General features: G+C 61.3%; 75 protein-coding genes, 1 tRNA gene and 1 pseudogene (2 of these 77 only partly in view). 41 read left to right on the top strand and 36 right to left on the bottom strand.

Translation table 11 applies throughout. The annotated features are described in order from the left end of the window. The 26 genes and pseudogenes from ABUH87_RS12095 to ABUH87_RS12220 all read right to left on the bottom strand — a co-directional run. A protein-coding gene (locus ABUH87_RS12095) for a tyrosine-type recombinase/integrase (protein ID WP_367773994.1) crosses the window boundary here: on the bottom strand, positions 1 to 890 show its 5' portion. It extends 265 nt beyond the left edge of the window; the window shows 890 of its 1,155 coding nt (coding positions 1-890); the start codon lies at positions 888 to 890; its stop codon lies off the left edge, out of view. Beyond that, positions 890 to 1,072 carry a hypothetical protein gene (locus tag ABUH87_RS12100; RefSeq protein ID WP_367773996.1) on the bottom strand — a complete coding sequence of 61 codons (183 nt, stop codon included), beginning with the start codon at positions 1,070 to 1,072 and terminating at the stop codon, positions 890 to 892. The genes ABUH87_RS12095 and ABUH87_RS12100 overlap by 1 nt, the downstream gene beginning before the upstream one ends. Beyond that, positions 1,069 to 1,380 carry a hypothetical protein gene (locus ABUH87_RS12105; RefSeq protein WP_367773999.1) on the bottom strand — a complete coding sequence of 104 codons (312 nt, stop codon included), beginning with the start codon at positions 1,378 to 1,380 and terminating at the stop codon, positions 1,069 to 1,071. Before ABUH87_RS12105 ends, ABUH87_RS12100 begins: the two co-directional genes overlap by 4 nt. Next, positions 1,377 to 1,742, bottom strand: coding sequence for a helix-turn-helix domain-containing protein (locus ABUH87_RS12110; protein WP_367774001.1), 366 nt, complete (start codon positions 1,740 to 1,742; stop codon positions 1,377 to 1,379). Before ABUH87_RS12110 ends, ABUH87_RS12105 begins: the two co-directional genes overlap by 4 nt. Continuing rightward, complete coding sequence (locus tag ABUH87_RS12115; protein WP_367774004.1) at positions 1,739 to 2,419, bottom strand: hypothetical protein; 681 nt, start codon at positions 2,417 to 2,419, stop codon at positions 1,739 to 1,741. The genes ABUH87_RS12110 and ABUH87_RS12115 overlap by 4 nt, the downstream gene beginning before the upstream one ends. Beyond that, on the bottom strand, positions 2,416 to 2,631 hold the full coding sequence (locus ABUH87_RS12120) for a hypothetical protein (RefSeq protein ID WP_367774007.1): 216 nt from the start codon (positions 2,629 to 2,631) through the stop codon (positions 2,416 to 2,418). Before ABUH87_RS12120 ends, ABUH87_RS12115 begins: the two co-directional genes overlap by 4 nt. Continuing rightward, entirely contained in the window at positions 2,628 to 3,986 is a 1,359-nt protein-coding gene (locus ABUH87_RS12125; RefSeq protein WP_367774010.1) for a DUF4942 domain-containing protein, read from the bottom strand. Before ABUH87_RS12125 ends, ABUH87_RS12120 begins: the two co-directional genes overlap by 4 nt. Next, complete coding sequence (locus tag ABUH87_RS12130; RefSeq protein WP_367774013.1) at positions 3,983 to 4,162, bottom strand: hypothetical protein; 180 nt, start codon at positions 4,160 to 4,162, stop codon at positions 3,983 to 3,985. Before ABUH87_RS12130 ends, ABUH87_RS12125 begins: the two co-directional genes overlap by 4 nt. Beyond that, positions 4,159 to 4,326, bottom strand: a complete 168-nt coding sequence (locus tag ABUH87_RS12135; protein ID WP_367774016.1) for a hypothetical protein — start codon at positions 4,324 to 4,326, stop codon at positions 4,159 to 4,161. Before ABUH87_RS12135 ends, ABUH87_RS12130 begins: the two co-directional genes overlap by 4 nt. After that, on the bottom strand, positions 4,323 to 4,493 hold the full coding sequence (locus ABUH87_RS12140; protein WP_367774019.1) for a hypothetical protein: 171 nt from the start codon (positions 4,491 to 4,493) through the stop codon (positions 4,323 to 4,325). The genes ABUH87_RS12135 and ABUH87_RS12140 overlap by 4 nt, the downstream gene beginning before the upstream one ends. Beyond that, positions 4,490 to 4,975: a DUF1643 domain-containing protein gene (locus ABUH87_RS12145; RefSeq protein WP_367774022.1), complete on the bottom strand. Its 486-nt coding sequence runs from the start codon at positions 4,973 to 4,975 to the stop codon at positions 4,490 to 4,492. Before ABUH87_RS12145 ends, ABUH87_RS12140 begins: the two co-directional genes overlap by 4 nt. After that, a complete protein-coding gene (locus tag ABUH87_RS12150; protein WP_367774024.1) occupies positions 4,972 to 5,256 on the bottom strand; it encodes a hypothetical protein in 285 nt (94 codons plus the stop codon). The genes ABUH87_RS12145 and ABUH87_RS12150 overlap by 4 nt, the downstream gene beginning before the upstream one ends. Further along, complete coding sequence (locus tag ABUH87_RS12155) at positions 5,253 to 5,924, bottom strand: hypothetical protein (RefSeq protein WP_367774026.1); 672 nt, start codon at positions 5,922 to 5,924, stop codon at positions 5,253 to 5,255. The genes ABUH87_RS12150 and ABUH87_RS12155 overlap by 4 nt, the downstream gene beginning before the upstream one ends. Before the next feature lie 26 nt (positions 5,925 to 5,950). Continuing rightward, a complete protein-coding gene (locus ABUH87_RS12160) occupies positions 5,951 to 6,187 on the bottom strand; it encodes a hypothetical protein (protein ID WP_367774028.1) in 237 nt (78 codons plus the stop codon). 102 nt (positions 6,188 to 6,289) lie between these two features. Then, the gene (locus ABUH87_RS12165; RefSeq protein WP_367774030.1) at positions 6,290 to 6,742 is read right to left on the bottom strand and encodes a hypothetical protein; all 453 of its coding nucleotides are present in this window, start codon (positions 6,740 to 6,742) and stop codon (positions 6,290 to 6,292) included. Beyond that, entirely contained in the window at positions 6,739 to 7,092 is a 354-nt protein-coding gene (locus tag ABUH87_RS12170; protein WP_367774032.1) for a hypothetical protein, read from the bottom strand. The genes ABUH87_RS12165 and ABUH87_RS12170 overlap by 4 nt, the downstream gene beginning before the upstream one ends. After that, positions 7,089 to 7,418 (bottom strand): hypothetical protein, encoded by a 330-nt coding sequence (locus ABUH87_RS12175; RefSeq protein WP_367774034.1) that lies wholly within the window; start codon positions 7,416 to 7,418, stop codon positions 7,089 to 7,091. Before ABUH87_RS12175 ends, ABUH87_RS12170 begins: the two co-directional genes overlap by 4 nt. 212 nt (positions 7,419 to 7,630) lie before the next feature. Then, a complete protein-coding gene (locus tag ABUH87_RS12180) occupies positions 7,631 to 8,032 on the bottom strand; it encodes a hypothetical protein (RefSeq protein ID WP_367774037.1) in 402 nt (133 codons plus the stop codon). Further along, complete coding sequence (locus tag ABUH87_RS12185) at positions 8,013 to 8,525, bottom strand: Panacea domain-containing protein (RefSeq protein WP_367774039.1); 513 nt, start codon at positions 8,523 to 8,525, stop codon at positions 8,013 to 8,015. Before ABUH87_RS12185 ends, ABUH87_RS12180 begins: the two co-directional genes overlap by 20 nt. A gap of 79 nt (positions 8,526 to 8,604) precedes the next feature. Then, complete coding sequence (locus ABUH87_RS12190; protein ID WP_367774041.1) at positions 8,605 to 9,078, bottom strand: NinB/YbcN family protein; 474 nt, start codon at positions 9,076 to 9,078, stop codon at positions 8,605 to 8,607. Further along, positions 9,075 to 9,437 (bottom strand): DUF968 domain-containing protein, encoded by a 363-nt coding sequence (locus tag ABUH87_RS12195; protein ID WP_367774043.1) that lies wholly within the window; start codon positions 9,435 to 9,437, stop codon positions 9,075 to 9,077. The genes ABUH87_RS12190 and ABUH87_RS12195 overlap by 4 nt, the downstream gene beginning before the upstream one ends. 26 nt (positions 9,438 to 9,463) lie before the next feature. Continuing rightward, positions 9,464 to 9,868 (bottom strand): annotated as a pseudogene (ssb, locus tag ABUH87_RS12200) (single-stranded DNA-binding protein); the annotation flags it as partial. After that, the gene (locus ABUH87_RS12205; protein WP_367774045.1) at positions 9,868 to 10,857 is read right to left on the bottom strand and encodes a hypothetical protein; all 990 of its coding nucleotides are present in this window, start codon (positions 10,855 to 10,857) and stop codon (positions 9,868 to 9,870) included. The pseudogene ssb and the gene ABUH87_RS12205, both read right to left, overlap by 1 nt. 14 nt (positions 10,858 to 10,871) lie before the next feature. Then, positions 10,872 to 11,636: an ERF family protein gene (locus tag ABUH87_RS12210; RefSeq protein ID WP_367774047.1), complete on the bottom strand. Its 765-nt coding sequence runs from the start codon at positions 11,634 to 11,636 to the stop codon at positions 10,872 to 10,874. 121 nt (positions 11,637 to 11,757) lie between these two features. After that, positions 11,758 to 12,141, bottom strand: coding sequence for a hypothetical protein (locus ABUH87_RS12215; RefSeq protein WP_367774049.1), 384 nt, complete (start codon positions 12,139 to 12,141; stop codon positions 11,758 to 11,760). 3 nt (positions 12,142 to 12,144) lie between these two features. Then, positions 12,145 to 12,774 (bottom strand): LexA family transcriptional regulator, encoded by a 630-nt coding sequence (locus tag ABUH87_RS12220; protein ID WP_367774051.1) that lies wholly within the window; start codon positions 12,772 to 12,774, stop codon positions 12,145 to 12,147. A gap of 83 nt (positions 12,775 to 12,857) precedes the next feature. On the opposite strand from ABUH87_RS12220, the gene ABUH87_RS12225 reads away from it, so the two are divergent. Then, positions 12,858 to 13,082, top strand: coding sequence for a carph-isopro domain-containing protein (locus tag ABUH87_RS12225; protein WP_367774194.1), 225 nt, complete (start codon positions 12,858 to 12,860; stop codon positions 13,080 to 13,082). Positions 13,083 to 13,112: 30 nt separating this feature from the next. On the opposite strand, the gene ABUH87_RS12230 is transcribed toward ABUH87_RS12225, so the two are convergent. Further along, positions 13,113 to 13,358 (bottom strand): hypothetical protein, encoded by a 246-nt coding sequence (locus ABUH87_RS12230; protein WP_367774054.1) that lies wholly within the window; start codon positions 13,356 to 13,358, stop codon positions 13,113 to 13,115. A gap of 177 nt (positions 13,359 to 13,535) precedes the next feature. Between ABUH87_RS12230 and ABUH87_RS12235 the strand changes: the two genes are divergently transcribed. The 37 genes from ABUH87_RS12235 (at position 13,536) to ABUH87_RS12415 (ending at position 40,842) form a co-directional block, all read left to right on the top strand. After that, positions 13,536 to 13,721 carry a hypothetical protein gene (locus ABUH87_RS12235; protein ID WP_367774057.1) on the top strand — a complete coding sequence of 62 codons (186 nt, stop codon included), beginning with the start codon at positions 13,536 to 13,538 and terminating at the stop codon, positions 13,719 to 13,721. After that, positions 13,721 to 14,236 (top strand): hypothetical protein, encoded by a 516-nt coding sequence (locus ABUH87_RS12240; RefSeq protein WP_367774060.1) that lies wholly within the window; start codon positions 13,721 to 13,723, stop codon positions 14,234 to 14,236. Before ABUH87_RS12235 ends, ABUH87_RS12240 begins: the two co-directional genes overlap by 1 nt. Continuing rightward, positions 14,233 to 14,475: a DUF2312 domain-containing protein gene (locus tag ABUH87_RS12245; RefSeq protein WP_367774064.1), complete on the top strand. Its 243-nt coding sequence runs from the start codon at positions 14,233 to 14,235 to the stop codon at positions 14,473 to 14,475. Before ABUH87_RS12240 ends, ABUH87_RS12245 begins: the two co-directional genes overlap by 4 nt. Before the next feature lie 2 nt (positions 14,476 to 14,477). Continuing rightward, positions 14,478 to 14,645: a hypothetical protein gene (locus tag ABUH87_RS12250; RefSeq protein WP_367774066.1), complete on the top strand. Its 168-nt coding sequence runs from the start codon at positions 14,478 to 14,480 to the stop codon at positions 14,643 to 14,645. Next, the gene (locus ABUH87_RS12255) at positions 14,642 to 14,818 is read left to right on the top strand and encodes a hypothetical protein (RefSeq protein WP_367774070.1); all 177 of its coding nucleotides are present in this window, start codon (positions 14,642 to 14,644) and stop codon (positions 14,816 to 14,818) included. Before ABUH87_RS12250 ends, ABUH87_RS12255 begins: the two co-directional genes overlap by 4 nt. Continuing rightward, a complete protein-coding gene (locus ABUH87_RS12260; RefSeq protein ID WP_367774072.1) occupies positions 14,815 to 15,171 on the top strand; it encodes a hypothetical protein in 357 nt (118 codons plus the stop codon). The genes ABUH87_RS12255 and ABUH87_RS12260 overlap by 4 nt, the downstream gene beginning before the upstream one ends. Next, positions 15,168 to 16,082 carry a hypothetical protein gene (locus ABUH87_RS12265; protein ID WP_367774074.1) on the top strand — a complete coding sequence of 305 codons (915 nt, stop codon included), beginning with the start codon at positions 15,168 to 15,170 and terminating at the stop codon, positions 16,080 to 16,082. The genes ABUH87_RS12260 and ABUH87_RS12265 overlap by 4 nt, the downstream gene beginning before the upstream one ends. Then, the gene (locus ABUH87_RS12270; RefSeq protein ID WP_367774077.1) at positions 16,048 to 16,644 is read left to right on the top strand and encodes a hypothetical protein; all 597 of its coding nucleotides are present in this window, start codon (positions 16,048 to 16,050) and stop codon (positions 16,642 to 16,644) included. Before ABUH87_RS12265 ends, ABUH87_RS12270 begins: the two co-directional genes overlap by 35 nt. Continuing rightward, on the top strand, positions 16,634 to 16,822 hold the full coding sequence (locus tag ABUH87_RS12275; RefSeq protein ID WP_367774080.1) for a hypothetical protein: 189 nt from the start codon (positions 16,634 to 16,636) through the stop codon (positions 16,820 to 16,822). The genes ABUH87_RS12270 and ABUH87_RS12275 overlap by 11 nt, the downstream gene beginning before the upstream one ends. After that, positions 16,819 to 16,995 carry a hypothetical protein gene (locus ABUH87_RS12280; RefSeq protein ID WP_367774082.1) on the top strand — a complete coding sequence of 59 codons (177 nt, stop codon included), beginning with the start codon at positions 16,819 to 16,821 and terminating at the stop codon, positions 16,993 to 16,995. The genes ABUH87_RS12275 and ABUH87_RS12280 overlap by 4 nt, the downstream gene beginning before the upstream one ends. Continuing rightward, a complete protein-coding gene (locus ABUH87_RS12285; RefSeq protein WP_367774084.1) occupies positions 16,992 to 17,177 on the top strand; it encodes a hypothetical protein in 186 nt (61 codons plus the stop codon). Before ABUH87_RS12280 ends, ABUH87_RS12285 begins: the two co-directional genes overlap by 4 nt. A gap of 69 nt (positions 17,178 to 17,246) precedes the next feature. Continuing rightward, on the top strand, positions 17,247 to 17,531 hold the full coding sequence (locus tag ABUH87_RS12290; protein WP_367774087.1) for a hypothetical protein: 285 nt from the start codon (positions 17,247 to 17,249) through the stop codon (positions 17,529 to 17,531). Positions 17,532 to 17,593: 62 nt separating this feature from the next. Continuing rightward, positions 17,594 to 18,043: a terminase small subunit-like protein gene (locus ABUH87_RS12295; RefSeq protein ID WP_367774089.1), complete on the top strand. Its 450-nt coding sequence runs from the start codon at positions 17,594 to 17,596 to the stop codon at positions 18,041 to 18,043. Beyond that, entirely contained in the window at positions 18,036 to 19,253 is a 1,218-nt protein-coding gene (locus ABUH87_RS12300) for a PBSX family phage terminase large subunit (protein WP_367774091.1), read from the top strand. The genes ABUH87_RS12295 and ABUH87_RS12300 overlap by 8 nt, the downstream gene beginning before the upstream one ends. A 45-nt stretch (positions 19,254 to 19,298) precedes the next feature. Further along, positions 19,299 to 21,428 carry a portal protein gene (locus ABUH87_RS12305; RefSeq protein WP_367774094.1) on the top strand — a complete coding sequence of 710 codons (2,130 nt, stop codon included), beginning with the start codon at positions 19,299 to 19,301 and terminating at the stop codon, positions 21,426 to 21,428. Positions 21,429 to 21,518: 90 nt separating this feature from the next. Further along, positions 21,519 to 22,340: a hypothetical protein gene (locus tag ABUH87_RS12310; RefSeq protein WP_367774097.1), complete on the top strand. Its 822-nt coding sequence runs from the start codon at positions 21,519 to 21,521 to the stop codon at positions 22,338 to 22,340. Positions 22,341 to 22,366: 26 nt separating this feature from the next. After that, complete coding sequence (locus ABUH87_RS12315) at positions 22,367 to 23,629, top strand: P22 phage major capsid protein family protein (RefSeq protein ID WP_367774099.1); 1,263 nt, start codon at positions 22,367 to 22,369, stop codon at positions 23,627 to 23,629. Positions 23,630 to 23,679: 50 nt separating this feature from the next. Further along, entirely contained in the window at positions 23,680 to 24,132 is a 453-nt protein-coding gene (locus tag ABUH87_RS12320; protein WP_367774102.1) for a hypothetical protein, read from the top strand. Between the two features lie 3 nt (positions 24,133 to 24,135). Beyond that, positions 24,136 to 24,351 carry a hypothetical protein gene (locus ABUH87_RS12325; protein ID WP_367774104.1) on the top strand — a complete coding sequence of 72 codons (216 nt, stop codon included), beginning with the start codon at positions 24,136 to 24,138 and terminating at the stop codon, positions 24,349 to 24,351. Continuing rightward, positions 24,348 to 24,782: a hypothetical protein gene (locus tag ABUH87_RS12330; RefSeq protein ID WP_367774106.1), complete on the top strand. Its 435-nt coding sequence runs from the start codon at positions 24,348 to 24,350 to the stop codon at positions 24,780 to 24,782. Before ABUH87_RS12325 ends, ABUH87_RS12330 begins: the two co-directional genes overlap by 4 nt. Then, a complete protein-coding gene (locus tag ABUH87_RS12335; RefSeq protein WP_367774108.1) occupies positions 24,782 to 26,122 on the top strand; it encodes a packaged DNA stabilization protein in 1,341 nt (446 codons plus the stop codon). The genes ABUH87_RS12330 and ABUH87_RS12335 overlap by 1 nt, the downstream gene beginning before the upstream one ends. Next, positions 26,122 to 26,634, top strand: coding sequence for a hypothetical protein (locus ABUH87_RS12340; RefSeq protein ID WP_367774111.1), 513 nt, complete (start codon positions 26,122 to 26,124; stop codon positions 26,632 to 26,634). The genes ABUH87_RS12335 and ABUH87_RS12340 overlap by 1 nt, the downstream gene beginning before the upstream one ends. Positions 26,635 to 26,812: 178 nt before the next feature. Next, complete coding sequence (locus ABUH87_RS12345) at positions 26,813 to 27,577, top strand: hypothetical protein (RefSeq protein WP_367774114.1); 765 nt, start codon at positions 26,813 to 26,815, stop codon at positions 27,575 to 27,577. Further along, entirely contained in the window at positions 27,577 to 28,737 is a 1,161-nt protein-coding gene (locus ABUH87_RS12350; RefSeq protein WP_367774116.1) for a D-Ala-D-Ala carboxypeptidase family metallohydrolase, read from the top strand. The genes ABUH87_RS12345 and ABUH87_RS12350 overlap by 1 nt, the downstream gene beginning before the upstream one ends. Next, positions 28,738 to 31,602, top strand: coding sequence for a hypothetical protein (locus tag ABUH87_RS12355; protein ID WP_367774118.1), 2,865 nt, complete (start codon positions 28,738 to 28,740; stop codon positions 31,600 to 31,602). Positions 31,603 to 31,639: 37 nt separating this feature from the next. Then, positions 31,640 to 32,239 (top strand): phage tailspike protein, encoded by a 600-nt coding sequence (locus ABUH87_RS12360; protein WP_367774120.1) that lies wholly within the window; start codon positions 31,640 to 31,642, stop codon positions 32,237 to 32,239. Next, the gene (locus ABUH87_RS12365; protein WP_367774122.1) at positions 32,236 to 32,709 is read left to right on the top strand and encodes a hypothetical protein; all 474 of its coding nucleotides are present in this window, start codon (positions 32,236 to 32,238) and stop codon (positions 32,707 to 32,709) included. The genes ABUH87_RS12360 and ABUH87_RS12365 overlap by 4 nt, the downstream gene beginning before the upstream one ends. Then, positions 32,706 to 34,838 (top strand): hypothetical protein, encoded by a 2,133-nt coding sequence (locus ABUH87_RS12370; protein ID WP_367774125.1) that lies wholly within the window; start codon positions 32,706 to 32,708, stop codon positions 34,836 to 34,838. The genes ABUH87_RS12365 and ABUH87_RS12370 overlap by 4 nt, the downstream gene beginning before the upstream one ends. A gap of 64 nt (positions 34,839 to 34,902) precedes the next feature. Further along, positions 34,903 to 38,118, top strand: coding sequence for a hypothetical protein (locus ABUH87_RS12375; RefSeq protein ID WP_367774127.1), 3,216 nt, complete (start codon positions 34,903 to 34,905; stop codon positions 38,116 to 38,118). 83 nt (positions 38,119 to 38,201) lie between these two features. Next, complete coding sequence (locus ABUH87_RS12380) at positions 38,202 to 38,546, top strand: hypothetical protein (RefSeq protein WP_367774129.1); 345 nt, start codon at positions 38,202 to 38,204, stop codon at positions 38,544 to 38,546. A 64-nt stretch (positions 38,547 to 38,610) separates the two neighbouring features. Then, positions 38,611 to 39,003, top strand: a complete 393-nt coding sequence (locus tag ABUH87_RS12385; protein WP_367774132.1) for a hypothetical protein — start codon at positions 38,611 to 38,613, stop codon at positions 39,001 to 39,003. Next, entirely contained in the window at positions 39,003 to 39,191 is a 189-nt protein-coding gene (locus ABUH87_RS12390; RefSeq protein ID WP_367774135.1) for a hypothetical protein, read from the top strand. Before ABUH87_RS12385 ends, ABUH87_RS12390 begins: the two co-directional genes overlap by 1 nt. Next, the gene (locus tag ABUH87_RS12395) at positions 39,188 to 39,355 is read left to right on the top strand and encodes a hypothetical protein (RefSeq protein WP_367774137.1); all 168 of its coding nucleotides are present in this window, start codon (positions 39,188 to 39,190) and stop codon (positions 39,353 to 39,355) included. Before ABUH87_RS12390 ends, ABUH87_RS12395 begins: the two co-directional genes overlap by 4 nt. Continuing rightward, complete coding sequence (locus tag ABUH87_RS12400) at positions 39,352 to 39,708, top strand: hypothetical protein (protein WP_367774140.1); 357 nt, start codon at positions 39,352 to 39,354, stop codon at positions 39,706 to 39,708. Before ABUH87_RS12395 ends, ABUH87_RS12400 begins: the two co-directional genes overlap by 4 nt. After that, entirely contained in the window at positions 39,708 to 40,283 is a 576-nt protein-coding gene (locus ABUH87_RS12405; RefSeq protein ID WP_367774144.1) for a lysozyme family protein, read from the top strand. Before ABUH87_RS12400 ends, ABUH87_RS12405 begins: the two co-directional genes overlap by 1 nt. Then, complete coding sequence (locus ABUH87_RS12410) at positions 40,280 to 40,519, top strand: hypothetical protein (RefSeq protein ID WP_367774147.1); 240 nt, start codon at positions 40,280 to 40,282, stop codon at positions 40,517 to 40,519. Before ABUH87_RS12405 ends, ABUH87_RS12410 begins: the two co-directional genes overlap by 4 nt. Then, complete coding sequence (locus tag ABUH87_RS12415) at positions 40,516 to 40,842, top strand: hypothetical protein (RefSeq protein ID WP_367774150.1); 327 nt, start codon at positions 40,516 to 40,518, stop codon at positions 40,840 to 40,842. Before ABUH87_RS12410 ends, ABUH87_RS12415 begins: the two co-directional genes overlap by 4 nt. Positions 40,843 to 41,029: 187 nt before the next feature. On the opposite strand, the gene ABUH87_RS12420 is transcribed toward ABUH87_RS12415, so the two are convergent. The 6 genes from ABUH87_RS12420 to ABUH87_RS12445 all read right to left on the bottom strand — a co-directional run bounded on the left by ABUH87_RS12420 (position 41,030) and on the right by ABUH87_RS12445 (position 43,077). After that, positions 41,030 to 41,102: transfer RNA gene (locus ABUH87_RS12420), tRNA-OTHER, on the bottom strand. A 262-nt stretch (positions 41,103 to 41,364) separates the two neighbouring features. Continuing rightward, positions 41,365 to 41,664 carry a hypothetical protein gene (locus tag ABUH87_RS12425; protein ID WP_367774152.1) on the bottom strand — a complete coding sequence of 100 codons (300 nt, stop codon included), beginning with the start codon at positions 41,662 to 41,664 and terminating at the stop codon, positions 41,365 to 41,367. Next, complete coding sequence (locus ABUH87_RS12430) at positions 41,654 to 41,830, bottom strand: hypothetical protein (protein WP_367774155.1); 177 nt, start codon at positions 41,828 to 41,830, stop codon at positions 41,654 to 41,656. The genes ABUH87_RS12425 and ABUH87_RS12430 overlap by 11 nt, the downstream gene beginning before the upstream one ends. 367 nt (positions 41,831 to 42,197) lie before the next feature. Continuing rightward, complete coding sequence (locus ABUH87_RS12435) at positions 42,198 to 42,392, bottom strand: hypothetical protein (protein WP_367774157.1); 195 nt, start codon at positions 42,390 to 42,392, stop codon at positions 42,198 to 42,200. Between the two features lie 5 nt (positions 42,393 to 42,397). Further along, positions 42,398 to 42,586 (bottom strand): hypothetical protein, encoded by a 189-nt coding sequence (locus tag ABUH87_RS12440; protein WP_367774159.1) that lies wholly within the window; start codon positions 42,584 to 42,586, stop codon positions 42,398 to 42,400. Continuing rightward, positions 42,586 to 43,077 carry a GIY-YIG nuclease family protein gene (locus tag ABUH87_RS12445; protein ID WP_367774161.1) on the bottom strand — a complete coding sequence of 164 codons (492 nt, stop codon included), beginning with the start codon at positions 43,075 to 43,077 and terminating at the stop codon, positions 42,586 to 42,588. The genes ABUH87_RS12440 and ABUH87_RS12445 overlap by 1 nt, the downstream gene beginning before the upstream one ends. 730 nt (positions 43,078 to 43,807) lie before the next feature. Here ABUH87_RS12445 and ABUH87_RS12450 point away from each other — a divergent pair. From ABUH87_RS12450 to ABUH87_RS12460, 3 genes are read left to right on the top strand one after another with little or no spacing between them, the layout of a single operon-like run. Then, the gene (locus ABUH87_RS12450; protein ID WP_367774164.1) at positions 43,808 to 46,318 is read left to right on the top strand and encodes a TonB-dependent receptor; all 2,511 of its coding nucleotides are present in this window, start codon (positions 43,808 to 43,810) and stop codon (positions 46,316 to 46,318) included. Between the two features lie 46 nt (positions 46,319 to 46,364). Next, the gene (locus tag ABUH87_RS12455; protein WP_367774167.1) at positions 46,365 to 47,630 is read left to right on the top strand and encodes an MFS transporter; all 1,266 of its coding nucleotides are present in this window, start codon (positions 46,365 to 46,367) and stop codon (positions 47,628 to 47,630) included. Positions 47,631 to 47,684: 54 nt separating this feature from the next. Next, positions 47,685 to 48,446 carry a TetR/AcrR family transcriptional regulator gene (locus tag ABUH87_RS12460; protein WP_367774169.1) on the top strand — a complete coding sequence of 254 codons (762 nt, stop codon included), beginning with the start codon at positions 47,685 to 47,687 and terminating at the stop codon, positions 48,444 to 48,446. A gap of 83 nt (positions 48,447 to 48,529) precedes the next feature. On the opposite strand, the gene ABUH87_RS12465 is transcribed toward ABUH87_RS12460, so the two are convergent. The 3 genes in view from ABUH87_RS12465 to ABUH87_RS12475 are tightly spaced (each overlapping or abutting the next) and all read right to left on the bottom strand, a layout consistent with a single transcriptional unit that may run on beyond the window. Next, complete coding sequence (locus ABUH87_RS12465; RefSeq protein WP_367774171.1) at positions 48,530 to 50,737, bottom strand: xanthine dehydrogenase family protein molybdopterin-binding subunit; 2,208 nt, start codon at positions 50,735 to 50,737, stop codon at positions 48,530 to 48,532. Continuing rightward, the gene (locus ABUH87_RS12470; protein ID WP_367774174.1) at positions 50,734 to 51,714 is read right to left on the bottom strand and encodes an FAD binding domain-containing protein; all 981 of its coding nucleotides are present in this window, start codon (positions 51,712 to 51,714) and stop codon (positions 50,734 to 50,736) included. The genes ABUH87_RS12465 and ABUH87_RS12470 overlap by 4 nt, the downstream gene beginning before the upstream one ends. Beyond that, a protein-coding gene (locus ABUH87_RS12475; protein ID WP_367774177.1) for a 2Fe-2S iron-sulfur cluster-binding protein crosses the window boundary here: on the bottom strand, positions 51,711 to 51,935 show its end. Its footprint extends 276 nt past the window's final position; only the last 225 of its 501 coding nucleotides appear in the window; its start codon lies beyond the right edge, outside the window — the gene reads right to left on this strand; its stop codon occupies positions 51,711 to 51,713. Before ABUH87_RS12475 ends, ABUH87_RS12470 begins: the two co-directional genes overlap by 4 nt.

Raw genomic sequence — 51,935 nt, forward strand, 5'->3', positions numbered from 1 at the left:
ACGCCAAAACTGGCCGCACTTTTGAAGGGGCGCCCGCGTTCAGTGATGAGAAAACAGAACGGGCTCGTGTCCTGTGGAGGCATGGCCACGATAGCTTCCAGTAGTTGCGCAGCGATAGGAAGCCAAAGGGTCTCCCCGGTCTTCTCCTGAGAGACAGGCAGGCGCCCATTCTTGACCTGCGCCATGCCCATCGTCACCACGTCCGAACGGCGCTGATCCGTCCAGAGCGCGAGTTCCATGGCAAGCCGCTCGCGAGTACCGAGCTTGTGATACGCGCGGTACTGCATAATCTCTTCTTCGGTCCAAGTGTGGAAGCCGTGCGACCTTTCGCCTGCCGGGGCTTTCACCTTACCCGCTAAGCTCGCCGGGTTCTTGTCGATCATGCCGGACTTCATCGCGAAGTCGAACAGCCGCACCAGCTCCTTGCGCAGCTTACGCGCCGCGTGCAGGCCGCCCTTTGTCTTATTGCCGGTGCCGGTCTTGACCATCTTCTTTGCGATGATCTTGTCTATCGCCTCAAAGGTGATCGTCGAGACCTGACGATGGCCGCGCGGCTTATCACCGTTGCGAAAGTCTTCCAGGACAGCGCGGATCTTCTGCTGCGTCACCGATGAAGGCCCAAGCCGCTCCGGTACGCTCATGTAGCGGTCAAGCAGGTCGTCCAGCGTCCCTGGCTTAGCGCGGCTAGACGGTGCAGGCTTATCGATCTTGCCCGGATTGTTGAACGCCTCATATTCCGCGCGAAACTCCTCAGTGCCAAGTTTGGCCGTGAAGTACCCGGTCGGATAACCGGCGCGGCGAAAGCGATAGCGCACTGTGCCATGCTGGCTTTCAAACTTGCTGACATACTTCGGCAGAAAGCGGTTCGTGCCAGCGCGCTTGCGGGGCATTACTCGTCATCCCATTCGTTCATAGCGGGTGCCGCGCCAGCATCGCCGACGATCAATTCGATACGTTTGTTCTTCAAGTCGAGGACAACGCGCATCGGCACGCCAGAGGACTTCCACGTCTTCTGCGCCACCTTCGCGGCTCGCTCAATATCAGCCTGACTGATACGCGCTGGCGCACTCATCCCTGCCTCTCCCCCATCACATCGCGTACGAAGGCTTCCACCTCCGGGTATTTCCGTTCTCCCAAGGCTTTTCTCAGGCGCTTGCGAGTAGCCACACGAGGGAGTGGCGCTGGAGGCCAGCCTAGCGAACCGTAGGCGTAGGGCCAGTTGCCGGTCCAAACCTCGAACCCGCATATGGTGCACCGGTTGCCGTTGATCATGACCGGATCTTCCATGTCGAGAAGATCGTTAAGCAGGCGATCCCATTTCTCGCAGGTCGGGCTATTCTGGGTCGAGTATGTCGGCAGTAGGCGATACCAGTCGATCATCCCTGCCTCTCCCCGATACGCTCCCTGCGCGCAATCTCCGCGCTGATGAGGGTCGCCACCTGATGAGCGAGTGGATCAAGATCAGACGTGGCGTCATCCAATCCGAGAAGGTATGCGGGCGAAACGCCAAGCGCATGAGCAAGTGACCACACCGCACGTACGGTCGGATTGCGTGACTTGCCGCGCTCCAGTTCCCAAACGTGGGACTTGGTGAAGCCAGAAGCTTCGGCCACTTCATCCAAGGTCATCTTTCGCGCGGCGCGGGTTTCTTTGATCCGGCGTTGGAATGCAGCCATGTCAGGCTGCCTCTCCCCGTCACGCCACAGGCGCCGCATATCCGAATGGGTTAACGGTTGGGTCATGCTGCCTCCAGAAGTGGCAATTGCTGTTCCAGGTGCGCCGTCATCTGCCGAGCGATCGCAGCGGCAATGCCCGGATAGGTCTCGGACCTCATGCCAGCGCGTTCCTCGGACGGTCCGAGGCGGTTCTGTCCGCTGTCTGTCTGGTTGGCCCATCGCTCGACGGTCTTTCCTGATTGCTCCACCAACCGCCCCGGCACCCATTCTGAGCGGGCGGGGATTGTCAGCGGCGGCAGTCCGTTCTTCATCCAGAGACAGGTGCGCTTGCTCGCGTCGTCTCCGAACTGGTACGGCTGCACCGTCTGCGTGCATGGTTCGATCTTCGTGCCGATAATACCGACAGGGTTCTCGAATACTGCTGGCTTGCGGTCGCGTTCGACGCGCTCAAAAAGACGCCTCACCTGATCCAGCGACCATAGCGTGCAGGCTTCCCTTCCATGCGAGCGCTTGTTCCAGTGCAGGCCGGAGCCGCTCAGGTACGTGCAGACGGGATGCAGGACAGCAAGGTCTGCCGCGCGCCACATCCGCGTCTCCATGAAGTCGAAGGCGCTGCCCTGCCAGTGCATCCCGAGGCGCTGCGGAGGCGCGGTGTCCACCTCGATGGCGTCCCAGCCTACAGCATTGAAGGCGGAGCGCATGACGCCTGACCGCGCAAAGAGAATGACGGCAAGGCCTCTCACACCCCTTCCCCCACCAACATCACCAGATCCCCGATGGTCTGGCATTGTTCAAAAGCCCGCTCGCATATGTCGCCGTGCTCTTCCTCGATGGCCTGCCTGATGCAGAGCATGTCGAGAGGGCAGCAGAGCAATTCTGCAAAGCTGGTCTCTTCGGTAAGCTCGGGGACTTGATCGCGGCCTTTGGATAGCTCGCGGTGGATGAGGGGGATCATGCTGCCCTCCGAACGATACGAAGCATGGCTGTCGGCACGTTCGTTCCGGCCTCTGCAAAGCTGGCAACGGGCAAATCTCGCCACTCGCCTTCAAGCTCGCCGTGGTCATAGCGGGCTGTGGCGGGCAGGATCGAAACCAGCGTGCCGCCGGGCTTCAGGAAGCGCAGCGCGTGGTTGACGTGCTTAACGTAGTGCTTGCCGTAGAACGGCGGGTTCATAACCACAACGTCGAACTCTTCCGTCGGTGGATGCTCAAGGAAATTGGCCGTTAGGACCGCATGGCCTTTCGCCCGCGCCTCTGCCGCTCGGCCCGGATGATACTCGATGCCAAAGCCCCGCTGCCCGCGTGCGCGGATGCCATCGAGAATACGGCCATCGCCGCATGATGGCTCCAGCACGCGCAAGGCTGGCGGGTTGTTGTGATAGTATCGCCGTTCATGGATACCGGCGAACTCCAGCGCCTCAGCAACGACAGGCTCCGGCGTCCAGTAGAACTGCAAGTCCTTCGAAACGGCAGTGCTGGCGCTCGGCTTTACACCCTCTGGCTCGGCATCCGGCAGCACTTCGCCGTAGAACTCGGCAAGAGCCTTGTTGATGTCGTGCAGCGCCCACTTGTCGAAGAACACATGAGCGTTGCCGTTGCCGAACCGGCGAACTGTCAAGCCGCGGTCGACAGTTGGGAACGTCTCGACCTTTCCATACCGGTCGCTCTTTGAGTAACTCCGACCGTCAAGGACAGCATCCTCGCCTTGATCGTTAGCGCAGTTGATGGCTCTCCATTCGGACCACTCGAAGGCCGGTTGCCCGCGCAGGGCCGCCAGAGCATTCACCATGTCGCGGAAGCGATCGCGCGCGTAGCTGGAGCTATACTCGCCCCAGCCTTGCAGGATCACCCGCTTCGGCAGGCCCTTCACGCCAATCCGCACCTTCGTGTGCGACTTGTAGGCCGGATCCAGCGTAGTGAACACTTCGGCCAACCCCCGCAAGATATGGAAGCGCGGGCGGGTCAGGTAATCCCCAAACGTCGCTTTCGTGTTGTCCAGCGTGAGCGGCGGCGGATCGGCAAGCGCCTGGTCAAACAGCTTCTTATCCTGCGCCGTGGCAACGCTCTCGATCTGGAGGCGATTGTAGACTGCGCGCCACCCCGATTTGAGCAGGTTCTTGCGCAGGCTATTCGCGTGCAGGTAGGACTTGGACCCGACAGGCTCGACGAACACGCCCTGCACCGTCATCGCCATTCCGAGACGGTCAAACGCCTGATCGAACTCAGCGATGGCTTGTTCAACGCTGGCGTCCTTGGCCTCGTACTCGCCGATGATGTCAGCCACGGTTGTGGGCAGTGCGATCGCGTTCACATCAACACTCCCGCAACAACACCCGCAGCAACAGCCACCGGGATAGCGTAGACAAACCTCCATGCTGACGAGCGGCGATGGAGCGGCCCGTTGATCTGCGTCCACGTCAGGCCAGATGTACGGGTGCCGGTGATGCTCTGGCAGGGCTTGGAGGAGCGGTAGGAATAGGCACTCACGAAACACCTCCCACAAACCAAATGAGGACCATGACCGCGACAGCGGCGAATAACCCCGCAAAGAGAGCGCAGATGCCCGCGATGAGGTCAGGTTGATCGCACCAGAGGGCATCGCTGCGAAGATCGCGAAACTCGCGGATGAATTGATGGTCGCGGCGGCTCATGATGCGCCTCCATTCGTGTTGTTCCATTCCCGCTCCAGAAAGGCGCGGCGTTCGGGTGAAAGGCTGGCTAGGTGACGCTCTGCGCGGCGGGCCTCGTTGCTGTACCAATCGCGCTCATCGTCATCATCGAGCGCGAGGGGCGTGCCGAGGGCGGTAAAGTGCTTCATGCTGGAGCGCTCCAAGGAAGGAGCGGGTTGTCATATCCAAGCATCAACGGGTGCTTAGGATGTCCGCAGTTCGCGACCGGCCCGATGCTGAACATCGGCGTCGAACCGGCAATCGCCAAGAACCGGCGAAAGCGCGCCCGCTGATACTTGGGCTGCTTACTGACTGGCCCCCAGGCAACGACGATACGATCCACGCTGCTGACGATGCGCCACAGGTGGTCATCGTTCTCAGGGCCGACAGGATCGGACACCTTCCCCAGATCCCGCACATTGGTGGCGCGGTAAGCGAACAAGTTGCCGACAATTATCCGGCCCCACTGGTTGCGCTCGCCAAACCCTTTGAGCTTGCGGATTGTGGCATCGTCCTGTTCGGCATCTGCGGTGCTCGGGTTGACCATGATGACAGCAGTCGCGCCGTCACCGTGTCCTCCACGCTCAAGCCGATACCGATAGCGGCCACAGTCGGAGATAACCGCCGTCATGCGCCCATCCCCCATGTCGAAGCCACATGGCTGCCCCGCCATCCCTCGTCAGGCAGGCCGTAGCCCTCTGGCTCGTCGAAGTGCTTGGCGAGAACGAAAGCAAAATCGCCGTCGTCATCGCCGTCCGTGGCGAGGTATCCCCGCGCCGCGTCCTCAAGCGCCTTCACCTCGCAATCGCGCAGACAGATGTTCAGAGCAGCCCGTGCGCCTTCAGTGACGATGCGGTGAGCGAGGGTGGCGTTCTCGTCGATCTCGGCTGTGAAGCGGTGCGAATGTCTCATCGGCCTGCCTCCAGGGCACGCCAGACGGCCCGTCCTCGCTCGATACTCGCTTTGTAGTCCTTGAGCATCTGACCGAACATGCGATCGGATGGGGCGGCTTTCTTACCGCCCTTCTCCAGTAACGAGACGGCTGCGATCAAACTGACCGTAACGTCCTTGAGCGCACCCACCTGCTCAGCCGTCGCAGCGTTCGCCCGTTCCTCGACTGGCCAATTTAGTGCAGCAAGAGCCAACGACCGGTAGAACGACTTGGTTGCTTCTTCCCAAGTCCACGCAAGAGGCCCTTTCATCTCCATGTGCGCCGCATGGACCCGCCGTGCTGCCTCCATGATGGTTCCCTCGGGCATCAGCGCCTTGTCGGGCTTGCGGGGCCATGCTGCGTAGAGTTCGCAGTCACGCGGCGCGATGCCGCTCATCCAGTGGAACTCGCCCTCGTCGAAGTAGGCGACGTGTTGCAGCGCCTTGTCGCCCTGCTGTTCGGAGGGATTAGAGCGGCTACTCGATTGAAGGGCCTCCAAGTCAACGATCCAGCCATTGCTGCCGCATCGAGTGCATTCAGTATGGCAAGCGTCCTCATCCAGTCCGTCGGGGTAGCCGCCTTCTCCATCACACTGCGGGCAGACCTTGACGGCCTGCTCCATCGCGCCGCTCGCGTCTTGATCGGTCATGGCTTGGATAGCCTCGGGGGTGTGCGTCATGCTGCACCTGCCGGTTCGAAGTAGACGCCGATGATGTTGTGCTGACAGAACTCGGCCTCGCAAACGTCGCCTTTCCAAACGCGGACGTAAGGAATATTGCAGTGCAAGCCGGGCTTGGTGCATGCTTCGATGCGCGTGACATCGCTGCGCCCAACGGAATAGTAATGCAGCTCCTCGCCGGAGAGAAAAACGTCGATCTCGCGGATCGTTTGCTCAACGGGGTGAATGTTCACTTGAACCTCCCAATCTCGATGTCGGCAGCTTCGATGTCCTCGCTCAGCTTCTTGAGCATGGCGTGGCTGTCGTGTTCGGGGTGCTGGTCGCGCAGAACAGCGTCATGCGGCAGCCTCCCACCGGGAGCGCGCTACACATTCCGTCCATCGCACCTGAACCTGCCAGAAGCCGTCGCACCAAAGGCATTCGCGAGTATCGCCAGCTTGCCGCCAGCGCGTTTGCTCGCCGATGAAGAAGCCATTGTGTTCAGTGTCGATCGCGCATCGACCGGCAACTGTGTACCGCTGCCAAAACTCATCCAACTCAGTCAGAGAGCTAGTTGGTATGGTCCAGCACCAGACATCTGCCTTGCGCCCTACCCCTAGGACGCGGTTAAGGCGTGACCCGATGAACCATTGATCTTCGTCGATCCAACCGATCAGCTTGTCGCCATCTTTGTCGGCATAAACCAGCGGCAAGGAGCGGTTTCTAGCGCTTTGCTTCGTGAGCCACGCCCTCAAGTTCGGGCTGTACTTGTCGCCTTGCAGAGCGATGATGTCGCTAAATGAGGTCACGCCACCTCCCCCGTCTCAAACGGCTCAGCCGAGAGGGCTGCGGGAGGGGTAAGAAGGGGTGCCCAGTGGGTGGGCGGGCCTTTTGCGCCTTGCTTGATCCGCAGGCGCCACCAGTCGCCATCAGGCAGAACCAGCTCAGGTTTCGGCCAAGCACCGCCCACAACAAGGATGCGCTCCTTATGGGTGTGGTTCGGCGCGCTCTCAATCGGACGCCAACCCGGCACAATCATCAGCCCCAGATCAGCCAGCGTGTCCTTGACCGCTCTAAGCGTGTCTTTCGCTACCATGGGACCGCCTACCTCTGCGCGGATAGCGGCAAGAAGGCGGGTGTCGATTTCGGAGGGGGTCATGCTGCCCTCCGGAGGTCGCCAGCGTTGAGGCGCGACCATTCGGCATGTGCTTCCGCCATGTGCTGTTCACGGTTGGCTTCCCAGTCGGCGGCGAAAGCCAGTTCGCCAGCGCTGGTCAGGCTGTTTGCGAGACCGAGAATGGGGCGGTGCCGGTAGCAGTGCGCCCGGTGCATGTGCTCCAGCTCAAGATCGATGCTGGCCTTCGGGTCTTTGCGGAAGATGCGGCACATGGCCTCGACTTCGGCCAAGCGAAGGTGATCGGCGTGCATGAGAGCAAACGGCGGGGTCTTCTCTGACCAGTCGCGGCGCTGTGAGGTAGAAAGCATCTGGTGGTCTCCAGCTTGCCTACCGGGTCTGCGCTGTTCGGCTCATCGGTGGGCTTGATGGAGACTGGGTATAAAACATACCGACTTTGGTCAAGCGAAATCGGTATAAAAAATACCCGATCCTACTTTCTGCCCACACCCACCCCAACGACAGCAGCCGCCCGAGATCTCTCCCGAGCGGCCGTGTGGTGTTAGTGATAGAGTGAGTTAGGCTAGGCCTTCTTCCCGCCGAAAAGTCCGGTGATCACTAGCCCGATTAGGCCGATCACGGAAACTGCGGTGCTTCCCGCGATGATAGCCAGGATCGTCTCCGGCAGAGCAAAGCCTACTTGCAGCCCGCACGCCACCAGCACGATCCCAACCGCTACACAATACCAAGCCACGAACCTGAACACCTTGTTGACGTAGGGCTCCAGCATTCGAGCCTTCACCCGGTCGATGCTCGTCTCTTGGCGAATGCGTTCTAATTCGGCTTCTGCGTTCGCAAGCGCTTCGGTCATCGACCCCAAGCGTTCGTAGGCAGCCTCCAGCTCATCGATTTCACCGTTGCCATCAATGTCGATGTCAACCGGCGCTTTATCGATCGCGGAAGGCTTAAGCGGCTCCGGCGACACTGTTACCGATCGTTGTATAATGATCTTTGATCATGCCGTTCGGGATCGTACGGTTCTTACCCGATCCGCCAGCGAACACGCGAGACCAAGGGGTCTTCGTCTGGTGCGTCAATGCCGACAGTCGCGATCCTGTCAGGCCACCGTACCGCTTCCATACCCGGTCAATGATATCCTTTTCGGTAGGAGTCAACGTGGCCTTGTATGGAGGCAGTCCGGACGCCTGGTGAAGGAAAAAGCGCGCCGCGTCATCGTCGTCAGGGGTAAGAAGACGATCGATCGACTTGCTGCCGAAGTACTTCGTATGATCGTACAGGTCGCTATAAACCGGGCCGTAATTCCAGGCCTGCGGTTCTTCGGCTGTCAGGGGCTCACCAGTGATGGCCAGCGTCCAGCCATGCGCGAAATATACGAGCTTCTGGAGCTGCATCTGCGTGAGCCCGGCTGAGCCAGCCTTCGCGAGGAATTCGTTAGCAATGGCAACAGCTCGATTCATAGCTATCCACACCCTTGCTAAAGAGGCAACATGCCTCTCCGGAGAGGATATAGAGCGTTCGTGAGATGTTCGCAACGCCTCAAGCAGCTTTCCTTTCGGCCTGCCGATAGCGCGCAAGGTACTTCGCAAACTCCGGATCGGGATCGGTAAGGCACAGTCCCATGGACGCGCATTCGCGCTCAATCGCGTCCAGGTAGCGCACCATCTGCCGCACCTTCATTTCACTGGTGACTGGCACGAAGCGCATTACTTCTACCTTCAACTCGTAGGGTAGCGGCTTGAGCGTCTGATCGTATATCGCCCGAAAATCTGCGCTATCCTCTCGCAGGATTGGCACACCGTGGCGCAGCTTCCATTCCCGCTGTACCTCGTCCGGTCCGCGGTCGCCGAGCTGATGCGCCACCTCGGTAGCCCAAAGCCATTGCAAGGCGTTCTGATCTTTGGTGCGGTCGCGGCCATCGACCGTAGACACGGTGATTGGAAGCGGGCGGCTGCGAAGGAACCTGATCCAAAGCTCAAGTTGTTCAGGAGATTCGATGATGCGCTCTGTCATCGCGTGCGCTCCCGTTGCTCAAGCCTGATCTCGGCCGCCTTCGGACTGGCTGCGGCAAACTCGGCTGCAAGGGCATGAAGGTCGATGCCGTGAGCCCGCTCGAAAGGCCCCTCGCCTATCCGGTGCTGCTCTGAGTGATGGTCCCGGCAAAGACTCACGGTGAACCAGTCGGACGGCTTGCGGCCGGTCCCCGCATCGGAACCGGCGCGAATGTGTGCGACCTCTATAGGCATCTGCTGACAGCCTGGAACGACGCAATGGTGTGAGCGGACGAAGGAGCAATGGGCCTGAGAGCGCCACCTCTCTGACCGGTTCCGCTTCCTGGCGATGCGCTGAGGCAGGCCCACGGTCAGTCCCATCCCGGAATATCGTCGTCGATGACGTTGCCGCCCCAGCCACCGCTTGCCTGTCCGCTGGATTGGCCGCGCTCGCCGTTCTTCGCGCCGTCGAGCATGGTGAGCACACCGCCCATTCCGCCGACCACGATCTCGGTGCTGTACCGATCGTTGCCACTCTGGTCCTGCCATTTGCGGGTGCGAAGCTGGCCTTCGATGTAGACCTTGCTACCCTTGCGCAGGAAACGCTCGACCACGCCGACAATGCCGTCACTGGTGATAGCTACCGAGTGCCATTCTGTCCGCTCCTTGCGCTCGCCGGTCTGCTTATCCTTCCAGCTTTCGGAGGTGGCGATGCGCAGGTTTGCGATGCGTCCGCCATTCTGGAAGGATTTTACCTCAGGGTCGGCGCCAAGGTTGCCGACGATGATGCACTTGTTGACCGAGCCTGCCATTACGCTGCCACCTTCTCTTCATTGATGCGGAAACCGGGAATTCCCCGAACGCGGGTTGCCTCGTTGCGCACGTCTCGATCCGCCCAACGCTGGAGCAGCGCGTGGAAGTCGGCCATGAACTCCGGGTTTGTCTTGTAGTGAGCGTATGCAGCGCCCCAGGCACCGGGCTCGCCGCTCGGAACTGCGCTGTAGACGCTGCGCAGCCCCACGGCGCGGAAGCCTTCGCCCCCGCCGACCTGAACCTTCTCCTTGCCGACGCTTTCGGCCATGCGGATAAGGTTCTTCGCAGCGGCAAGAGCATCCTCGGCGCGGTCCATCTGCTCAAGATCGGTGCTGACCTTGGCCTCTTCGCGAAGCGCTATGGCCTCCTGCGCAGCCTTCGCAGCGGCGGCAGCGGCTTCATTCCCGCGTTCCTTGCGCGCTTCGTCCTGCTTCCTCAGCCATGCCGCCGACAGATTGCCTGTGGCCAGCACGGCTTTCGTCAGAGCCCCGTCAGGCGTCTTCTTCAGGCCCTTGGCGGTATAGCTGTTCTGCCAAGTGGCGATCTCAGCAAGGGCATCGTTTAGCGGCTTCTTTTCCTTTGCCGCTGTGTCATTCACGAGCGCGGCTGCCTCCTGCAACATGCGGTGCAGTTTGCCTACGGTAGCGGCTTGATCTTGGTTCTCGATCGCCGCGCCATCTGCCCAGTTGGAGGCTTCGACCAGAAGGTCGGCAACGTGGATCTCGACTGCTTTGCGACCCTCTGGTGCGGGCGCCTGCTCATCCTCGACCGGAGGACCGCCGTTGTCTCCAATTACCGCCTCGCGCGGCTTAGGCGTCAGGTTCTTCTCGATAGCCTCAGCTTCAAGCTTCGACACATGAGCGTCCAGAGCTTCGATTTCCGCGGTGCGTTCAGGCTCTGTGCGCCGCAACTTGTTCAAGGCGTTTTTCGCGTAGGAAAGCGGCATGGTCGCGATCTCGACCTCGCCCTTGCTGGATTTGTACATCATCAGGAGAGGCCCTTTCAGTAGGGAATGTCATTGGGGTCGATGTCGGCAGTCTCGCCGCCATCAGCCTGACCGGCGCGATTGCTTTGATCTTTCGCCATGTCGGCGAGGCGCTGCTCGAGACGCTCTACCGCGTCGTCGTACTGCTGCTTATTGAGGAGACGCAGGTTCTTGACGCCGTAGTGCTTGAGCAGCGGCTCATCGGCGGTGCTGGTGGCCTTCAGAAGGTTCGCGAGTTGCGCCCATGCTGCGTCTGGCATGCCTTCAGGCTCACTCGCAGCCTGTCCGCCGCGCGATCCGCCATTCTGCCCACAAGGCGCCACATCGTGCGTGGTCGCGTCAGCGTCGTTGTCGCCCTCAGTCGGGATGGCGAACGCCATAAGCGCAGCGTACTTGTAGGCGGCAGACATGGCCTTGTTGGTAGCCTTGTCGGCACTGTCCATCGCCTCGCCAAAGGTCCTCACGACGTGCCGCGAGCCGTCTTCGGCAGCGATAAAGTCGAACTCAGCCTCTACGGTTACGTTGAAGAGGGCGCCGCCGCTGTTGCTTTTACGCTCGACAACCTCGCGAGATAGCATGCGAGGCAGGATGCTCAGGCTATGCCGCGCGAGCAGCGGCGCCAGCGCGTTGTAAACGTCATCAATGCCGCGGAACTTATACTTCTGCTGCTGATTGCTGCGGTCTTTGCCGATACCCTCTTTCGCCAGGTCGGCCTGCACGGCTGCGATCTTCGCGTAGACGGCCGGTGGATGCGCGGCCTCGATACGGGTCTGAGCGTTCACGGAAGGATCTCCATCGGGCGACATGCCCTGATGAAGACTGGGTATAAAACATACCGCCTTTGGTCAAGCGAAATCGGTATAAGAAATACCCGCCGCTAGATTTAGCCGCCCGGAACCCCCGCTATTTCAGATCTTTTTGAGTGCATTCCTTGTTGCGAATCGCCCAACCCCCATCTGGATATTCGACTCGCTCGGTTCCGCATGCCCCTTGCGCTGTCATGCGCGCGACCTTAGCGCTGTTCTCAAGGTTGACGTTATGATTGAACGTCTTACGGAGACTTTCGAGGGCGTCTGACTCGGCTTTCAGCCAATCCCGAAGTAGATCCATGTCGCCTTTTAGCTTACGGTTTTCTTCCTCTAAGCGCGCCAAGCGGACATCCATCCTTTGGACAGATTTCACGGCTTCTTCGGCTGCTATTCCACGGATGGCATTCTCGGATCTTGCTCGCGGTATGTCGTCGCAACCGGCCACAGCAAAGACCGCAACAATCGCATACCAACGCATACACTACCCCAAATCAATAACGCTCCGGTATACACGGCCTACCACTGTCCAATCGCGATCTGGCGCCAAAAAGATAGGTCTATTCGCCGGATTAGTCGAATAAGGCTCAAGGCGGGCAACGGGATCATCGTAGTATCGCTTGTAAGTCGTCTCGCCTCTTAGCGAAAAAAGGTAGAAGGCGCCCGGTATAAGGTCGCGATCATCGGCATTGACAAATATACGTGATCCTTCAGGGGACACGCGATCCATACTGTCGCCCTGCACATCAGTGGCAAACCATTCACCTGGCCCCAGTCCATCAACAACGACGCTTGCTTGATCGGGGGTATCGTGGATCGCAGTAGCGTCTGCCAGCGCACCCGCTTGGACCCATCCTATTACGGGGATCTCCTTTGCGGTTTTCCGGTGCGGCTTATCTGGCTCCCGCATCGGCGGCGTGCCGCTGTAAAGCCACTCGGCACGCACCTTCAGTCGCCCCGCGTAGACCATCGCCTTCTTGAAGCTGAAGGGCATATTGCCGTTCGCGTTACTCTTGAGCGTGTTGTAACTCCACCCAAAGCGATCAGCCGCCTCGCGCAAGCTAAGGCCCGCCTCCTTCAACGCCAACTGTAAACGATCACCGCTCTCGCTCATCCGGAGCGGGCTAACGTGAAATCGGGTATACGTCATACCGAATGCGCTTGACGCGTGCGGGTATGTTTTATACCGTGCAGATCATGCCGAACAAACCCGCTCCAGCATTGCCGTCTCATAAGGCAATCATCGCCCGCAACGGCGGTCCAGCTTCGCTCGGCCGCAAGATCAACGTAGATCCGAATACGGTCAAGGGCTGGAACCGCCTTGACAGTATTCCGGCGCCTCATTGGCACGCGCTCGCGGAAGCGAATGCTGCAACTCTAGATGAGCTAGCCGCAGCTGCCGCGCGCAGGATCGCAGCATGAGCGCGCCGAAGCATCCGCTCTGGACTCCGATCATGACCCCGGAGTTTGTTCAAGAATATGAGCAGCGCGTTGCAGATCGATTGCAAGGTGAGGCGGCCGATCTTCATACCCCGGCGCGCCGTCCATCAGGTCGGCAAGTTCCCTCAGGCGCTCGGCGATTGCTTTTCCTTGCCCTGATTGCAGTAAGCCTGCTCCTCCCAGCGTCATCGCGCAATGAACGGCAACGTGCAAAGCCGCGAAGGCGACTTGGGTTTGTATTTCCGCTTCGTCGGTCATGTGTATCTGCTTCTCGTGCTGGCCTCGACAGCCGCACGATGGCCGAAGCTGGCGGGGCGCACAACCTCGCCAGCGGAGGTGCCGCATGACGCCCGTCTGCGCAGCCTGCGGCCGCCTTCACTGCGAACACCCGGATTTGGTGTTCAGCGGTCTCGTCCCTTCTCGGGAGAGCAAGCGGTGAGACCCTCTCCCGACAATCCTGTCCCCGAAACCCCCACCAGCAAGTTCGAGCTTCGCCGCTGCGTCATCCTGACCTTTGCGCGCTCGATCTTCCCCTACGCCGCTTTCCGCGCCTCCGAACGTCGCTGGGCTCATCGTCCGGCTGTGAATGATGGGGCGCTTTTTCATGGAGACATTTCCTAATGTCGCAACGCAGCACTGTCCTTCCGGCAATTGAGCCGCTGGATGAAGCCGACTTCCACGCCGCCATGGTTGAGTGCATCGCCCGCCAGGTCAGCAAGCATGGGCATTCGAAGGTCGCTAAGACCATGTGCCTGACGAACAAGGGCCTGAGCAATATCATGGCGGGCGCGTTTCCCCGCCCTGACCGTCTCGCCAACCTTCGCACGCTCGATCCTGACGCACTGGACCCGATCCACCGTGCCTACGGCGAGCGCGCCGTTCCTCGCAACGCTGTGTGCAACACCGATCCCATCTCCGCGAAGATGGCGGCGGTGCTGTCCAAGACAATCGAGATGGAGCGTCCTGACAGCGACGGCGGCCAGAGCGCGACACTGGCAGAGATCCTGAGCCTCTGCGGCGATGCCGATGACGAGGCTGCACTACGCAAGATCGCACGCGTCACTGCAGGATGGCTGGAGATGGTGGACAGCTACCGGAATGGCCGCACGTCGAACGTGAAGGCGATCCGGGCATGAGCGACGATAGCGCCGCGCAGAAACTGCGCCTTCACATCGAAGCGGCCGAGCGCCTGATCGAAGAACGCAAGGGCCTCAACGAAGACCTGAAAGAGCGGTTCGCACTGGCGAAGGCCGAGGGCTTCGATCCCGCGATCATGAAGGAGATGATCAAGCGCCGCGCCATGGACCGGCAGAAGCTGGCTGAGCGTGAAGCCTTGATCGAGACCTATTCGGTTCAACTCGGCCTGGAGTTCTGATCATGCTGAGACTTTTCCAACGCTCTGCCCCCGCTTCGCCTGAGCCAGTCAACCCCGGCGCTGCTCTTGCCCAGATCGGTCATAGGCAGCGTCGGGCGAAGATCCGCGCGAAGGTCGATGAGATGCGGGAGGCGATGGGTCTCCCCAAAGCGGAGTGGCCCGCCCTATGATCCGGTGCAGCCTCCTTATTCGCGAAGGCCGGGACGCCTTCATCGCGCATCAGTTCGCCGGTCAGCCGCTCACGAGCCCCTACAACAAGGGAACCAAGAGCGCTTTTTGGTGGAGCCGGGGCGTGGAGTTGGCCCGCCGCAAGGTAGGCGAGCTGATGGAGATCGGCGGATGATCCGCGTCGACTTGCCCTATCCGCACAAGCTGCTCTGGCCGAATGGCCGGACGCGGAACCCCCAGGCGAAGCCCGCTCAGGTAAAGAAGCACCGGCAGTGGGCACACTTCGCCGCCTTGGCTGAACGGGACGCGTTCGTGCGAGGCGAGAAGATTGGGTTGCGTATCACCGTGCACGCCAAGCCCCGTGGCCCCTTGCCCGACAAGGACAACGTAGTCTCAGCGGTGAAGGCGTACCAGGATGGTATCGCCGCTGCGCTGGGCATTGACGACAAGCACTTCGAAACGCCCGTGGTTGAGTTCGCCACGCCGCGAACTGGGCGCTTTGTGATCGAGATCGGAGCGCCTGCGTGAGCGAAGGTTGGATCTGCCTGCACCGGGGATGGAGAGACAACCCCCTTTTTAAGGGCGAATACTCGCGTGCCGATGCGTGGGTATGGTTGATCGAAAACGCGTGCTGGAAGGCGTCACGTTCGCGCATCAAGGGCGAAGCTGTGGAACTCCAGCGCGGAGAACTGACATTCTCGCAGCGCTTCCTTGCGGACAAGTGGGGTTGGTCGAAGAGCCGAGTTGACCGGTTCATTGCCGACCTTCGCGATGAAGGCATGATCGAAACGCGTTCAAAAAACGGGGCAACCGCGGGCCACTCCGCGGGGCAAGGCCAGTCCATCATAACTATCTGTAATTACGCCAAATATCAGGACGTATCAGAAGTCGAGCGGGGCAACGCCGAGTCAAAGAACGGGGCAACGGCGGGGCAACAGCGGGGCAAAGAAGAACAAGGGAACAAGTTTAGCGGGAGAGAGAGCGGCGCGAGCGCGAGCAATGCGAAAGCTAAGCCTGCCAAGCCGAAGCGCATCCCCGCTGACGAGCTTCCCCTGCCCGAGGGTTGGGAGCCAATTTTGACACCTGCGGCACAGGCCATGGTCGATGGCTGGCCGCCCGGCATGCTGGCTCGCGAAGTGATGGCTTTCGAAGGCCACGCAAGATCGAACGACCGTACCACCAAGGACTGGCAGGCCGCATTCCGCACATGGATCGCCAAAGCCGAAGATCGAAGGGCAACCACCAATGGTAGCAATCGGAACAGCGCTGGGGCGAGTAACGTCCGAGCTTTCAGCAAGCCCAAGGACGGGGCGATCGCAGCCCTTGACCGTCGCCTTGGACTGGAAGGCGGCTCTGGCTCAGACCCATCCTATGACGCTGGACCAGGCGAAGCAGATCGCGTCCGTGCGGCTACCGGCCCTCGCCGCCTGTTCTCCTAATGAGTTCGATAAGCGGCTCCGCGTCTTGCTGGCTGCTCTACCCAAGCGCAACTCTGACGACATCAGCGGCCAGCTGTTGATTGACGCCTACACCGGCAAGCTGGGCGGGTTCCCCAGCGAACAGATCGCTTTCCTGTGCGACACGGTACTGGATCGCTGCCAGTGGTTCCCGACCATTGCCGAGTGCCTGACCATTCTTGCCGAGTGGAAGAGGGATGATGAAGCGCTGAAGCTTCAGGAGCGCGCCAAGAGCCTCGTATTCTGGGACAACCAAGCGCGTTTCGAAGACACGATGGCGGCTCTGGCCCGCGGCGACGTCACCCAGAAAGAGATCGACGCGCTTCCCCAGAACTGGCGCGAGATCGCAGAGACGCGCGGCCACCTGTGGCTGAACGACGATGGCAGCTACAAGCTTCGCGTGCCCGGCAGCGCCCCGACGCGGCACCTGCTGGAAGATCGATCGCAACCGAAGTGCGGCACCTGTCAGGGCGTCGGTCGCATCCTCACGCTGGAAGGCGAAGAGATCGACTGCGAGTGCGCGGAGGTTCGCCATGCGGCCTGAGCGCGGCACCATCGACCGCTCAATAGGACGAGGGAACGGAGTGTTCCTTGCGCATGTGGCGAACCGGATGCCCCGGCCAGAGATCGAGCGCCGCTTCAAGGCTGGAGAGTACGAGGATCTTCACAAGGGCTTAGCCACCTACGCCATGGCGCAGGCAGGTATGGGGAGGATCAAGTGAGCGGTAAGGACATCTGGAACTTCCTGGCCGTGTACGGCGGCGTCTTGATGGGGATCGCATTGCTGGGGCTGCTTACGGGGTCGCTCATGGACGACACCGATCATCTGACGGCTCTGCTCTTCGCGGCCACCTCCACAATCATCCGCGCCATTCGCGAGGAGACACACCAGTGAGCGAGATCAAGATCACCAAAGCCGATGCCGACTTCGCGAAGGCGATCGAGGAGCAATGCGCTCACGGCGATCCAGAGGGCGCCCACAGCACGGCAGACGATCTTCTGATCCAACTGCTGCTGGTGCTCGGCTGCGAAAAGACCGTGGCTGCCTGGAGCAAGGTGGAGAAGTGGTATGCCTGAGATCGAGATCACGGCAGAGGATCGCACCGCCCTCCGCAACCTCAAGGACACTTCGGAAGGGAGGGATTGATGAGCATCTGCCTACCGCCTGAAAAGATGCTGTCGCTGCTAGATGAGATTGGCCGCCATCGTGCACTCACCGATGACGAGACCGATATCGTGGAGGCCATCGTATGCCGGGGCCATCGCTCGACAGGCATCCGCACCCGCTGGACGCCTGAAATGGACGAAGCCTTGCTTGAGGCAGCAAAAGTAGACGGCGGCATAGCCCGTCATGCACAGAAGATCGGAGTTAGACCCATGTCCTGCCATATGAGGCTCAACAAGCTGCGGAAGGGGAAGTGTAATGGTTGACCGCTTGAACTCGATTTTCGCGCTGTGTGGTGCGTTCCACGGCGTTTCACGGGCATTCTGATATGGGTGTTTCAGTCAGGACGCCTGAGCTTGAAGATGCGCTTGTAGAGGGCCTGACTAACGGGATCCCTTTGCGCGAACTGTGCCGCAATCATGGCGTGAGTAAATCAGCGGTCTATGACTGGATCGATGGTGACGCGGTATTCGCTGGACGCATCGCGCAGGCGCGCGCGCGAGGCTTTGATGAGATCGCAGAGGAGGCTCTGGAGATCGCAGACGATGCGACGAACGACTGGACAAAGCGCAATCGTGACGATGGTTCAACCGAGGATGTGATGAACCATGAGCATGTGCAGCGGTCCAAGTTGCGGATTGAAACGCGGCTGAAGCTCCTCGCGAAGTGGGATCCCAAGCGTTACGGCGACAAGACCTTGATCGGCTCCGATCCTGACAATCCGCTGCCAGATGGCTTCAAGGTGTCGTTCGTGGGGGCAAGCAAGCCGGATGCGTGACGTTCAGCTTCCCGAGTACGCTTCCGACATGTGGGAGAGTTTCCGTCACCTGTTCTGGCGGGGCGGTCGCGGCGCTGGGAAGTCACGGACGGTTGCGAGCGGCCTTGTGATCCAGAGCATGGAGCGCCACGAGCGCGTGCTGTGCGGACGCGAGGTGCAGAAGTCGATCAAGGATTCTGTGAAGCGCTTGCTGGAGGACGAGATTGACCGGCTAGGCGTGCGCGCAGCGTTCGACAGTACCGAGACGGAGATACGCGGCCCCAACGACAGCCTGTTCCTGTTTTCGGGCGTCAGGCACAACGCGACAAGCATCAAGTCAATTGAGGGTGTGACGACGTTCTGGGGTGAGGAAGCGCAGACGTTCAGCCAGGCCAGCCTTGATACCATCGTGCCGACGATCCGCGCGCCAGGGTCGCGGCTGATCTGGACGTACAACCCTGATCTGGACACTGACCCCATCGACGTGATGGCGGCCAATCCACCGCCGAACAGCATTGTTCGCACGATCAATTACGACGCGAACCCGTGGTTTCCTGATGTGCTGCGTGTGGAGATGGAGTTCGACCGTAGCCGGGATTACGACAAGTATCTGCATGTCTGGGAAGGGCAGTATCGGCGCAACAGCGAAGCGCGCGTTTTCAAGAACTGGCGCGTGGAGGCATTCGACAGCCCGGATACCGCCGACTATCGTCTCGGCGCGGACTTTGGCTTCAGTATCGATCCATCCTGTGCAATCCGATGCTGGATCGAAGGCCGCGTGATCTATGTCGATCATGAGGCATGGGGACTTGGCGTCGAGATCATGAACCTGCCCGCGCTGTTCATGACGATACCGGATGCTGAGAAGTTCTGGATGACGGCGGACAGCTCGCGTCCTGAGACGATCAGCCACCTTCGCAACCATGGCTTCCCTCGCATCGCACCGGCCATCAAGGGTGCACGCTCGCTGGAGGAAGGTGTGGAGTTCCTGAAGGGGTACGATCTCGTCATCCATCCCCGCTGCACGCATCTGACGGATGAGCTTACCCACTACAGCTACAAGACCGATCCGCTGACAGGGCAGGTTCTCGGCGTGCTGGAGGACAAGAACAATCACTGCATTGACGCGCTTCGGTATGCGGTCGAGGGTGCGCGCAGAGCTTTGAACGCCAAGCCGCGTGCCGTGTCCATCTCCATCCCGCGCACGGTGACGGCGTTTAACAGGCGCTAGGGAAGAAAAGCCGACACCTCCCCCGGCCAGCGGTAGCTTCCCCGCATGGCCGACATGACCGAGATCGACACCGCGCTCGATAGTGAGCCGACAGACGCAGACAGCGAGCGACTGCGCAAGGTTCACGAGCGCGCCATGCGCCGCTTCGATGAATGCTCAGCTCCGACGCAGACGAACCGAGCGGAGAGCCTGACCGCCCGCCGCTTCATCACGATCCCCGGCGCGCAGTGGGAAGACGAGTTCGGGGAGCAGTTCGACAACTCGATCAAGCTCCAGTCGGACAAGGTCGGCAAGGGCGTCCGCAAGATCGAGAACGACTATCGGCAGAACCGGATCATCCCCGACTTCCGCCCTGATGGCCCGAACGCGAACGACAAGACAGCCGACACACTGGACGGTATGCACCGGGCGGACAGCTACAAGTACAAGTCACAGCAGGCTCGCGACAATGCCGTGTTTGAGGCAATCGCTGGAGGCTTCGGCGCCTATCGCCTGACCAACGAGCTTGAAGACCCGCGCGACAAGGACAACGATCAGCAGCGCATCAACCCGGCTGCGCTGATCCCTGACGCAGACCAGACCGTGTTCTTCGACATTGGCGCCAAGCTCTACGACAAGAGCGATGCGCGCTATGCGTTCATCCGCTCCACGTTCACGCGCTCGGCCTTCGAGGAAGAATGGGGCGGCGCGATCAGCGAGTTCCCCGAGGGCGTGCTGTGGCAGTGCCGTGACTGGTTCCGGCCTAATACCGTGGCCATCGCCGAGTATTACGAGCGCGAGGACGTAGACGACAAGCTGTGGATCCTCATGCATGAACTGAGCGGCGAAGAGCGGCGCATATGGGCGTCGCAGCTTGAGGACGGCGACCTCGCCGAACTGAAGCGCGACGGGTTCAAGGCTCGCAGTCAGAAGCGCAAGCGGGTCCGCGTGCACAAGTACATCCTCTCGGGCGGTGAAGTGCTGGAGGATTGCGGTCTGATCGCGGGTGAATGCATCCCGATCGTTCCCGTCTACGGCCTGCGGTACTTCGTGGACGGCATCGAGCGCTGGAAGGGCTACACGCAGGACAAGATGGACGACCAGCGGTTGTTCAACTCGTGCGTGTCGAAGCTCATGGAGACGAACAGCTTGGCGCCAACTGAAGCGCCAATCTTCGATCCGGAACAAATCGATCCGACGATAGCGAAAGAATGGGCAGAGGCGAATATCAAGCGGGCCCCGTACCGTTTGGCGCATTCGCTACGAAATCCGGACGGCTCCATTGCCGCGATGGGGCCTGTGGGCATGGTGCAGCCTCCCCAGCTTGCCCCCGTCACCGCAACCCTGATCCAGCTTGCCGCCACGAACCTGACAGAGGATCTGGTAGACGCGGACGAGGTGAAGGCCAACACCTCTGCCGAGGCGATGGACATTGCCGCGACCCGCGTCGATGCAAAGTCGGGCATCTACCTCGACAATATCCGCCAATCGGTGCAGCGCGAGGGCGAGATTTACCTCTCGATGGCATCCGAGGTCTACGTCGAGGAAGGCCGCGAAGTCGAGACGATGGATGAGGACGGCGGCAATGGGCGCGCTGTCCTGGCTGAGCCCTATACCGATCCAAAGTCCGGCGAACACATGACCATCAACGACCTGACAACGGGCCGTTACAAGGTGATCGTGTCTGTGACCGAGGCAACCGCTACCCGACGCGACAAGACCGTCAAGGCCATGCTCAGCGTGGCAGAGGCGGCTATCGCGGCGCAGGATATCGAGATGGCCCAAGCCGCGCTGAATACCGCCGTGCTGAACATCGATGGCGAAGGCAGCGACAACCTGATTGAGTGGGTGCGCAAGCGTGCCGTGGCGTCCGGTCTCGTACCGCCGACCGAGGAAGAGCAGGCCGCGATGGATGAGGCAGCGCAGAACCAAGCGCCTGATCCGTTGGCGCAGGTTGCCGAAGCGCAGGCACAAGACTTCCAGGCAAGCGCAGCCAAGAAGGCGGCAGAGGTTGCCGAGACAGAGGCCAACACGCAGCTACTCGGCGCGAAGACCATCGAGACGCTTGCCAAGGCGGCTGCGAACGATGGCGAAGAGCAAGGGCCGCGTGAAGTTCGTGCCCCGCTACCCCAGCCTATCCCTGAGCGCATAGAGCCGGGTGAGACGCCGCGCTTCCTGCGCAATGGCTCATTCTAGGGAAGAAAAATAGACCCCCTTCCCCGCCTGACCATACTCCCCTGCGTCGGTTCCGCTGACCGTTAACAGCGAGGTTAAGGGGATTAGAGCATGGCAGATGAAGCCGATGACGTACTCGAACTGGAAGACGAACTCGCGCCGGAAGCGGACGAGGGCGAGGAACAGGGAGAGGCGGTCGAAGGTGAAGGCGCCGACAGTCAGGACGACGAAGAAGACCTGATCGCGTTCGGTGACGAAGAGGCAGCGCCAGCCTCAGAGGATCAAACCAGCACTGTCCGCCATCTGCGGGAGAAGCTGCGCGAGGCACAGCGGGAAGCCGCCGAACTTCGCAAGGTGACTGCCAAGCCGAAGGTGGAACTAGGGCCGAAGCCGACACTGGCCGAAGTCGATTACGACGAAGACCGGTACGAACAGGCCCTCGACGACTGGAAATCGCGCAAGGCTCAGATCGAGCGCGAGGAACAGGCGGAACAGGAGCAGGCGAAGAAGGCGAGCGAGGAATGGGCTGGACGAGTCCAGACCTATCAGTCGGGCAAGACCCAACTGCGCGTGCCTGACTTCGACGCTGCGGAGGCGACGGTATTCACCGCCCTTCCCGAGCAGCACCAAGCGCTCCTGATGATGGCGAAGAACCCGGCTGCGCTCGTCTACGCGCTGTCGAAGTCGCCCTCGAAGCTGGATGAACTCTCAAAGCTCGATCTCACGCGCGCGGCCATGATGGTCGGGAAGCTGGAGGACAAGGTGTCAATTCAAAAGCGCAAGCCCTCTGCCCAGCCCGACACACCCCTTCGCGGCAATGCTGCCGTGTCCGGGGGTGAGGACCGCGAAGAAGCCCGGCTCGCGAAGGAAGCGGAGAAGACGGGGGATCGCACGAAGCTGATCGCCTACCGCCGCCAGAAGCGCGCCAAGTGACAAGCCTCGCACAAGGACACTGACGCATGCCATCCAATTTCACCAAGCAAGAGCAGGTGATGTTCGACGACCTCATTGAGGGTTTCGACGACCTGCTTGTTACCGCCAAGCTCGCCACCAAGTACGACGTCCCGTCTCCTGCCGAGATGGTGCGCGCCCGCGACCAGTTCTGGATCCCGGCGCCGATGATCGGCTCGACCTATGACGGCTTCGACCAGACCAGCAACTTCGGCGACCTGACCGAGACGCAGATCCCCGTATCGATCGGCTATCACAAGGTTGACCCGCGCAAGTTCAGCGCGAAGGACATGCGCAACCAGCAGGCGCTCAATGCCTGGGGCAAGGCGGCCAAGCAGAAGCTGGCTTCCGATATCAACTTCGCCCTCGCGCAGACCGTTGCTTTGCAGGGCTCCATTGTCGTGAAGCGCACTGTAGCGCCGACCGGCTTTGACGATGTGGCTCTGGTCGATGCGGCCATGACCGAAGTCGGCATCACGACCGCCGACCGCAAGATGCTGCTGGCCCCGCGTGTCTACAACGCGATGGCGGGCGATCTTGCCAAGCGCGCCAGCGGGTCTGCGCGTGACGAGACCGCATATTCGCGGGCCAGGATCGGCGACATTGCCGGTTTCGACACGTTCAAGAACGACGTTCCGGTCAACCTGACTGCTGCTGGCGGTGGGGCGACCACCATCAACGGTGCCAATCAGACCTATGTCCCCAAGGCGACCGTTACGGACTCGCTCGGCGTCGATGTGAACGTAGATAACCGCTATAGCGATCTTGTGATCACGGCGGCCAACTATGCCAACATCAAGGCCGGTGATGCCTTCACCATCGCGGGCGTCAATTCGGTGCACATGATCACCAAGCAGGACACTGGCCAGCTCCAGACCTTCCGCGTGATCAGCAAGCCTGCCGCCAACACGATCCGCATCGCCCCTGCCCTGATCTCGGGCGCAGACGGTGCACGTGCGTCTGCGGAATACAAGAACGTCACCGCAACTCCTGCCAACGGCGCGGTTCTGACATGGCTGAACACGGTAGCGGCTCCGGTCAATCCGTTCTGGGTCAAGGACGCGCTGCTTCTCCTGCCCGGTTCCTACTCGGTTGACCCTGAGGATGGCTGGCAGGTTATGCGCGCCACGACCGATGCGGGCATCGCCGTCACCTACACGCGTCAGGGCGAGATCAACGATCTCAGCGTCAAGGCGCGTTTCGAGGTGGACTTCGGCACCGCTCTGACCACGCCACAGATGGCGGGTGTTGAGTTGTTCAACCAGACCTAATCAGCGTGGGCGGGCCTAGTGTCCGCCTTCGTCTCGCAGGAGATACGAAGATGACGAGCAAGAAGAACACCCCCGAGCAGGACGCAGCCGAAGCCATGGGCCTCCCCAAGGTCAGCCAGTCCGAGCTTGACAAGGCGAAGAAGGAAGGCGCGCTTGAGGCCGCCAAAGAGAACGCCAAGGACTCCTTCCAGTACGCGACCGATGGAAACCTGCCATCTCCGGTCTCGGGTCCGCAGTACCCCGGCTCCGACGATATCATGCGTTGGGAGCCGATGCTCGGTCTCGGCGTCGATGAGTTCAAGAAGCGCATCACGGACGACAGCGCGGAGACCGCCGTTCCTGAGGAGAAGGTCGCGGGCCTGCTCAAGCTGGAGCGTGCTGGCCAGAACCGCACCGAGTACGTCAAGACGCTGATGGATCGGCTCGGCGTGAAGTCGCCCTATGAGGTGACGGACGCTGGCCCGGACTACACCAACGACGCGACACCGGTCTCGAAGCTCTAAGCGATGTACGGTGCGTACCCTAAAGCTCTGTACCAGGACGGCGGCGACGACCTGATATGGGGAAGGCCGGTACGCACCATCATCGTGCATGATGAAGCGGAAGAGACGGACCGCAGGCGTGAAGGTTGGCGCGTCCATCCCATCGCTGACCCCCTCGATCATGACGGCGACGGCAAGGCGGGCGGTTCACGTCCGAAGCGCCGCAGGGTGAAGCAATGACCACCATCCCCATCCCATCCGGCCCGAGCAACAAGGAGATCATCGATCTTGCCTATCTGGCGCTCGGTGTGTCGGATGCGATGTTCGGGCGCACGGATGACGAATACGCCTCGGCCATGACCATCCTGCGGGCGATGATGGGCGAGTATCCCTTCGACCAGCTTGGGTTCGATACTTACGACGACAACGTGACCGAGCGCAGCGGCATTGACGCGCGCTGGAAGACCGCTGTTGCTTACAGTCTGGCAGAGCGCCTGAGCAGCACGACCGTGCAAAAGGCCATGCCGTCTGCCAGCATGAAGACCAAGGCCGACAGCTATTCCCGGCTGTGCGCCTTTGTGAACGTGGCGCCGACCATGCGCTATGCCGATGGCACTGCGGGCGGTTCCGGACGGCGCGGCTATCGGACATACATCACGGACGCGAGCTGATGCAGATCCCCATCATGGCGGGAACGACCGTCAAGGACGGGGAGTTTGTCGCCAGCTATCCTGTCAACCTTCAGCCGCGCGTGATCGACAGCGGCGTGAGCAAGGGCCAGCTTGTCACGGCACCCGGCGCACAGGAGATAGCGACCGGTCCCGGCAAGGATCGCGGCGGCATCGTATGGAACGACGTGCATTACCGCGTGATGGGCTCGAAGCTGGTCTCAGTGAGCGCGACAGGAACAGTCGCCGCGCTTGCCGATGTTGGCGATGATGGTTCGCCTGCCGGTCTGGATTACGGCTTCGGGCGCCTTGCTATTCGATCCTCTCAGCGCCTCTACTATTGGAATGGCTCAGCGCTTTCGGACGTGACCGATCCCGACCTGGGCGTCGTCAAAGACATGCTCTGGATCGACGGCTATTACGCCACGACCGATGGCGAATACATTATCGTCACGGACCTGAACGATCCTCTCAGTGTCAACCCGACGCGGTATGGTTCAGCGGAGGAAGATCCCGACGCGATCACAGGCCTGCTCAAGTATCGCGAGGAGCTTTACGCGCTCGGGCGTCACACCATCCAGCCCTTTCAGAACGTCGGCGGCAATGGCTTTCCGTTCCAGACCGTAACAGGCGGAATGATCCCGGTTGGCTGCGTCTCCGCAACAGCGAAGTGCATGGTGGGCGGTGATGGCTTCGCCTTCGTGGGCAGCGCGCGAGGGGAGCCTCTGAGCGTGTGGTACTACGGCGGGGGCGCTGCAACGCGCCTGTCTGATGACCGCATCGACGATGACCTTGCTGTCGAGCTTCACCCCGAAGCGATCGAGATGGAATGCCGCGCCTTTCCGGGTGAGCGCCAGATCATCGTGCATCTGGCGGGGAAGTCCTGGGCGCTATCCCTCTCGACGACAGAAGCCGCCAGCAAGAGCGCATGGTTCGCGCTCCAGTCCGGCGCGTTCGGTCCTTATCGTCTGCGCCACGCGGTGCTTCATGGCACTCGGCACATTGTGGGCGACACACAGAGCAACCGCCTTGGTGTCCTCACTGGTGAAAAGCACTTTGGAGAGGCGGCAGACTGGCGTTTCGACGCGGCCTTGCTGTTCGACCCCGCAGGCGCATTGGTCAGCGAGATAGAGCTATTCGGTCAGTTCCCGCTTGAGCCGAACGCGGTGTTCTTCTCGATGACACGGGACGGCGTGCAGTGGAGCCGTGAAGTGTCCCGCGCTCTGACCGGCAGGCGCGACGAGCGGGTTATCTGGCGCCCTAATGTGGAACTGCGCACCATGGGTGCCTTTCGCTGGAGAGGGCGAGGACGGGTTGCCATAGCCCGCTGCGAGGCGTCCTGATGCAATACTTTCTGACCCGCGAAGAGATTGCGAAGGTCTTTCCCGACTCTCGATCCCGGCAGCGCTTCGACCTGATGCAGCGCGCTGTTGGTGAAGCGCAAGAGGCTGTCGGCGCGAACGTCGGGGAGACGCAGACCCTCAAGGAAGCGACGTACCTGACGCTTTCAGCCAATACCGAACTAACCAACGAGCGCATCTTCCGCTGGTCTAATGGCCTGCAACTCTCGGTCGATGCTAACTTTGCCACGCTGGGCCTGACCACAGAAGTTCCGCGTTCGAGCGGAGGGTTCCGCATCACGTTCGTGGGCGAAGGTGATAGTACGGTTGCTGTGCCGCTCAACGGGCGACTTGCGACCACCTCCAATCCCGAACACCTTGAGAACAAGGTGCTGGTCAGTCCGAAGCTCGCAGGGCTTGGCGACTATGCGGACGACGCAGCTGCCGCGGCTGCTGGTGTGGACATCGAAGGGCTTTACCGCACCGGCTCGACGCTCAAGATCAGGGCCGCTTAGGGAAGAAAAATAGCCTCACTTCCCCCCGCGCGCGAAAACACCGGAAACGCGCGTATAGGAGGCTACCATCGGCCTGTTTTCCACCATCGGCGGGCTGCTTGGCGGGGGTTCTGTCAAGAAGGGGCTGAACAAGGCCGCGCAGTCCCAGCAGTATTCCAGCAATGCGCAGATCGATCGGTTGAACACCGCTCTTGATACTGCCACGGCGGGCTTCTCTCCCTATACATCGTTAGGCACGAGCGCAGCGGGCGCTTACGCCGACCTAATGGGGTTGGGTGGCCGTGGTGCATCTGGCGGCACACCTGCCGTTACCGATTGGGAAGCCTATGTACGCGGTAACCCCGACGCGCTGGCGAATTGGGACTCCATCAAAGGTACGTCATCGGGCGCGCAGTTCGGCGGCGACATCTCGGCCTTCGGACAGTACCACTACGCGAAGGATGGTTCGCGCCGCGACCTATCGCCTTTTACCAGCGCCGCGACCGGGCCAACTGGGGCGGTCACTGCTGAGGAAGCGCAGGCGCAGTCCATCGCGCAGCTTGAGAACTCCCCTCTCTTCAAGTCACTGATCCGTAACGGTGAGGAAGGCATCCTCGCTAATGCAGCGGCTACGGGCGGCCTGCGGGGTGGCAACACCATCGATCGGTTGACGGACTTCCGCGCCGATACCTTGGCCGGGACGATCCAGAACCAGCTTGCAGGCTATCAGGGGGCTATCGGCACCGGCATGGGCGCTCAAGGTTCGCTCACGTCTGCGGGTTTCGCGGCGGCGGGCGGGCAGAACGCCTCGCAGCAGATGGCGACGGATGCGCTCATTCAGAAGATCCTCGGCAAGGCGGGTGTCAATTCCCAGAACTGGAACAACATCGGCGCCTTTGCGGATAAGGCGGCTTCCGGTGGTGGCATCGGCAAGGCCATCGGCAGCATTGGCAAGCTGTTCTAATGCCGGTCGATTTCGCCTCCGTCATCCGCGCTGGCCAGAGCCTTGTGCCGGACATTCGCGAACAGATGATGCTCGATGATCAGCGCAAGCTCCAGCAGCAGGCGCAGGCGTTGAAATTGCAGCAGGCGCAGCAGGCCCAAGCGCGCGAAGGTGTGTTCCGGCAGCGTGTGTCGGAAGCCATCAACAGCAACGATCCCCGCGCTATTTCGCGCCTGATGATCGAGTTCCCCGAGTTCGCGGATCAGATCAAGCCGGGTTGGGAAGCGATGCGCGACGATGAGCGCCGCATCAACCTGACGCAGACCGGATCGGCGTATGCGCGGGCGCAGGCGGGGGACTACAAGGGCGCCGCTGCCGTGCTTCAGAAGCGCTATCAGGCGGATCTTCAGGCCGGAAGCGCGGACGAGACCACCAAGGAACTGATCGACGCGCTGAACAGCGATGATCCGATGATGCAACAGCAGGCAGTCGGCACGCTTGGCATGCTGATTGCCGCCGACAACCCCGAAAAGTTCGCAGAGACGTACAGAGCGGTCAACCCGACCGAGAACAAGACGAACCTCCAGCGTCAGTACGATTGGCTCAAGCAGACCAAAGGCCAGGACTACGCAGATCGGTGGCTCGCGGTCGAAAGTGACAAGTTCGTTCCGGTGGATGGTGTCGGCATTTTCCGGGGCAGCGATCTTATCGGCGCCCCCGGTCCAATCTCCGGCTTCGGTGGCGGCACCTACGACATGCAGGGCCGTCAAGTCACTCCAGATCAGAGAGGAGGTGATCCAGCTATCTCGGCAACGGGCAGTGCTATCGAGAGCGCTGCCCTTGCTGCCATTCCCGGCCTGACTGTCACAAGCCGCCAGCGCTCGGCAGGCAAGAACGCCTCCGTTGGGGGCGTCAAGAACAGCTACCACCTGACCGATCAGGCCCGCGACTTCGTGCCACCAAAAGGCATGAGCATGGGTATGCTCGCAAAACGCCTCAAGGACACGATGCCCGGTTTCGATGTGATCAACGAGGGCGATCATGTGCATGTGGAGCCGAGTTCACGTCGTCAAGCGGCGTCAGGTGGGCCGGTGCGCGTCCGTTCGGTTCAGGAAGCGCGACGACTGCCAAGCGGAACCGAGTTCATCACGCCCGATGGCCGCAGAATGAGGAAGCCCTAAATGCCGCCTGATCCATGGGCCGAGTTTGAAGAAGTCTCACCCGCGCAGGCGCCCTCCAGCGCGCCGCGTAGCGCCCCCAAGCCGATTATCGCGGTGCCTGACTATCGCAGCCGCGATGATGCCCGCGCCGATGAGCAGCTGCGCATTGCTCAGGAGAGTGCGGCGAGAGCGGCTCAGAACGAGACGCAGGCGGACGAGCGCAGCAACATCAGCGGCGCGGCAAGCCTGCGGCAGGAGTTCTTCGGGCAACCCATCGTAAAGCAGTTCAACGAGGTCCGGGTCGCAACAGACCAGATCGTCGGTCTGGCGAGCGGCAAGAGTTCAGCCATGTCCGATCTTGGCCTGATCTTCTCCTACATGAAGGCGCTGGACCCCGGATCGGTGGTTCGTGAGGGCGAGTTCGCCACTGCGCAGAATGCGGCGGGCGTTCCTGACCGTATCCGCAACCTCTACAACAAGGCGGCGTCGGGCGAGCGCCTGAACGACGACCAGCGCAAGGACATGGCGCGCACTGCGCAGGCGATCTACTCAACGCGCCTCGCCAGCTACAACGACCTTGCCAACATTTATCGCGGGATGATGCAGAAGCAGGGGTACGACCCTGATGCAAACGGCGTTCTCCTGTACGACCCTCCCAAGCTGGACGGCGAGCAAGGCGTCCGCGATCCAGAGATGCGCGGCGGCCTGCCAGTAGGTACAGCCATTCAGTTCGGGATGGATGGGCCGGAAACGCCCTTCGACCGTGGCCGCTATCTGCAAGAGCAGTACGGCATCACGCCAGATCAGGAAGCGCGCGTTCTCGCCTTCTGGAACCAGAACCGGGGCAACGAGGCGCTAACGCCTGAGACGGCGAAGCAATGGTACGCGGCGGCGGGCATCCCCATGCCATCGGATCAGGATCTCGCCAGCATGGCAGAGAACGTGCGCAAGGGCCTGCAAGTCCTGCCGATGGACACCTCGGGCGCTGAGCAAGCCTATCGTGATCGCCTGAGCGGACAACTTGAACAAGAGGGATTCGACCCCAACAGCCTCAACTCGTATGGCGCTAGAGCTGTCCAAGGGGCCTTTATGGGCCTGACGGATGAGCTTCAGGGCATCGGCGGCGGCATCGAGGCACTGTTCTCGAATGAAGGCGTGGCAGACGGCTACCGCTTCAACCGGGACAAGGCTCGCGAAGCCTACTCGCAGATGGAAGAGGCACAAGGCGGGCTTGGCGTAGCGGCAGAGCTTGCTGGCGGTCTTGTCGGTGGCGGTATCGGTGCGTCACGCGCCCCTATCACGGCTGCCCGTGCTGCCCGTGAAGGCGCTGCAATGGGCAGTGTCGCTGGCTTCGGCTACGGCGAGGGCGCGCAGGATAGCCTTATCGGGGCCGCTGGTGGCGCTGCTGTAGGCGGTGGGCTTGGCTACGGCATCGGGCGCGGGGTGGAAGCTCTGGCGGCTAGAGGGGCCGCTAGGGCAGGACAGCCGATGACGCCGGGCGGCGAGGTTATTCAGGCCGCTGACAACCTGAATAGCCAGTTCGGCACTAGCATTGCCCCGATGCCAGCGGATGTAGCAGGACCGGCAACCAGGCGCTTGACAGGCGCTTCGGCACAACTCCCCTTGTCGGCAGCGCCTATCGTCAAGGCTGCGGAGAATGTCAGCGACGAAGCAAAGCGGGCGCGTGATGCGATTGCCGCCATGACCGGCACCGCGACGACAAACGAAGCTGCTGGCGATGCGGCCCTGCGCGGCGCTCAAACCTACATGAAGCGCAGCAAGACCAAGGTGGATGCGCTTTACAATCAGGCGCGCAGGATCGGCGGCGACGAACCTGTTGACTTGGCGGAAGCGCGGGCCGTCCTCGACCAGAACATTGCCGAACTCTCGCAGACGCCGGGCGGTGCGCCGGGGCTATCGGAGCTGCAAGCCCTGCGCGCCGAACTAGACGCGCCCTATCCTGTCGAGGGTGTGAAACGCATGCGCACGACGCTGCGGGACCGCTTCATGAAGGACGGGCTGCGCAACAGCGATCTTGAGCGCCGTGTCGGGCAGGTCGTGGATGCGGCTGACACGGATATTGCAAATTCGCTGTCCGCTGCTGGCAAGCCTGATGCGGTACGTGCCTATCAGGAGGCCGCTGCGGCCCACAAGGAGCGCATCGGCGTCATTGACGAGGTATTGGCCCCCTTCATCGGCAAATCCGCCGACAAGTCCGTTGAGGACGTTATGAAGGCCATCGACACGGCGACCAAGACCAAGGGCGCCCGTCTCGGCAAGTTCCTGTCTGCCCTGCCGCCTGAAGATGCGGGCACAGTGCGGGCCACCATCATCTCAAAGCTGGGTCGTGCATCGCCCGGAGTGCAGGATGCTGCCGGTGATGTATTCAGTCTGCCGCAGTTCCTCACTCACTGGAACCAAATGAGCGGCAAGGCCAAGAGTGAGATGTTCGGCGGCGAGGTGCGGGCCGCGCTGGATAATCTCGCCAAGGTCGCGGACGGGTCAAAAGAGGCGCAGCGCTATGCTAATTTCTCAAACACGGGTAGCGCTGTAGGTCTGGTGGCTAGTGGTGGTGTGGCCGCCGAACTGTTCAACCGGCCCATCCGCACTGCGCTGTTCTTTGTCCCGCAGTACGTGGCAGGCAAGCTCCTCGCCTCTCCATCATTCGCCCGCTGGCTTGCGAAGATGCCTGCCCAACCGGGGGCGCAGGGCAAGCACGTCTCGGCCCTGACCCGCATTGCAGCCAACGACAACGCGATCGCTACGGAAGCGCTCGGTCTGAAAGAGGCGTTGGAAGCGGTGCTGGCACCCCCTGGACGGGCGGTTGCCGCCCCTGCCCCAAGTTCAGAAACACCACAAGGGCCAGAAACAGGGGCACCCCGATGACCCACTTCCATGATTTTCGCATGCCGGGAGCCTACCTGTGACGCAACGTATCGGCAATCCCCTTCCGTTCTTCACCGACAAGCGCGGCTTGCCCATGGACGGCGGGCGGCTCTACGTGGGCGAGGTCAACGAAGACCCGGAACTGTCGCCGGTCACGCTCTATCTCGACGAAGCATGCACGGCTCCAATCGCGCAGCCCCTCTTGATCGTCGGGGGCTTCGCAACGGACGATGGCAACCCTGCATTCTTCTACGTGCAGGAGGATACCTATTCCCTTCGCGTGCGGGATCGAGACGGCGGCGAGGTGTATTACTTCGCGGATGCCGTGGTCGAGCAGGATCAATGGCAACCCGTTAACCCCGGACTGTCGGCTATCGCGGCGCTGGTGACGACAGCATATGGCCGAGGCGTCCTGACGCAACCCGACGCCTCAGCGCTGCGGACCTATCTCGGCATGGTGGCCTCCTTGCCCCTCTCGGGTGGGACTATGACAGGCAACATCCTGCGCAATGGCGGCGGCCCGCATGTCTACCATACGAACACGGCATTCACCTCTGGGCGCATTTTCATCACCGCAGCCGGTGCCCCTGATCCCACTACTTTGCCAGGGGACATTTGGCTGGAGCGGGCTCCGTGATCCGGGTTCGCGAAGCCTCGGGGGCATTGCCCATAGGGGTAGTTCGGGCGCGTGGCACATCGGGCCTACAGGCGATTGCCACGATCCGGGTTCGCGAAACGGATGGACTCAAGACGGTCTACACAGACGCAGGGCCGGGGACATTCAATGTTTCGGCCATCCCTCTTGCACCGAATGGCGCCGTCGCGAGCAGCTTCACCAGCAATGTGACGACTGAGGTTGTGACCGTCACGGCGACGGGTGGCGTCGAGCCTTACACGTTCGCCTTCCGGCAGACTGACAGCGCGACAGGATGGTCGATCAGTGTCGTGGGCAACGGTCAGGCCCGATTTACGCGCTCGTCAGTGGGCCAAGGGCAGACATGGCAGGCGGATTTCAAGTGTGAAGTCACCGACGCTGCGGGAAGAAAAATCGACACTCCGACGATCCAAGCCACTGTGACGAACTACGGCGGGATATCGATGGTATGAGCTACGCAATCAGCAAGATCGTTCGTGACATCAGGGGCGTTCCAGTCCCTGACGCGCTGGTCTACGTCTACGGTCCAGAGGGAGCGCTTGCCAGCCTCTATAACTATCTTGGCGCCCCGATAAATAATCCATTGGGCACGAACGATAACGGCCTCGTTGAGGGGTATTCGACGGAAGAGGGTTATCATACACTCAAGATCAACTACGGCGGGCGCGAACGGTACGTCGAAGAAGTGCTGCTGGGGCGCGGGCCGCTGGAGCGAGCGAACAGCGCGGCTGCAGCTGCGGAAGCATTCACCGGCCCCACATACGATACAGTCATTGCGGGTTTAGCCGCTACCGAAAGCGGTGGCTATTTCGCTGTGGTCAGCGACGGCATTGCTACGGTCTATCTCAATCAAGAGGGCAGCGCCATCTACCAGCGGGACATGGTAATGGCAGGCGCTCTCGCGTCCGCTGATCCTGGCAAGGGCGCGGATCTCGTCAAGTTCCGCCACAATCTGCTCAGTGCCCAAGCTGAAAGCGTGAAGGCAGCACTGGAGCGCACGGTCTGGGCCGATCAGTTCAAGACTGTCGCCGACGCGGACGACACCGCTTGCATTGAACGGGCTATCGCCAGTGGCGCCTCTGAGGTTCGGCTGTCCGACCGGTCTTACTTCATCTCCGACGAGATCGTGAACAACCGTATCTGCCGCCTCATCGGTAAGGGCCGGCAGCGCACCTTCATCGTCCAGAAGGATCTCACTAAGGGCGCGCTGGTCTTCCAGATGGCCTACCTTCAGGGCTGCGGTCTGGAGCATGTTACGGTCAAGGCCGATGCGCCTTCAGAGCAGGCGCCGGGATCATCAGGCGTCGGTGTCAAGGTCGTGAACTGCAACGACAACGCCACCTTTCGCAGCATCGATGTCACCAACTTCGACACTTGCTTTCAGGTCACAGGCTGCTTCCAGCTCCTTCTTGACGACTTCCGGTTCCTCTACTTCCGCACGGCAGGGCTTCACCTCACGCCGGTTGCAGGGCTCGGCACTGAAGGGGCAGGCAATCGCTTCCTGACCGGCAAGATCAGCAATTTTGGCTTCACCGGCGACAACACCCAATCGCAGGGCATCTGGATCGAGCAGGCCAGCGGCGAGTTCTTCAACACGATCGATGTCACCACGGTCAATCGCGGCATCGTCATCAAGCCGCCTGTCGGCAGCTTCGCGCGCTATCTGTTCATGTTCCAGGTGCTGGGCGATAGCTGCCTTGACCGTAACTGGCTGATTGACGGCACCGATGGCGTCGTTGTCGCCAACGATCTCATCCAGTGTTGGTCCAGCAACAGCCAGGGTGATGGCGTTGAAGTGCGGGGCGAGAACATCGACGCGCTGAGCTGGAACGGCGGCTGGGGGCGAGATTGCCGGGGGCATGGCTTTGTCATCGCTGGCGGCACGAACGTCGAGATCCAGTCCTGCGAGGTAACGCGCAACTCGGCAGCTGCGAGCGACACCTATCACGGCGTCTACGTTCCTCCTGGCTCCGACGTGATCGCGCGGGTGCTCGACTGCCGCATCGGCAACGTCTCGACGACGGTGAACACCTCTCGGCAGAAGGACAACGTGCACATTGGCGCCGGGGTGACGGGGCTGGTGGAGGTCAGTCAGTCCGACTTGAACGACCCGGGCGTTGGCGGTCTGCCGATCAACTGCATCTCCACGGTGGTTCAGCGACATTTCCGGGGGAACACCCCGCTGGGCAGCATCGGGACGAACACCTCGGATCGATACGCGATCAACGCGCACTCGATCACCACTGTAGGTGCTGGCCTGACGCGCTACATCGGCTCGGGCGGCGCTCTACCCGGCGCCTCCGATAGCGTCCTACTGCCCTGCCGGTACGTCGCGGTTGCGGGCTTCAGTGTGCGGGTGCCCGTCGCTCCGGGTGTGGGGGAGTTGTTCACCTACACGATTATGAAGAACGGGGTGGCGACGGCGATGACTGGGGCCATTGCGAACGACGAGTTCGCTGTCGATGTCCCCGAGACCGACGCTTTCATCATGCTTGCGACGGACTCCCTGAGCGTCCGCGTCGAGACGAGCGGCGGTGCGGCAGTGACCTATCACAGCGTCGCGGTGGTGGTGGAGCCATGACTTGCAAACGAGACGTGTACCCACCCGCGCACTTGCGCGTCGATGCCTATCGGGGAGTTAGTCAATGACCGTTCGTCTTCGCCGTCCGTATCTCGGCCAAGCCGCAAACACGCTTTATACCGGCCCCGACGAGATTGCCCTGAAGGCAACGTCGATGGCGGACGACTACGTTGAGCGCGCAAGCGACTATGTGCCGCCATCAACAACCGGACTCCCTGGCGCCAAGACGGCATCAGCCACCGGCCCTGGCGCTGTCTACACCATCACGCGCCTTATGGGCAGTTCCAGCACCCTTGCACTGGCTTCGGGTACGAACGCAAACCTCACGCTTTCGGGCACCACGATCAGCGCGACTTCGGCGATTGGTTCGGGCGTTTCGCAGACCGCGATCGTTCGTGAGTCCGAGGGGCAGCGGGCCGTCGAATATCCGGTGACGATTACGGGGCCTGCGCCTACCCCCACACCCTCGCCCACTCCAACGCCCAGCGGCACACCGCAGGGGCCGGAAGAGGATATCTGGGCGACCGCTCCGACAACCGAGCGCACCCTCTATAACTACTCTCGCGCAGGGCTTATCACCCGTCGCCCGCAGTCGATGATTGATCGTGGCGGTGGCGGTAACGGCCCTTACTGGCCGACCCGTCCCACACACATGCCCAGCGCCCAATACCCTGACCGCCATGTCTGCTATTACTCGACGGACCACGACGCGACCGTAGATGGCTTTTCCGGCTCCGGTACAGGCGGGCTTTACATCCTGACCAGCGTTGCGGGGCCATTGTCGCCTGCGAATTGGAAAACCTACGCCGACGCTCTGGTCGCTGGATGGTGGGATGACGTGCCCTCCAAGCCCGCAGCCGAGCCGATCTTCATTCCTCCGGCGCTATCGAGCGGGATGATTCAGTTTGAGACGCCGCAGATCGTTAGGTCTGAAGAGGGTAATTGCTGGGTGATCTTTGCCCAGGTCTCTGCATCACAGAGTAGCCGCCCTGATGGTTCCATAAACGGCGGACAAGGGACTATCCGCATCGTCTCTACGGATGGCCTTAACTGGACCGGGAATGACGCGAATGTCACATATGTTCCAAGTGACGAATTGGGAGCCGGGGACCACACTGGCTACTTAAACATCGGTCGCAATCCGTTCCCGGGCCTTATCAATCCGGCCACCGGAAATCCTTGGAAGTATGTCGGCTATTCGAGCATGACCGATGGCGGCACTAGCCCCGAAATGCAGTGGGGCTCGGATGCTATCCATGATTTGAATGTTCGCTTCCCTCTTACCCCTCTAGCGAGGATAAGCCCGTGGGGCGGTCGCGTTGCTCCAAACTACCCCGATGAAGGTAGCACTAACAACAGCCGCCTAGTCACTCGCTGGATGGATGTTGAGAGCTTCCGGCCATGCCCCCAAGGCTATATCGGCGTGATGTTTGGAGGCCCCCGTTCCGCGGGCGCCGGGATCGTACCTCGCAGCGTTTGGGAAGTGGTGATGGACGACACGGGGCGCGATATGCGTCGTCGTCCTATCCTGCTCTTGCAGAAAACAGGCGTAACGGGCGACGGCGACCGAGAGTCGGTTGACAATCTCTACATGAGCAACTTCGGGATGAAGCGCGTAGGCATCTACCAAGGGCAGAGCAACAATACTGAGGGCAATGCCCTGATGCTTGCCGTGGCTGATAAGCGCAACCCTGCGAACACGTGGCATCCGCCGCTTGATCCTGCGATCCCTTACGCTGGACGCGCAAACAACAGCTTCACCTTGAAGGGGCTTTCAGCCATCCCTGCCGGATGGTCTGAGCTATGGTTCGGCACGGACAAGCCTCAAGTCACATTCAGCGCGGACGGGATGACCGTCACACTAGACCCGGCTAAAAACCACGAATACTACCTCGTTGAGGATGCGGGCTTTCTGCCCTCTGCCACCCCCTACGCTGAAATCTCGTTCGACAATCTCAAGGGTTTGGCGTCGGGCACCCGGTATCCTTACGTCGGGTTCCTCGCTGAAAAGGTGGCCCGCGCGAACTGGCAGAACGCTTTGTTCACCGGCAACGGCGAAGGCACGAACCCGCAAGCGGTTGTCAGCAGTGTCGTCGGCGGCGTTACTGCCCACGGGGGAGCCTGGGCCGATTTCACCGGCATTGGTTACGGGACTTCCGGCACAACGCAGCAAGTCAAGGAATGCGGCGTGCGCTGGTTCCCGCGCGGCTCCGACACGACCGGCCCCAAGGTTTTCGGCCTCGCCCTCGGTCGCACGGAAGTCCGCATGGAAAACTCCCTTCTCGCGGGGTTGGACCTCAACAAGAGGTGGTATCGCTTCTTCGGATGGAAGGCCGTCGCCAGTACCGTTTCAATAGAGCGCGTCAGCGGTATCGATACCAAGGTACAGAACCTTGAGAACGAATTGGAGGAACTGCGCTTCTCCACCAGCTTCACCCAAGGGATCGCGACAAGCGGCACGGTCTCCCGGTCACGCCCTGGCTCTACGCTTTCAGGCCCTCCCGGCATCGCTTGGAACAACAGCGTTTATCCGCAGACGTACAGCGGAACGCCGACCACACCGGGCGTGCAGAACGTGGTCGAAACGAAGACCGGGGCCACCGGTTCGCCCAGGTCCACTCCTGTCACCGTCGCGGAAGGATTTGGTGGGTTCCTGCTCGACACGTTCACCGCAGCCAACGGCACACTGTTAACCGACCACACATCGGAAGTCGGCGGCAAGTGGCGCATGCACGCCGGGGCGACCAATGTCCCGGTTATCCATGGCGGTAGGGTGACAGGACCAACTGGCAACTCATGGCGGGCCATGAACCCCGTCGCGCCGACTAGCGACAATCATATTGTCACCTTCGACTTGGTTGTTGCGACCTTGGCAGGCGAGCCGGTTGTCTGCGTCAGAATGAACGACGACGCCGAAGAAGCCGCCGGTACTGCTCGCTACTATGCAGCGGGCTATAGCGTCTCCAGCCAGCAGTTCCGCATACTCCGCCAGTCTGGCAGCACCGCGACTGCCTTGGCAACTGGCGCGACGATACCTCTTGTTGCGGGGCAAACGTACCAGGGCACCCTACTCGTCGAGAAGATCGACGTATCAGGCACGCTCAACACCCGAATGACGCTGACAATTGCCGGGCTGAACCTCGCTTCCGATGGTTCGGCTGCGCTCGTGGCGACCAACAGCAGTTACACCACGGGCAAAATCGGCCTCCAGCAACGGCAGAATGGCACCACCACAACGGCAGGCATCCACTTCGATAACTTAAAGGTCGAACAGCTGTGACCCGCCCGGCTGTCGGTTGGTGAGACCGCTGCTTACCAAGGCTTACCCGCCCACGTTGGGCAAACCACCCAAGGAGACTACCTATGTTCCGTACTGCAATGCTGGGCCTGTGCGCCCTTATGCTCGCCTCTCCCGCTCTGGCGATGGGCACTCAGGGCAACCCCGAAGCCGCGCCGCGTGAGGCCGTGGGCGAGTACGACCAGCTCACCGCTCTGAACAGCGAAGTGGTGATGGCCCTCCAGCCTTCGCGGTCCACCGAAGCTGAGCGCAAGGCAGCGGCAGCGATCAACACCCGCCTCCAGCGTGCTGTCAGTGCCGCCTACAAGGCCACGACTGCCAAGCCGTTCAACCGTGCCGAGTTCGACCGTCAGGCCGCCTTGGTGCGCAAGGAACACGCTGCCGCCTGCGCTGTCCTGTCGGGCTGCTGATAGATGGCAAAGCCTCCCAAGCCGCCGCAGCATCAATCGCGGCCCAAGCCCAAGCCCGTAAAACGTGGCTGAAAACTACCTGCTGGCGGCAGCGCTCCTTGCTGTCCTGCCCGCTGTCATGGGCAACCGGACGGCTTGGGCGCTGCTCGCCAGCTACGTCTATGCGTGCGGGCTCGAATGGCTTGGGGTGCCGTTCAGCCTGCCGCTTTGGATTGCCGCCGACCTGTTCGTCCTCGCGGTCATTGTTCGCCCGAACATGTCCTTGGCAGACGAGCTGATAGCCGTTTTGTTCCTGCCCTCATGGTGGGGATACGCGGCGGAACCGGTGCTTCGGTATGAAATCGGGATGGGCGCCGTGTTCCTGCAATTCTTGCTCTGTCTGCCGGTCTGCAAGCCTCAGGGAACAACCGGGAGTGTCAGTCATGGATCGATCAAAAACGTCCATGGGGGGGTATAATGGACTTGTCTGGCCTCGGCCCGTGGCTGGGAGAGAATGGGCCTCTAGTGGGCATCATCGGCCTTCAATGGGCGGTGATCTGGCGTCTGCTCAACCGCTTCTTTGCTCAGCAGGATCTGGTGATGAAGGCGATGCACGTCGCGGAGCGGAGCGCCGAAGTGGTCGAGCGCGCGGTGAAAGAGAAATGAACCGCTGGCGCATCCTGTGGCGCGTCCTCACCGGGCAGGACGCCAAGACGCTGCGGGATCACAGCGCGGTGCTGGCCGAGCATGAGCGCCGCATAAACTCGCTGGAGCGACTGCACGAAGCACGCGCAGCCTTCCGACACGTCGCAGGGGGTGGCGGTAAATGATGACGAACGTATCTGCATGGTTGCTCGGACTTCTATCAATCGCCTCTGTTCTGATGTGCGTCCTGCTCTTCCCGGTCGTCGCTGGCGAATGGAAGGCTGGGGACTGGCGGCGCAACAAGGCCTTCTGGCTCGCTGCGGCTCTATGGGTTCACCCCATCGGCGCAATCATCATGTTCGTGGCCACCATGGCCTCTGGCGTCCGGTATGAAGAGGGCCTGATCCTCTACGGGCTCTGGACGGCATGGGGCCTCTGGCTCGCCGCGAAAACGATGGTGATCCACGTCAACGGACGGCTTCAACTGGCTCTGGCGCTGTACGCGCTGTGGTCGATCCTGCTTATCGCATGGAGGTGATGATGACCCTCGCAGACATTCAACGACACCTCGGCATCCCGGCAGACGGGCTGATAGGGCCGGTCACGCTCAAGGCCATTGCGGAGGCGCTGGGGATCGAAAAGGTCGGGATTTCCGACCTTATTCCCGGCGATTACTGGCCCATGCTCGCGAAGATCGAGAGCGGCAATCGTCCGTACATCAAGGCGCGGACCTCCAGCGCATCCGGCCTCTACCAGTTCATCAAATCGACCTGGATTGGCGAAGGCGGCGAATGGGGTCCGGACATGACGCAGGCGTTCGGCGGTTTGCGGCCTTCCGAGGCTGAGCAACTCCAGCGCGCCAAGACCTTCACTGCACGCAATGCCGAGTACCTGCGCAAGAAGGGCCTGCCGATCAACCGGGCGTCTCTCTATGCGGCTCACTTCTTCGGCGCTGTGACGGCGGCTCGCGTGATCGCGGCGGACGTGAAAGAGCGTGCTGACGTGTTGGCCGGCAAGGCGGCGACCGATGCGAACCCGTCCATCCTGCGCGGAAAGACTGTGGGCCAGTTCCTGTCGTGGTTGCACGGGAAAACAGGGGAGTGGGCTCGGTGAAACCTGCCGATCGAACAACTGGCTTAGCCGCCTTCATCGCCACTCTGGTAGCCGTTGTCCTGCTCTCCAAGATTGGCGGCAGTGGCGCAGACCTCGCGATCATGACCGGCCTGATTGGTGTACTCGGCATGCTGGCACCGGGCCTTGTGCCGTCGCGGGGCAATGAGCGGGATACTAAGCCCTCTGGCACCCCCGGCGATCCCGTAAGCGTCACAGAGACGGACCCGCACCCATGATCCTCGCCCGCCTCATCGCCCTGCCCGGATGGCTCAAGGCTGCGCTTGCTGGGGTGCTTGGCGTCGTCATCGTGACCGGCGTGATCCTTTGGCTAAACGCCCGCGAGGAAGCCGACGATAAGGCCAACCAGCAGATTGGGGCAACGCAACAGCGCGAGGGCGACCTGCGCGAAACCATCACACGAGTGGAGACAGCCAATGAAGCGCGCGTTGAGATTGCCGATCCTGATAGCCGCGCTCGGTATGACCAGTGCGTGCGGAGCGCCCGAACCCCCGAAAACTGTCTCAGATTACTGCCTGAACGCCAAGCGGATCAGCGTTGAACCCGCGCCGGTCGAGGGCATGGATGATCCGGGCAATCAGTTCGACAGCGAACCTACGCTGATCGAGGTGCTGGAGCATAACGAGGTGCATGATCGGTTGTGCGTGAATAGGTAGGCGGGCGCGGGCGGACTTGCACCACCATGCTAAAAGGATAGCCCAGGCAACTTGCCCTAACGCGCTCACACTTGGCAAAGGTGGCTGGAGTCGAACCAGCAGACGTAGGATTTGGAGTCCCGGCCAGCGCCACCGCCTCACCCTCGCAGTGCCGGTCTTTCCCGGCTGTCAGCCCGGCTTTCGGTTGCTTAGGCCCGCAAGGTCCGTCAGCAACCAAGTCCCGGTAACGTCTGCATCCCACCGTCACCTTGCGCGCGTGCAGTAGGCTCCGATCAGGTTGAATCTAAGACGGGTGCCGCCACCTGATAGGTACATCCCGAATTTAGCTGCGGGTTATCCGGCCGCCGCAGCCCCAAGAGTCTACTCCCCCGCGACTCCCTCTGCAAGGGCCTCCTTGCTCGGCGCGCTCACTTGGGGGACTCGCGGAGGGCGATGACGCGACCGCCGATTTCCTCTGCTATGCGCTCTGCTGATAACTTAGCGAACATCAGATGATGTTCCCGACCGGGGCCTTCAACCATCCACGCAACCGGCTCCCCTTGCTGCATCGCTGCGATGGCGGCGCGGGCTCGCTCGATCACTCTCAGGATCGCCCGCACCTCACGCATATCAATGCGCAGAGAACCCACTGGCTTATGTGCGTATGGGCGAAGGTCGCGCTCCACCATGTCGAGTAGTTTGCCGTCCTCCACCATCTCACTGTCCATTACTGTTCTCCATGCGGGGCTTCCCGGCTGCTTTCCATGAGGCAACCGCTTCAAGCCAGTCCTCGGCTTCCTCAACCTGGCGGCGACACTCTTCTGTTACCTCGTCGACCTCTCCGTCCGTCATGGCGTTGAAGTCACCCTGATAACGCTTCCATGCGTCGATCATTTACTGTTCTCCTGGGATGCTATGGCGCGGAGGGCGGCAGCACAGAGGGCGAGCGCGGGGGTGGCTGCGGTTGCAGCCGGTCCTCCCAGCTTTGCATTCGCACGACCCGTTGGATCAATGGTCAAGCGGACCCAAACCCCATCAGGCACCAGCAACATCGCTGCGCTCTCGTAGACGTGAAGATTGAGCATCGCGTTGAAGCGATTCCGCCTTACTTCCCAAGCCTTCCAACGCTGATTGTAACCGCTACACGGTCCCTGTGGCTCCGGGTTCAGCAATAACCAAGCCTCCCGCAGGATAGCTGCCTGCTCCCCCTCTCCCGCTCCCTCCGCACGATCTGCAAGAGACTGTAGTGTTGTGGGATCGGTCATGGGTGTTCCTCCAACTCGCTGAGCGACACCATCTTCACACCCGGCAGGCGGACAACCCGGATCGGCCCTTCGGATAGATCCTCAATGAAGCCGACAAGCATATTCATGCGGTCCTGTGAGAGGCTTACGGCGCACAGATCGCCGTCACCTACATCGACCACGATCTGAACGATCTTGATTGCAGCGCGCATCGACATCACCTTTTTCCCCCGGTGCGCCAAGTCACGCGCCAACCGCCAATAAGCGGCAGGACGCGAACGCCGCGCAGATTGCGCTCACTCCACAAAGGTCTGAGCTTGGGGCTTTTGAGCGCGAACACGGTGCCGCCAATGCGGATGAAGAAACTAAGGGCGCGCCAGTTGGCATAGAAGCGGCGGGGCTCCATCACGCGGTCCTTTCGGTGGTGGTGGAGAGGCGGTCGATCACCCGCAGAACCTCGGCGTGAGGCGAGAACCACTCTCCATGCAGGCGATGAGCGATCAGCCGCTGGTGAATCTGCTCTTCAGTGAACCGCCCGCCAGGAACAGTCGCCAGAAGGGTCAACTTCTCAGCGCTGCCGACCTGAAGGTTCTTGAGACGGGATTGCGGATTTCCCGAAACGCCAATCTTGATCGGCCCCGATGCAGCCTGAATGAAGTAGACGCGGCTTTTCGAGAGCTTCTCTTGCAGGACCACATAGCCCTCCAAGACCAGCGCCGTTTCTTCCGCCTCGATCTCCTCTTGCGAAGGCGGCGATCCCCATTCCGGTCGATTGGCCCATCGGCGCAGTTCGAAGGCCCGTAGGTAGTCCGGCATCGCAGCCAGTTCGCGCGCAGTAGGAGCGGCCTTTTTAAGTGAGACACTTGCCTCGGGACTCAGCGGCGGCTCGTTGGTCAATGCCGATGGTGAGCCATTCACAAACCGGCCTAGGTCCGTGCTTCTTTCAATCCTACTCGGGGAGCCAGTTACCTTTCTCACATAGTCGGACTCGACCGCAGAAGTCCTCGCTTTGCTGCGGTTTTCGCGCTTTTGGATCTCTTATGCAGTCGTATAGGATCTCATCCAAACGCCGGGGTATCGGGGGCATCTTTCGGGGCTATGCTGACGGACGCTGCCGGCAGAAATGCGGAGCTGGGAGAGCGACATCGCACGCTCTTCGACGAGATCGGTCCTTTTTCTTCTCAACCGATAGAATGGCTCCAAACTTGAGCGCTTCACATGCGAAGTAGGGAAACGAGAAACCCTCTCGATCCTCACGTTACGTCGCTGTAGAACACGCCCAGCGCTACGAATGCGTGCCGCTGCCGCGGGCAGCTCACCCCGTCGTCAGCAACCGCTCCACGGCCGCGCGCTGCAGTTGCCCCGTCGACTGGCAGCAGGGACAATCTTCTGAAAGCTTGAGCCGTTGCTCATCCCTCTGCTGAGGGCGATCAGCAACCGCTCCCGTGCAGATGCTGACATCATCCACGTCGATCAACGCTGTTGATCGGCTCGGCATAATGCATTATCGGCGAAATAACGGTACGAGTCAGTTTCACTTATGCGATCTGATGCCAGGCTCCACGTGTGAGCAGCCGTTCAGAAAAACGAACCGCAGAATTGCGGCATATCGGAGAGGAAGGGCGCCATGCGCAAAGCGAAGTCTATCGCTCGGTTTCTATGTGGTTCTGCAGTGCTCAGCGTGTTTTACACATCGGCCGCAGCTTCGGCGCAGGTCGAAAGCGCTGCAAATGATGCACAAGTCGCTGATGTCAGCACGCAGCAATCCTCGAGAACATCAGCGGCCTCGAACGACATCATCGTCACCGCACGGCGCGTTGAAGAGCGGCTTCAGGATGTGCCGATCTCGATTACGGCCTTCACTCAAGAACAGCTCAACAACCGCAACGTCGTCAGCGCGCGCGATCTTGCACAGTACACACCGTCGCTGACTGCAAACACGCGCTACGGTGCGGACAACACCACTTTCACGATCCGTGGCTTCAGCCAGGAACAGCGCACCACTGCCTCGGTAGGCGTGTACTTCGCCGATGTCGTGACACCTCGCGGCAGCGGGACAAATCCGGGAGGCGACGGAGCCGGTCCGGGCTATTTCTTCGACCTCCAGAACGTTCAGGTCCTCAAAGGCCCGCAAGGCACGCTCTTCGGCCGCAACACAACGGGCGGCGCGGTGCTTCTGGTCCCGCAGCGCCCGACGGACTCCCTGGAAGGTTACGTCGAGGGTAGCTACGGCAACTATGACATGCGGCGACTGCAGGGTGTAGTGAACGTCCCGGTTGGCGACACTTTCCGCGTCCGCGCGGGCGTCGACTGGCAGAAGCGCGACGGATACCTGCGCAACACCTCGGGCATCGGTCCCGACCGGTTTGGCGACGTCGATTATGTTGCAGGGCGCGTTAGCGCCGTTGCCGATCTCTCGCCCGACTTGGAAAACTACACAGTCGTTTCATTCAGCCGGTCATCCAACAACGGCATCATCGCCAGTGTCGATCAGTGCTTTCCCTTTCTCCCCAACGTGAATGGCGCGCTGGCACCGACTGCCTTTGGCAATGCGGCATGCGCGCAGATCGCCAGGGAGGAACCCGCCGGCTTCTACGCGGTGTCGAACTCGCTTCCGGATGCGCAGGTCACCAACCGTCAGTGGCAGATCGTCAACCGCACGAGTTGGCAGGTGAGCGACCGCGTGACGATCCGGAACATCGCCAGCTATGCCGAATTCAAGGGGAAGCAGCGTTCCGACCTGTTCGGTCTCCTCGCCTCACCACCGGGTGTTTTCCCGAGCCTTCCCTTTGTGACAATCCGCAACCTCCCCGGATTTTCGACCAACGATCAGGCGACGATCACCGAAGAGCTTCAGGTCCAGGGCACCAGCAATGACGACCGGTTGAGCTATCAGTTCGGCGGCTACCTGGAACTCGCTGAACCAGGTGGCTTTTCAGGCGTGCAGAACCCGACGGCAATGGCCTGCGTGGATTCCGACAACTTCCAGTGCCCAGCCGCGCGCAGCACGATGTCACGTGCAGCGCTGAAGACATCCTACCGCACTATGGCCGCTTACGGCCAAGCGTCCTACAAGCTTAGCGACACGCTGAAGGTGACCGGCGGCCTGCGCTATACTTGGGACAAGGTTCGCAGCGAGGCGATCAAGCACTCGATTGCCTTTCCCGCAGCGAACACGCCGGTGCTTTACTGCACCGACGCCTCGACAGGTCCGGTTGCGGGCGGCACCCAGCCAGGATACGGCCTCGACCGCCTGTTCAATTCCTGCACCCGCTATGACGAGCAGAGCACCGACGCGCCGACCTGGCTCCTGGGACTGGATTACACGCCGGTCCGTGACGTACTGGTCTATGCCAAGTGGGCCCGTGGCTATCGCCAGGGCGGCACCGCCTCGCTTTCGGCTGATGGCTACAACACCTATGACGCCGAGAAGGTGGACAGCTACGAGATTGGCGCGAAGACTAGCTGGCGCGGTGCGGTGCCCGGTACCTTCAACATCGCTGCATTCTATAACGACTTCTCCAACCAGCAGATCCAGGTCGGTTTCCAGCGGTCGGCCGGATCACCCCCTCCTACCATTCCACCAACGATCGGCATCATCAACGTAGGGCAGTCTCGTATCTACGGCGCGGAAGTGGAAGCTGGACTGGAGCCGTTCGAGGGGCTGCGCATCGATGGCGCCTATGCGTACATCAACACCAAGCTGCAGGAGGTCACCCCGATCAGCCTGAACCCGGACAGCCTCTACAACCGCGTCAACTTGCCCACGCCGGGCAATCCGCTTCCGTTCACGCCGAAGCACAAGGCCTCGGTGACTGCGTCCTACACGCTTCCTCTTGCGCAGGACGTGGGTGCTGTGACGATCGGGGGCACTGTGACTACCCAGAGCCGCACGACCATCATTTACACGCCAAATGGCGTCCTCCCTGGCTACACGCTGGTCAACCTGAACCTGAACTGGAACGAGATCTTCGGATCGCGCGTCGATGGCTCCTTGTTCGTGACGAACCTGACGAAGAAGAAGTACTACACCCACGTGAACGACCAGGGCGGCATCGGTCAGGTCGGCTTTGCCTCGTACTACCTGGGTGAGCCGCGGATGTTTGGCGCCCGCCTGAAGGTGCGGTTCGGCGACTAATGGCCTGGGGGCGCCATGCCCCCCCTTCGGCAAGGAGACTCGCCGCATGTATCTGAGCGAACTGCGCATCAACTGGCAGGCTTTATTAAGCGCCAGTGTCGGCATCGGCCTCGGCTCGGCACTGAGCCATTATACGATGAGCCTCTTTGGACCGCCCCTACTTGCCGAGTTCGGGTGGACCAAGGCGCAGTTCGCCCTGATCGGGGCGTTGCCGGTGGTGACTTTGCTGCTCGCACCGTTTGCCGGCCGCTTTACCGACCGCTTTGGAGCACGTCGGGCGGCAAGCCTGGGGTTTGTCGCCCTCTCGCTCGGCTTCCTCGGCTTCACTCAGATCGACGGCTCACTGCCGGCCTTCTTTGCGATATATGCCCTGCAGCATGTCTTCGGCATTCTGACGACCTCGCTCGTGTTCTGCCGGGTCATTGTCGAGCGCTTTGACAGGGCGCGTGGACTGGCGCTTTCTCTACTAATGACGATGCCGCCTCTGGCGGGCGCCATCGCTGCCCCTCTGCTAGGCAGCCTGATTGCAGCCGAAGGATGGCGAGCCGGCTATGCGGCCCTTGCTGCCGTCACTGCATTCGGCGGACTCATTGCCGTGGGAGCGATGCGCGCGCAAAGTAACGAAGCGGCCAAGGCGTGGGCCGCCAAGACACCGCCCTTCACCGCCGGTTCGCTGCGCAAGCTGCTGAGCCATCGCGGGCTGCTGATGCTGCTTGCAGGCATGTTCCTGGTCAACTTGCCTCAGGCAATCGCATCCTCGCAGTTGAAGCTCGTACTCGAAGACGCGGGAGTGGCTGCGAGCACAGCGACGTGGATGCTATCGGTCTATGCCGTTGGCGTGATCGTCGGACGTTTTCTCAGCGGTCTGGCACTGGACCGGATTCCCGCTCACCTGGTGGCGCTTGCGGCCCTTGGCCTTCCTGCGGCAGGCTATGCGATGCTCGGCAGCGGAGCCGTTCAGGTTGGGCCGGTTTTTCTGGCCATTCTACTGATCGGGCTGGCCCAAGGCGCGGAAGGCGATCTGGGCGCCTACTTCGTTTCACGCAACTTCGACATGGCCAACTTCAGCCTGCTGCTCAGCTTTGTCACGGCTGTGATCGGAGGCGGCTCGGCTGTAGGCTCGGGCATACTCAGCCTGATGCTCCACCAAGGCTTCGGCTACTCCGCGTTCCTTCTCTTCGCTGCAGTGACGACCGCTGTAGGTGCTGCATTGTTCGCCCTGACAGCAAAAAGCGGTGATAAAGCCGACCCTGTTCTATCGACCGGACAGGAGATGGCGCTGGAGCAGGTTGCCAAAGGTGAGGTGCATTGATCGGCCAGGCGTCCGCCCCAGCGTGTCGCTAGGCTGAAATGGCACAAGGGAGTGATGACACAAAGGCCGCGTCGCCCTTTTCGCGGCAGCGATCATGCGGTTACTCTGGTGCCGGGCAGTCAGTTTGCTAACGAGTTCGGCATGGAAATGGACATTTCGACGAGAGGCGAGACGAGAACCGTTCGTCCACGCGGCGGGCGCCCGACGCGCGAGCAGCAGCGGAAGCGCCACGACCTGCTCCTGAGCGTTGCTCTCGACGCGATTTTGGAAAAGGGTTTCGAACAGACGACGATCGACGAAATCGTCAGCGTGATCGGAATGTCAAAGCGCACTGTGTATGCGCTCTACAAGGACAAGTCTGCCTTGCTGGAGGCAGCCCTGCAGCGCGCTGTCGAGGATTACACCGTTCCCTATTCCGAAGTAGCCGCTCTCGTTGAGGACGATCTGCGCGGCACGCTGACCGCCATTGCCCTGATGCGGATCCGCAACGCCACCACACCATCCGCGCTCCGCCTGCAGAGGATCCTCACCGCGCAGGCTCATCGTTTTCCGGATCTTGCCTACGCCGCGATGATGCAGGGTATCCAGCCCGCAGTCACATTGCTGGCCGACCTGATCCGGGCGCACGCCGCGCCGGGAAGCGCAGGCGCCGCAGATCCCCACCGCGCCGCGACCTCCTTCATGAGCCTCGCTGCGGGCGGCCCGGTACGCCTGAGCCTCCTGGGACACGTCCTCAAAGAGGAAGAGATCAAGGCCAGCGTCGATTATAGCGTCACCCTCTTTCTAAGAGGATCAGGCCTCGAGAGTGCCGAATAGCCGCTCGATCGCTCGTCTGAAGCATACCCGAGAGGGGTCGTTCGCTGTTCGTGCAGCTGGCGCGCCGAACCCCTCTGCTACCGCTAAACGTCGGGTAGATGGGCCATTATCTTGTCGGGCGTAATCGGATAGCTTCGTACGCGCACGCCGCACGCGTGGTAGATCGCGTTACCGATTGCGCCGCCCGCGCCGCAGATCCCCAGCTCCCCCACCCCTTTTGCCTGAAGCGGGCTTGCGGCCGGATCCCTATCCTCGAGAAGCACGACGTCCATTTCGGGCACGTCCAGGTTCACGGGCACGTGGTACTCAGCCAAGTCCGGGTTTACGACATGCCCGTCACGCCGGTCGAACATAAGGTCTTCGGTAAGCGCGCTGCCGATGCCCCAGACCATCCCGCCAAGGCATTGTGAACGGGCGGTCTTGTGGTTGAGTACGCGGCCTAGCCCGAATGTCCCATGGAAGCGCCGTACACGCGTCTCGCCGGTGTAAGCGTTGACCCCGATCTCTGCGAAAAAGGCGCCGTACATTGCGGAGTGATACTGCTCCTTGACGGCACCAGGCTTGAAGTGTCCGATCGCCTCGATGCCCTCGCCTTGCAGAAGATCGGACACCCGGATCTGAAGATTTCCGGCGGTCGCAAGCCCCCCTTTCAGAGTCAGGTCATCGTCGCTGCAGCCCAACATGGGCGCGACCTTTTCCCGTATCGCCTCACAGGCCTCGAACACAGCGGATCCGGTGGATGCCGCACCCCAGCTACCACCAGAGCCTGCGCCCGGTGGGAAGTCTGTGTCGCCGAGGCGAACGAGTACGTTCTCGGGGTCGACCCCAAGCATCTCTGCCGCGATCTGGCCGAGCACTGTGTAGGTGCCGGTGCCGATGTCGGTCATGTCACTTTCGACGATCGCAGTACCGTCGGAGCACAGCCGCACGCGAGCTTTCGCCTCGTTGACGTTGTGCACGCGCGCAGCGGTCGCCATGCCGGTGCCAATCCACCATTCGCCCTCGCGCCGCAGACATGGCGCCCGCTTCTTGCCGTCCCATCCGAAACGCTCTGCCCCACTCGTCAGGCACTCTGCGAGCTTTCGAGAGCTGTATGGGACGTCGAGGCTCGGATGCCGCTCTGGAATGTTGCGCAGGCGTAACTCGACAGGGTCGATGCCGATTTCATTCGCGAGTTCGTCCATTGCGGACTCGAGAGCCACCATTCCAACGGCCTCCCCGGGCGCCCGGACAGAACCAGCCGTCATTCTGTGCACGCGCGCGACCTCGACGCGCAGCACACGGTTTTCGCCGCGGTAGAGAAACTTGCTTGCCTGCGTGACAGGCTCAGCAAAAACTTCTCCGGGCAGATTGGACACCAGTGCTTCGTGACCGAAGCCGCCAAGACGGGCGGCGGCATCAACAGCAAGCCGGAAGTGCTGCGTGGTTTCCGAACGCCGCATGACGCACTGAAAAACCTGCTGGCGCAGCATCACGACGCGAACCGGGCGGTTGAGCTTCATCGCAGCGAGCGAGGCTGCCACCGCCTCCGGGCTAATGCCCAACTTCGAACCGAAACCGCCGCCGACATACCGCGAAACCAGCCTGATCCGCTCTGGCGAGAGATCGAGGGCGTCGGCAAGTTCCTTCACGTTGTATTTCAGCATCTGCATGCTGAGATGCACTGTGAGTGAGTGACCATCCCACTCGGCGACGCTGGCATGGGGCTCCATGGGTGCACTGTTGTGGCATTCGGTCGTGTAGGTAACATCGACGGCATGGGCTGCATCGATCATGGCACCAGCCAGGTTTCCCTGAACAACCGATTTGCTTGTCTGTTCCTCCACTTGCGCATCGGCTGAGTGCGGGTCGAGCACAGTTCCCTTCTGTTCTCTGTATGTAACCTTCAAGTGCTTGGATGCGTCCCGCGCCTGTTCGAAGGTCTCGGCGACGACGAGGGCGATCGGCTGACCGTAGTAGTCCACCTTGCCCGGACCCTGAACGGGCGCCTTCCCCGCTCCGCCCTGAGCCGGACGGGTGGTCATGCGCGGGTCGGTTATGACAGCCACCACTCCCGGCATCGAGAGAACAGAATCCTGGTCGATTGATTCCACTGAACCTTTCGCGACCGTAGCGGTGACCAGCACGCCTTCCAGACACCCCTCGACGCTGTATTCAGCGGCATAGGGCGCGGTTCCGGTGACTTTAGCCGGTCCGTCCAGCCTGTTTAAGGGGCTACCGATGACTCCCTGCGCCATCCGATCCAGACGGTCGCGCTCATCCGGCTCATTCATGATCAAGGTGCGGATCATGCTGCAACTCCCGTGGCTTCCCTTAGCACCGCTTTGAGCGTTCTTCGGGTCAGCGGGACCTTGAAGTCGTTGAAGCCCCACACTCTCGCGCTGTCGAGCAGGAGGTCCGCGGCCTGATCGAACAAAGCATCGGTCGGCAGTTCACCAGTCAGCAGGCGGTCGACCCGCGAGTCGTGCCATGGCTTATGAGCGATGCCACCGAACGCGAGCGAAGCGGAGGCGATGCGCCCCTCTTCCATGCTTAGGACTGCTGCGATCGAAACCAAGGCGAAGGCGTAGGAGGAACGGTCACGCACCTTTCGGTAGATCTGCGTGCCGCCCGCGGGCGGGGGAAGCAGGACGCCCGTGATCACCTCACCGGGTTCGAGCACATTGTCCTTCTCGGGCTTGTCGCCAGGCAACCGGTGAAACTCACGGACAGGTACACGCCGCGTGTTCCCCTCCGCATTCATAATCTCGACCTCGGCTCCGAGGGCGCAAAGGGCAACGGCCATGTCGCCGGGGTATGTTGCGATACAGAGTTCATTGGAGCCTAGAATGGCGTGGATCCGGTTCATCCCCCCGATCGCGCCGCAACCGCTCCCAGGCTCGCGCTTGTTGCACGGCTGATCGACGTTGTAGAAATAATAGCAGCGCGTTCTCTGACACAGGTTGCCGCCGGTTGTGGCCTTGTTGCGCAACTGAAACGTCGCGCCGCCGAGAATGGCGCGGGCGAGGACCGGGTAGTCACGTCGGATGCGCATGTCGGCAGCGCAGTCACTATTCGTGACCAAAGCGCCGATCCGCAGTCCCCCTTCGGCTTCTTCGATCCGGCCCAGTGGAAGCTGATTGATGTCCACCAAAGCGCTGGGAGTCTCGATCTCCAGCTTCATCAAGTCGAGCAGGTTCGTGCCTCCTGCTATCGGGCGGGCGCCGCTGCGGATCATCTGAGCGGCCGAATCGACCTGATCCGCGCGCGTGTATTCGAACGGCCTCACTTGCTGCTCTCCGCAACTTCAAGGATGGCATCGACGATGTTCGGATAAGCACCGCAGCGGCAAATGTTGCCGCTCATACGCTCCGCAACCTCCTCGCGGGTGAGCCTCACTTCGCCTTCCAGGTCGCTGCTGACGAAGCTCGCCCAACCGCCGGCAAGCTCATCCAGCATGGCTTTAGCGGAGCATATCTGCCCGGGCGTGCAATATCCGCACTGGTAGCC

It is taken from the genome of Novosphingobium rhizovicinum (genome assembly GCF_040813635.1).
Taxonomy (GTDB): domain Bacteria; phylum Pseudomonadota; class Alphaproteobacteria; order Sphingomonadales; family Sphingomonadaceae; genus Novosphingobium; species Novosphingobium rhizovicinum.

Excerpts from the sequence above, each read along its gene's own strand:
- ABUH87_RS12100 (WP_367773996.1), bottom strand. The coding sequence starts at position 1,072 with ATGAGTGCGCCAGCGCGTATCAGTCAGGCTGATATTGAGCGAGCCGCG.
- ABUH87_RS12105 (WP_367773999.1), bottom strand. The coding sequence starts at position 1,380 with ATGATCGACTGGTATCGCCTACTGCCGACATACTCGACCCAGAATAGC.
- ABUH87_RS12110 (WP_367774001.1), bottom strand. The coding sequence starts at position 1,742 with ATGACCCAACCGTTAACCCATTCGGATATGCGGCGCCTGTGGCGTGAC.
- ABUH87_RS12120 (WP_367774007.1), bottom strand. The coding sequence starts at position 2,631 with ATGATCCCCCTCATCCACCGCGAGCTATCCAAAGGCCGCGATCAAGTC.
- ABUH87_RS12135 (WP_367774016.1), bottom strand. The coding sequence starts at position 4,326 with ATGAGCCGCCGCGACCATCAATTCATCCGCGAGTTTCGCGATCTTCGC.
- ABUH87_RS12140 (WP_367774019.1), bottom strand. The coding sequence starts at position 4,493 with ATGAAGCACTTTACCGCCCTCGGCACGCCCCTCGCGCTCGATGATGAC.
- ABUH87_RS12145 (WP_367774022.1), bottom strand. The coding sequence starts at position 4,975 with ATGACGGCGGTTATCTCCGACTGTGGCCGCTATCGGTATCGGCTTGAG.
- ABUH87_RS12150 (WP_367774024.1), bottom strand. The coding sequence starts at position 5,256 with ATGAGACATTCGCACCGCTTCACAGCCGAGATCGACGAGAACGCCACC.
- ABUH87_RS12155 (WP_367774026.1), bottom strand. The coding sequence starts at position 5,924 with ATGACCGATCAAGACGCGAGCGGCGCGATGGAGCAGGCCGTCAAGGTC.
- ABUH87_RS12170 (WP_367774032.1), bottom strand. The coding sequence starts at position 7,092 with ATGACCCCCTCCGAAATCGACACCCGCCTTCTTGCCGCTATCCGCGCA.
- ABUH87_RS12175 (WP_367774034.1), bottom strand. The coding sequence starts at position 7,418 with ATGCTTTCTACCTCACAGCGCCGCGACTGGTCAGAGAAGACCCCGCCG.
- ABUH87_RS12185 (WP_367774039.1), bottom strand. The coding sequence starts at position 8,525 with ATGAATCGAGCTGTTGCCATTGCTAACGAATTCCTCGCGAAGGCTGGC.
- ABUH87_RS12190 (WP_367774041.1), bottom strand. The coding sequence starts at position 9,078 with ATGACAGAGCGCATCATCGAATCTCCTGAACAACTTGAGCTTTGGATC.
- ABUH87_RS12195 (WP_367774043.1), bottom strand. The coding sequence starts at position 9,437 with ATGGGACTGACCGTGGGCCTGCCTCAGCGCATCGCCAGGAAGCGGAAC.
- ABUH87_RS12205 (WP_367774045.1), bottom strand. The coding sequence starts at position 10,857 with ATGATGTACAAATCCAGCAAGGGCGAGGTCGAGATCGCGACCATGCCG.
- ABUH87_RS12215 (WP_367774049.1), bottom strand. The coding sequence starts at position 12,141 with ATGCGTTGGTATGCGATTGTTGCGGTCTTTGCTGTGGCCGGTTGCGAC.
- ABUH87_RS12220 (WP_367774051.1), bottom strand. The coding sequence starts at position 12,774 with ATGAGCGAGAGCGGTGATCGTTTACAGTTGGCGTTGAAGGAGGCGGGC.
- ABUH87_RS12225 (WP_367774194.1), top strand. The coding sequence starts at position 12,858 with ATGCCGAACAAACCCGCTCCAGCATTGCCGTCTCATAAGGCAATCATC.
- ABUH87_RS12230 (WP_367774054.1), bottom strand. The coding sequence starts at position 13,358 with ATGACCGACGAAGCGGAAATACAAACCCAAGTCGCCTTCGCGGCTTTG.
- ABUH87_RS12240 (WP_367774060.1), top strand. The coding sequence starts at position 13,721 with ATGTCGCAACGCAGCACTGTCCTTCCGGCAATTGAGCCGCTGGATGAA.
- ABUH87_RS12245 (WP_367774064.1), top strand. The coding sequence starts at position 14,233 with ATGAGCGACGATAGCGCCGCGCAGAAACTGCGCCTTCACATCGAAGCG.
- ABUH87_RS12250 (WP_367774066.1), top strand. The coding sequence starts at position 14,478 with ATGCTGAGACTTTTCCAACGCTCTGCCCCCGCTTCGCCTGAGCCAGTC.
- ABUH87_RS12255 (WP_367774070.1), top strand. The coding sequence starts at position 14,642 with ATGATCCGGTGCAGCCTCCTTATTCGCGAAGGCCGGGACGCCTTCATC.
- ABUH87_RS12260 (WP_367774072.1), top strand. The coding sequence starts at position 14,815 with ATGATCCGCGTCGACTTGCCCTATCCGCACAAGCTGCTCTGGCCGAAT.
- ABUH87_RS12275 (WP_367774080.1), top strand. The coding sequence starts at position 16,634 with ATGCGGCCTGAGCGCGGCACCATCGACCGCTCAATAGGACGAGGGAAC.
- ABUH87_RS12290 (WP_367774087.1), top strand. The coding sequence starts at position 17,247 with ATGAGCATCTGCCTACCGCCTGAAAAGATGCTGTCGCTGCTAGATGAG.
- ABUH87_RS12295 (WP_367774089.1), top strand. The coding sequence starts at position 17,594 with ATGGGTGTTTCAGTCAGGACGCCTGAGCTTGAAGATGCGCTTGTAGAG.
- ABUH87_RS12300 (WP_367774091.1), top strand. The coding sequence starts at position 18,036 with ATGCGTGACGTTCAGCTTCCCGAGTACGCTTCCGACATGTGGGAGAGT.
- ABUH87_RS12305 (WP_367774094.1), top strand. The coding sequence starts at position 19,299 with ATGGCCGACATGACCGAGATCGACACCGCGCTCGATAGTGAGCCGACA.
- ABUH87_RS12310 (WP_367774097.1), top strand. The coding sequence starts at position 21,519 with ATGGCAGATGAAGCCGATGACGTACTCGAACTGGAAGACGAACTCGCG.
- ABUH87_RS12315 (WP_367774099.1), top strand. The coding sequence starts at position 22,367 with ATGCCATCCAATTTCACCAAGCAAGAGCAGGTGATGTTCGACGACCTC.
- ABUH87_RS12320 (WP_367774102.1), top strand. The coding sequence starts at position 23,680 with ATGACGAGCAAGAAGAACACCCCCGAGCAGGACGCAGCCGAAGCCATG.
- ABUH87_RS12325 (WP_367774104.1), top strand. The coding sequence starts at position 24,136 with ATGTACGGTGCGTACCCTAAAGCTCTGTACCAGGACGGCGGCGACGAC.
- ABUH87_RS12330 (WP_367774106.1), top strand. The coding sequence starts at position 24,348 with ATGACCACCATCCCCATCCCATCCGGCCCGAGCAACAAGGAGATCATC.
- ABUH87_RS12335 (WP_367774108.1), top strand. The coding sequence starts at position 24,782 with ATGCAGATCCCCATCATGGCGGGAACGACCGTCAAGGACGGGGAGTTT.
- ABUH87_RS12340 (WP_367774111.1), top strand. The coding sequence starts at position 26,122 with ATGCAATACTTTCTGACCCGCGAAGAGATTGCGAAGGTCTTTCCCGAC.
- ABUH87_RS12350 (WP_367774116.1), top strand. The coding sequence starts at position 27,577 with ATGCCGGTCGATTTCGCCTCCGTCATCCGCGCTGGCCAGAGCCTTGTG.
- ABUH87_RS12355 (WP_367774118.1), top strand. The coding sequence starts at position 28,738 with ATGCCGCCTGATCCATGGGCCGAGTTTGAAGAAGTCTCACCCGCGCAG.
- ABUH87_RS12370 (WP_367774125.1), top strand. The coding sequence starts at position 32,706 with ATGAGCTACGCAATCAGCAAGATCGTTCGTGACATCAGGGGCGTTCCA.
- ABUH87_RS12375 (WP_367774127.1), top strand. The coding sequence starts at position 34,903 with ATGACCGTTCGTCTTCGCCGTCCGTATCTCGGCCAAGCCGCAAACACG.
- ABUH87_RS12380 (WP_367774129.1), top strand. The coding sequence starts at position 38,202 with ATGTTCCGTACTGCAATGCTGGGCCTGTGCGCCCTTATGCTCGCCTCT.
- ABUH87_RS12390 (WP_367774135.1), top strand. The coding sequence starts at position 39,003 with ATGGACTTGTCTGGCCTCGGCCCGTGGCTGGGAGAGAATGGGCCTCTA.
- ABUH87_RS12395 (WP_367774137.1), top strand. The coding sequence starts at position 39,188 with ATGAACCGCTGGCGCATCCTGTGGCGCGTCCTCACCGGGCAGGACGCC.
- ABUH87_RS12400 (WP_367774140.1), top strand. The coding sequence starts at position 39,352 with ATGATGACGAACGTATCTGCATGGTTGCTCGGACTTCTATCAATCGCC.
- ABUH87_RS12405 (WP_367774144.1), top strand. The coding sequence starts at position 39,708 with ATGATGACCCTCGCAGACATTCAACGACACCTCGGCATCCCGGCAGAC.
- ABUH87_RS12415 (WP_367774150.1), top strand. The coding sequence starts at position 40,516 with ATGATCCTCGCCCGCCTCATCGCCCTGCCCGGATGGCTCAAGGCTGCG.
- ABUH87_RS12425 (WP_367774152.1), bottom strand. The coding sequence starts at position 41,664 with ATGGACAGTGAGATGGTGGAGGACGGCAAACTACTCGACATGGTGGAG.
- ABUH87_RS12430 (WP_367774155.1), bottom strand. The coding sequence starts at position 41,830 with ATGATCGACGCATGGAAGCGTTATCAGGGTGACTTCAACGCCATGACG.
- ABUH87_RS12435 (WP_367774157.1), bottom strand. The coding sequence starts at position 42,392 with ATGCGCGCTGCAATCAAGATCGTTCAGATCGTGGTCGATGTAGGTGAC.
- ABUH87_RS12440 (WP_367774159.1), bottom strand. The coding sequence starts at position 42,586 with ATGGAGCCCCGCCGCTTCTATGCCAACTGGCGCGCCCTTAGTTTCTTC.
- ABUH87_RS12450 (WP_367774164.1), top strand. The coding sequence starts at position 43,808 with ATGCGCAAAGCGAAGTCTATCGCTCGGTTTCTATGTGGTTCTGCAGTG.
- ABUH87_RS12455 (WP_367774167.1), top strand. The coding sequence starts at position 46,365 with ATGTATCTGAGCGAACTGCGCATCAACTGGCAGGCTTTATTAAGCGCC.
- ABUH87_RS12460 (WP_367774169.1), top strand. The coding sequence starts at position 47,685 with ATGACACAAAGGCCGCGTCGCCCTTTTCGCGGCAGCGATCATGCGGTT.
- ABUH87_RS12465 (WP_367774171.1), bottom strand. The coding sequence starts at position 50,737 with ATGATCCGCACCTTGATCATGAATGAGCCGGATGAGCGCGACCGTCTG.